This window comes from Martelella sp. HB161492 (assembly GCF_013184775.1).
GTDB lineage: Bacteria > Pseudomonadota > Alphaproteobacteria > Rhizobiales > Rhizobiaceae > Martelella.
In genome coordinates this window covers 1-56,698 of sequence record NZ_JAATVV010000011.1, presented here as the reverse complement: position 1 = coordinate 56,698, position 56,698 = coordinate 1, and the positions used below count along the sequence as shown (strand labels likewise).

At 58.9% G+C, this 56,698-nt stretch carries 55 protein-coding genes, 3 tRNA genes, 1 other RNA gene and 1 riboswitch (1 of these 60 cut by a window edge); of the genes, 36 read left to right on the top strand and 23 right to left on the bottom strand.

Annotated elements, in window-relative coordinates; genetic code table 11:
* Positions 1–99, bottom strand: the beginning of a protein-coding gene (locus HCK86_RS17745) for a DUF1127 domain-containing protein (RefSeq protein ID WP_176085825.1). Its footprint begins 120 nt before the window's first position; only the first 99 of its 219 coding nucleotides appear in the window; it begins with the start codon at positions 97–99; the stop codon falls past the left edge of the window.
* A gap of 116 nt (positions 100–215) precedes the next feature.
* On the opposite strand from HCK86_RS17745, the gene HCK86_RS17740 reads away from it, so the two are divergent.
* Together HCK86_RS17740 and HCK86_RS17735 are read left to right on the top strand one after the other, a co-directional pair.
* Positions 216–935, top strand: a complete 720-nt coding sequence (locus tag HCK86_RS17740) for a helix-turn-helix transcriptional regulator (protein ID WP_176085824.1) — start codon at positions 216–218, stop codon at positions 933–935.
* Between the two features lie 109 nt (positions 936–1,044).
* Positions 1,045–2,574 (top strand): ATP-binding protein, encoded by a 1,530-nt coding sequence (locus HCK86_RS17735; RefSeq protein ID WP_176085823.1) that lies wholly within the window; start codon positions 1,045–1,047, stop codon positions 2,572–2,574.
* Between the two features lie 195 nt (positions 2,575–2,769).
* Here HCK86_RS17735 and HCK86_RS17730 read toward each other — a convergent pair whose 3' ends face one another.
* The 4 genes from HCK86_RS17730 to ssrA all read right to left on the bottom strand — a co-directional run bounded on the left by HCK86_RS17730 (position 2,770) and on the right by ssrA (position 4,198).
* On the bottom strand, positions 2,770–2,991 hold the full coding sequence (locus tag HCK86_RS17730; protein ID WP_176085822.1) for a ribbon-helix-helix domain-containing protein: 222 nt from the start codon (positions 2,989–2,991) through the stop codon (positions 2,770–2,772).
* Positions 2,988–3,188: a DUF4169 family protein gene (locus HCK86_RS17725; protein ID WP_176085821.1), complete on the bottom strand. Its 201-nt coding sequence runs from the start codon at positions 3,186–3,188 to the stop codon at positions 2,988–2,990. Before HCK86_RS17725 ends, HCK86_RS17730 begins: the two co-directional genes overlap by 4 nt.
* 41 nt (positions 3,189–3,229) lie before the next feature.
* The gene (locus HCK86_RS17720; RefSeq protein ID WP_176085820.1) at positions 3,230–3,715 is read right to left on the bottom strand and encodes an SspB family protein; all 486 of its coding nucleotides are present in this window, start codon (positions 3,713–3,715) and stop codon (positions 3,230–3,232) included.
* Between the two features lie 123 nt (positions 3,716–3,838).
* Positions 3,839–4,198, bottom strand: a transfer-messenger RNA (tmRNA) gene (gene ssrA, locus HCK86_RS17715).
* A gap of 135 nt (positions 4,199–4,333) precedes the next feature.
* Between ssrA and HCK86_RS17710 the strand changes: the two genes are divergently transcribed.
* From HCK86_RS17710 to HCK86_RS17685, 6 genes are all read left to right on the top strand, one after another.
* Positions 4,334–5,128, top strand: a complete 795-nt coding sequence (locus tag HCK86_RS17710; protein ID WP_176085819.1) for a thymidylate synthase — start codon at positions 4,334–4,336, stop codon at positions 5,126–5,128.
* A gap of 23 nt (positions 5,129–5,151) precedes the next feature.
* Positions 5,152–5,667 carry a dihydrofolate reductase gene (locus HCK86_RS17705; RefSeq protein ID WP_176085818.1) on the top strand — a complete coding sequence of 172 codons (516 nt, stop codon included), beginning with the start codon at positions 5,152–5,154 and terminating at the stop codon, positions 5,665–5,667.
* 150 nt (positions 5,668–5,817) lie between these two features.
* On the top strand, positions 5,818–6,960 hold the full coding sequence (hflK, locus tag HCK86_RS17700; RefSeq protein ID WP_176085817.1) for an FtsH protease activity modulator HflK: 1,143 nt from the start codon (positions 5,818–5,820) through the stop codon (positions 6,958–6,960).
* Positions 6,960–7,898, top strand: a complete 939-nt coding sequence (locus HCK86_RS17695; RefSeq protein ID WP_176085816.1) for a protease modulator HflC — start codon at positions 6,960–6,962, stop codon at positions 7,896–7,898. Before hflK ends, HCK86_RS17695 begins: the two co-directional genes overlap by 1 nt.
* A complete protein-coding gene (locus HCK86_RS17690) occupies positions 7,898–8,104 on the top strand; it encodes a DUF2065 domain-containing protein (RefSeq protein WP_176085815.1) in 207 nt (68 codons plus the stop codon). Before HCK86_RS17695 ends, HCK86_RS17690 begins: the two co-directional genes overlap by 1 nt.
* Positions 8,105–8,254: 150 nt before the next feature.
* Positions 8,255–9,799: a Do family serine endopeptidase gene (locus HCK86_RS17685; protein ID WP_176085814.1), complete on the top strand. Its 1,545-nt coding sequence runs from the start codon at positions 8,255–8,257 to the stop codon at positions 9,797–9,799.
* Here the strand turns inward: HCK86_RS17685 and HCK86_RS17680 are convergent.
* Positions 9,780–10,355: a GNAT family N-acetyltransferase gene (locus HCK86_RS17680; RefSeq protein WP_176085813.1), complete on the bottom strand. Its 576-nt coding sequence runs from the start codon at positions 10,353–10,355 to the stop codon at positions 9,780–9,782. The genes HCK86_RS17685 and HCK86_RS17680 overlap by 20 nt on opposite strands.
* A 9-nt stretch (positions 10,356–10,364) precedes the next feature.
* Positions 10,365–11,243: a phosphoserine phosphatase SerB gene (serB, locus tag HCK86_RS17675; protein ID WP_176085812.1), complete on the bottom strand. Its 879-nt coding sequence runs from the start codon at positions 11,241–11,243 to the stop codon at positions 10,365–10,367.
* On the opposite strand from serB, the gene miaA reads away from it, so the two are divergent.
* The 8 genes from miaA (at position 11,242) to HCK86_RS17635 (ending at position 19,558) form a co-directional block, all read left to right on the top strand.
* On the top strand, positions 11,242–12,150 hold the full coding sequence (gene miaA / locus HCK86_RS17670) for a tRNA (adenosine(37)-N6)-dimethylallyltransferase MiaA (RefSeq protein WP_176085811.1): 909 nt from the start codon (positions 11,242–11,244) through the stop codon (positions 12,148–12,150). The two genes, serB and miaA, sit on opposite strands and share 2 nt — an antisense overlap.
* 266 nt (positions 12,151–12,416) lie before the next feature.
* Positions 12,417–14,195, top strand: a complete 1,779-nt coding sequence (locus HCK86_RS17665; protein ID WP_176085810.1) for an acetolactate synthase 3 large subunit — start codon at positions 12,417–12,419, stop codon at positions 14,193–14,195.
* Positions 14,196–14,211: 16 nt separating this feature from the next.
* Entirely contained in the window at positions 14,212–14,784 is a 573-nt protein-coding gene (ilvN, locus tag HCK86_RS17660; protein ID WP_176085809.1) for an acetolactate synthase small subunit, read from the top strand.
* A gap of 152 nt (positions 14,785–14,936) precedes the next feature.
* Positions 14,937–15,419 carry a hypothetical protein gene (locus HCK86_RS17655; RefSeq protein ID WP_176085808.1) on the top strand — a complete coding sequence of 161 codons (483 nt, stop codon included), beginning with the start codon at positions 14,937–14,939 and terminating at the stop codon, positions 15,417–15,419.
* 155 nt (positions 15,420–15,574) lie between these two features.
* Positions 15,575–16,168 (top strand): LysE family translocator, encoded by a 594-nt coding sequence (locus HCK86_RS17650; RefSeq protein ID WP_176085807.1) that lies wholly within the window; start codon positions 15,575–15,577, stop codon positions 16,166–16,168.
* Positions 16,169–16,245: 77 nt separating this feature from the next.
* A complete protein-coding gene (locus HCK86_RS17645) occupies positions 16,246–16,845 on the top strand; it encodes a LysE family translocator (protein ID WP_176085806.1) in 600 nt (199 codons plus the stop codon).
* A 106-nt stretch (positions 16,846–16,951) separates the two neighbouring features.
* Positions 16,952–18,079, top strand: coding sequence for an ATP-dependent RecD-like DNA helicase (locus HCK86_RS17640; protein WP_176085805.1), 1,128 nt, complete (start codon positions 16,952–16,954; stop codon positions 18,077–18,079).
* A gap of 726 nt (positions 18,080–18,805) precedes the next feature.
* Complete coding sequence (locus tag HCK86_RS17635) at positions 18,806–19,558, top strand: pyridoxine 5'-phosphate synthase (RefSeq protein WP_176085804.1); 753 nt, start codon at positions 18,806–18,808, stop codon at positions 19,556–19,558.
* A 37-nt stretch (positions 19,559–19,595) separates the two neighbouring features.
* Here HCK86_RS17635 and HCK86_RS17630 read toward each other — a convergent pair whose 3' ends face one another.
* Complete coding sequence (locus HCK86_RS17630) at positions 19,596–20,477, bottom strand: SDR family oxidoreductase (RefSeq protein WP_176085803.1); 882 nt, start codon at positions 20,475–20,477, stop codon at positions 19,596–19,598.
* Positions 20,478–20,621: 144 nt separating this feature from the next.
* Here HCK86_RS17630 and HCK86_RS17625 point away from each other — a divergent pair, with 144 nt between their 5' ends.
* Positions 20,622–21,035, top strand: coding sequence for a helix-turn-helix domain-containing protein (locus HCK86_RS17625; RefSeq protein WP_176085802.1), 414 nt, complete (start codon positions 20,622–20,624; stop codon positions 21,033–21,035).
* Positions 21,036–21,084: 49 nt separating this feature from the next.
* On the opposite strand, the gene purD is transcribed toward HCK86_RS17625, so the two are convergent.
* On the bottom strand, positions 21,085–22,365 hold the full coding sequence (purD, locus tag HCK86_RS17620; protein WP_176085801.1) for a phosphoribosylamine--glycine ligase: 1,281 nt from the start codon (positions 22,363–22,365) through the stop codon (positions 21,085–21,087).
* A 217-nt stretch (positions 22,366–22,582) separates the two neighbouring features.
* On the opposite strand from purD, the gene HCK86_RS17615 reads away from it, so the two are divergent.
* Positions 22,583–24,889, top strand: coding sequence for a Tex family protein (locus HCK86_RS17615; RefSeq protein WP_176085800.1), 2,307 nt, complete (start codon positions 22,583–22,585; stop codon positions 24,887–24,889).
* Between the two features lie 55 nt (positions 24,890–24,944).
* Here HCK86_RS17615 and HCK86_RS17610 read toward each other — a convergent pair whose 3' ends face one another.
* The 3 genes from HCK86_RS17610 to HCK86_RS17600 form a co-directional block, all read right to left on the bottom strand.
* Positions 24,945–25,847: a hypothetical protein gene (locus tag HCK86_RS17610; RefSeq protein WP_176085799.1), complete on the bottom strand. Its 903-nt coding sequence runs from the start codon at positions 25,845–25,847 to the stop codon at positions 24,945–24,947.
* A 180-nt stretch (positions 25,848–26,027) separates the two neighbouring features.
* A complete protein-coding gene (locus tag HCK86_RS17605; RefSeq protein WP_176085798.1) occupies positions 26,028–26,903 on the bottom strand; it encodes a hypothetical protein in 876 nt (291 codons plus the stop codon).
* A 205-nt stretch (positions 26,904–27,108) separates the two neighbouring features.
* Complete coding sequence (locus tag HCK86_RS17600) at positions 27,109–27,366, bottom strand: hypothetical protein (protein ID WP_176085797.1); 258 nt, start codon at positions 27,364–27,366, stop codon at positions 27,109–27,111.
* Between the two features lie 252 nt (positions 27,367–27,618).
* Between HCK86_RS17600 and HCK86_RS17595 the strand changes: the two genes are divergently transcribed.
* Entirely contained in the window at positions 27,619–28,242 is a 624-nt protein-coding gene (locus HCK86_RS17595; protein WP_176085796.1) for a TetR/AcrR family transcriptional regulator, read from the top strand.
* A gap of 49 nt (positions 28,243–28,291) precedes the next feature.
* Complete coding sequence (gene ilvC / locus HCK86_RS17590; RefSeq protein WP_176085795.1) at positions 28,292–29,311, top strand: ketol-acid reductoisomerase; 1,020 nt, start codon at positions 28,292–28,294, stop codon at positions 29,309–29,311.
* Positions 29,312–29,465: 154 nt separating this feature from the next.
* Here the strand turns inward: ilvC and HCK86_RS17585 are convergent, their stop codons facing one another.
* Entirely contained in the window at positions 29,466–30,224 is a 759-nt protein-coding gene (locus HCK86_RS17585; RefSeq protein ID WP_176085794.1) for a hypothetical protein, read from the bottom strand.
* A 308-nt stretch (positions 30,225–30,532) separates the two neighbouring features.
* On the opposite strand from HCK86_RS17585, the gene HCK86_RS17580 reads away from it, so the two are divergent.
* From HCK86_RS17580 to cowN, 10 genes are all read left to right on the top strand, one after another.
* Positions 30,533–31,759, top strand: coding sequence for a PLP-dependent aminotransferase family protein (locus HCK86_RS17580; RefSeq protein WP_176085793.1), 1,227 nt, complete (start codon positions 30,533–30,535; stop codon positions 31,757–31,759).
* Between the two features lie 167 nt (positions 31,760–31,926).
* Complete coding sequence (locus tag HCK86_RS17575) at positions 31,927–32,682, top strand: NUDIX hydrolase (protein ID WP_176085792.1); 756 nt, start codon at positions 31,927–31,929, stop codon at positions 32,680–32,682.
* Positions 32,683–32,693: 11 nt separating this feature from the next.
* A complete protein-coding gene (locus tag HCK86_RS17570) occupies positions 32,694–33,611 on the top strand; it encodes a PhzF family phenazine biosynthesis protein (RefSeq protein ID WP_176085791.1) in 918 nt (305 codons plus the stop codon).
* Between the two features lie 138 nt (positions 33,612–33,749).
* Positions 33,750–33,825, top strand: a tRNA-Lys gene (locus HCK86_RS17565).
* Between the two features lie 169 nt (positions 33,826–33,994).
* Positions 33,995–34,070: transfer RNA gene (locus tag HCK86_RS17560), tRNA-Lys, on the top strand.
* A 117-nt stretch (positions 34,071–34,187) separates the two neighbouring features.
* Positions 34,188–34,634 (top strand): MarR family transcriptional regulator, encoded by a 447-nt coding sequence (locus HCK86_RS17555; protein ID WP_176085790.1) that lies wholly within the window; start codon positions 34,188–34,190, stop codon positions 34,632–34,634.
* A 138-nt stretch (positions 34,635–34,772) separates the two neighbouring features.
* Positions 34,773–35,840 (top strand): AbrB family transcriptional regulator, encoded by a 1,068-nt coding sequence (locus tag HCK86_RS17550; protein ID WP_176085789.1) that lies wholly within the window; start codon positions 34,773–34,775, stop codon positions 35,838–35,840.
* Positions 35,841–35,995: 155 nt separating this feature from the next.
* Positions 35,996–37,294 carry a caspase family protein gene (locus HCK86_RS17545; RefSeq protein ID WP_176085788.1) on the top strand — a complete coding sequence of 433 codons (1,299 nt, stop codon included), beginning with the start codon at positions 35,996–35,998 and terminating at the stop codon, positions 37,292–37,294.
* A 207-nt stretch (positions 37,295–37,501) separates the two neighbouring features.
* Positions 37,502–38,161: a Crp/Fnr family transcriptional regulator gene (locus tag HCK86_RS17540; protein ID WP_176085787.1), complete on the top strand. Its 660-nt coding sequence runs from the start codon at positions 37,502–37,504 to the stop codon at positions 38,159–38,161.
* Positions 38,162–38,262: 101 nt separating this feature from the next.
* Positions 38,263–38,541, top strand: a complete 279-nt coding sequence (gene cowN, locus HCK86_RS17535; protein WP_176085786.1) for a N(2)-fixation sustaining protein CowN — start codon at positions 38,263–38,265, stop codon at positions 38,539–38,541.
* Between the two features lie 51 nt (positions 38,542–38,592).
* Here the strand turns inward: cowN and HCK86_RS17530 are convergent, their stop codons facing one another.
* The 5 genes from HCK86_RS17530 to gcvT form a co-directional block, all read right to left on the bottom strand.
* Positions 38,593–39,480, bottom strand: a complete 888-nt coding sequence (locus tag HCK86_RS17530; protein ID WP_176085785.1) for an alpha/beta fold hydrolase — start codon at positions 39,478–39,480, stop codon at positions 38,593–38,595.
* 261 nt (positions 39,481–39,741) lie between these two features.
* Positions 39,742–42,825: a hypothetical protein gene (locus tag HCK86_RS17525; protein ID WP_176085784.1), complete on the bottom strand. Its 3,084-nt coding sequence runs from the start codon at positions 42,823–42,825 to the stop codon at positions 39,742–39,744.
* 352 nt (positions 42,826–43,177) lie between these two features.
* Positions 43,178–46,042: an aminomethyl-transferring glycine dehydrogenase gene (gcvP, locus tag HCK86_RS17520; RefSeq protein WP_176085783.1), complete on the bottom strand. Its 2,865-nt coding sequence runs from the start codon at positions 46,040–46,042 to the stop codon at positions 43,178–43,180.
* Positions 46,042–46,407, bottom strand: coding sequence for a glycine cleavage system protein GcvH (gcvH, locus tag HCK86_RS17515; RefSeq protein WP_176085782.1), 366 nt, complete (start codon positions 46,405–46,407; stop codon positions 46,042–46,044). Before gcvH ends, gcvP begins: the two co-directional genes overlap by 1 nt.
* A 29-nt stretch (positions 46,408–46,436) precedes the next feature.
* Positions 46,437–47,579, bottom strand: a complete 1,143-nt coding sequence (gcvT, locus tag HCK86_RS17510; protein WP_176085781.1) for a glycine cleavage system aminomethyltransferase GcvT — start codon at positions 47,577–47,579, stop codon at positions 46,437–46,439.
* A 149-nt stretch (positions 47,580–47,728) separates the two neighbouring features.
* Positions 47,729–47,820: riboswitch (glycine riboswitch) on the bottom strand.
* 206 nt (positions 47,821–48,026) lie between these two features.
* Between gcvT and crcB the strand changes: the two genes are divergently transcribed.
* The 5 genes from crcB to HCK86_RS17485 all read left to right on the top strand — a co-directional run bounded on the left by crcB (position 48,027) and on the right by HCK86_RS17485 (position 51,713).
* The gene (gene crcB / locus HCK86_RS17505) at positions 48,027–48,416 is read left to right on the top strand and encodes a fluoride efflux transporter CrcB (protein WP_246739661.1); all 390 of its coding nucleotides are present in this window, start codon (positions 48,027–48,029) and stop codon (positions 48,414–48,416) included.
* A gap of 110 nt (positions 48,417–48,526) precedes the next feature.
* Positions 48,527–49,516 (top strand): RluA family pseudouridine synthase, encoded by a 990-nt coding sequence (locus HCK86_RS17500; RefSeq protein ID WP_176085779.1) that lies wholly within the window; start codon positions 48,527–48,529, stop codon positions 49,514–49,516.
* Position 49,517: 1 nt separating this feature from the next.
* On the top strand, positions 49,518–50,168 hold the full coding sequence (locus tag HCK86_RS17495; RefSeq protein WP_176085778.1) for an HAD-IA family hydrolase: 651 nt from the start codon (positions 49,518–49,520) through the stop codon (positions 50,166–50,168).
* 89 nt (positions 50,169–50,257) lie between these two features.
* Complete coding sequence (locus tag HCK86_RS17490) at positions 50,258–50,941, top strand: HAD-IA family hydrolase (RefSeq protein ID WP_176085777.1); 684 nt, start codon at positions 50,258–50,260, stop codon at positions 50,939–50,941.
* Positions 50,919–51,713 (top strand): ATP12 family protein, encoded by a 795-nt coding sequence (locus tag HCK86_RS17485; protein WP_176085776.1) that lies wholly within the window; start codon positions 50,919–50,921, stop codon positions 51,711–51,713. The genes HCK86_RS17490 and HCK86_RS17485 overlap by 23 nt, the downstream gene beginning before the upstream one ends.
* Before the next feature lie 79 nt (positions 51,714–51,792).
* Here HCK86_RS17485 and fghA read toward each other — a convergent pair whose 3' ends face one another.
* The 5 genes from fghA to lipB all read right to left on the bottom strand — a co-directional run bounded on the left by fghA (position 51,793) and on the right by lipB (position 55,977).
* Complete coding sequence (fghA, locus tag HCK86_RS17480) at positions 51,793–52,626, bottom strand: S-formylglutathione hydrolase (RefSeq protein ID WP_176085775.1); 834 nt, start codon at positions 52,624–52,626, stop codon at positions 51,793–51,795.
* Positions 52,627–52,641: 15 nt separating this feature from the next.
* On the bottom strand, positions 52,642–53,106 hold the full coding sequence (locus tag HCK86_RS17475; protein ID WP_176085774.1) for a YaiI/YqxD family protein: 465 nt from the start codon (positions 53,104–53,106) through the stop codon (positions 52,642–52,644).
* Between the two features lie 7 nt (positions 53,107–53,113).
* Positions 53,114–54,241, bottom strand: a complete 1,128-nt coding sequence (locus tag HCK86_RS17470; protein WP_176085773.1) for an S-(hydroxymethyl)glutathione dehydrogenase/class III alcohol dehydrogenase — start codon at positions 54,239–54,241, stop codon at positions 53,114–53,116.
* A 135-nt stretch (positions 54,242–54,376) separates the two neighbouring features.
* Complete coding sequence (locus tag HCK86_RS17465; protein ID WP_176085772.1) at positions 54,377–55,153, bottom strand: VOC family protein; 777 nt, start codon at positions 55,151–55,153, stop codon at positions 54,377–54,379.
* A gap of 86 nt (positions 55,154–55,239) precedes the next feature.
* Entirely contained in the window at positions 55,240–55,977 is a 738-nt protein-coding gene (gene lipB / locus HCK86_RS17460) for a lipoyl(octanoyl) transferase LipB (RefSeq protein ID WP_176085771.1), read from the bottom strand.
* A gap of 197 nt (positions 55,978–56,174) precedes the next feature.
* Between lipB and HCK86_RS17455 the strand changes: the two genes are divergently transcribed.
* Positions 56,175–56,259, top strand: a tRNA-Leu gene (locus HCK86_RS17455).
* The last annotated feature ends 439 nt before the right edge of the window (positions 56,260–56,698 follow it).

The window sequence follows — 56,698 nt, the reverse complement described above, 5'->3', positions numbered from 1 at the left end:
CTTGCGATACAGGTTCCATGCATGCCGGATCCATCGACCCGGCCCGCTGACATCTTTGTCCTGCGTGGAAATCACATCTTCACGGATGGTCGTCATCATCTGCCTCCATGGCTGGTTTCGCCAATCGCAATAGCCGCCTGATGGACGATGATGTTTCGACCGGCATCGAAGCTTTGTCTGCTGACGACGCTCGCTGCCGGTGATAATCTCCGGTGATGATCAATCAGATTTCCGGTAACGCGCTCGCTTCTGTCGCCGCATTGATCGGCGATGTCGCCAGAGCCAATATTCTGTCTGCGCTGATGGGCGGCAAGGCGCTGACGGCTGGTGAGCTCGCCTCACTGGCTGACGTGACGCCGCAGACGGCCAGCAGCCATCTGGCCAAGCTGGTTGACGGCCATCTGGTCAGCGTTGAGAAGCAGGGGCGTCACCGCTATTTCCGGCTGGCCTCCGCCGATATTGCCGAGCTGATCGAGACATTGTCCGCGGTTGCAGCAACCGGCCCCCGGCGACACCGCCCGACAGGCCCGAAAGATCTGGCGATGCGCAAGGCGCGGACTTGTTACGATCACATGGCAGGCAGCATTGCCGTCGCCCTTGCCGACCGGCTGATCGACAGCGGTGATCTGGTGATTGCCGACGGGGCAGGCATGCTGACGGATCAGGGGCGGGCGACCTTCCACTGCTTCGGCATTGATGTCGATGACGCCCGGCAGTCTCGCCGCGCGCTGTGCCGCACCTGTCTCGACTGGAGCGAGCGGCGGCATCACCTTGGCGGCTGGCTTGGCGCGTCGATCCTGTCGAGAAGTCTCGAACTGGGCTTTGTCCGACGTCTCGAAAGCGGGCGCACACTGGTGCTGACCCGCAAGGGGCAGGCGGGCTTCGGCAAGGCCTTCGGTCTCTCCGGCAAAGTGCTTGACCTCGATGCCGGATGAGCGATAACCCAATCGGAAAATGCGCTGGGGAAAACCTGCCGGGCCTCGTCTGGCCGGGCTTTTAAACTGGTAGAAAGAACCGACCAGCACGGATGAAGGTATAGGTAAATTGCAGATCAATATCGATATGGGAACGACGTCCACCGGCGATGTGGCCGAACTCGATATCGAGGAACTGCTGGCGACGCGTCTTCTGGTTCAGGGCAATTCCGGTTCCGGAAAATCGCACCTCCTGCGCCGCCTGCTCGAGCAGTCAGCCAAATGGGTGCAGCAGGTCGTGATCGATCCGGAAGGCGATTTCGTGACGCTCGCCGACAAATTCGGTCATGTCGTTGTTGACGCCGATCGCAGCGAAGGCGAGCTGATCGGCATTGCCAACCGCATCCGTCAGCACCGCGTCTCCTGCGTGCTGACATTGGAGGGGCTGGAAATCGACGACCAGATGCGGGCGGCTTCCACCTTTCTCAATGCGCTGTTCGATGCCGATCGTGAACACTGGTATCCGATCCTCGTCGTCGTCGACGAAGCGCAGATGTTTGCTCCTGCCGCCGGTGGCGAGGTTGCCGAAGACGCCCGGCGTGCATCGCTTGGCGCCATGACCAATCTCATGTGTCGCGGCCGCAAGCGCGGCCTGGCAGGCGTTATCGCCACCCAGCGTCTTGCCAAGCTGGCCAAGAATGTCGCGGCCGAGGCCTCCAACTTCCTCATGGGGCGCACCTTTCTCGACATCGACATGGCGCGTGCGGCCGATCTTCTGGGCATGGATCGCCGCCAGGCCGAACAGTTCCGGGATTTGAAACGCGGCAACTTCGTCGCGCTTGGTCCGGCGATGTCACGCCGGCCGCTGAAGGTGGTGATCGGAAATGTCGAGACGTCGGCGCGCTCATCAAGCCCGAAGCTGATGCCGCTGCCCGACAAGCCTGAAGATATCGAAGACCTGATCATGACACCGGATCCCGAAGATCTGGCGCGACCGGCCATGCCGCGCAGCCGGCCGGTCCATACGGTGCGGCCGATGCCCGACCTCATGGAAGAGCTCAGCCGGGCAGCTGACGCCGGCGAGCATGGTGACGACAGCGAGCATCGCCGCACCCGCGCTCCGGCCATGAATGACGAGGAGAAAGAGGCCTGGATCGCCGCAACCATGGCCGAGATCGCTTCTGATCCTCAATCCTCTTTCCGTTCTGATTCAGTGCTTTATCAGGACTTTCTGATGCGTGGTCGCATGAAGCGGATCGCCGGCGCACCGCTTTCCATGTCTGAATTCCGGCTCAAGCTGGCGATCGGCCGCTCGGGTGTCGATGAGGCAATGGCTGAAAGCGAAGCCTGGCAGATGGCCCTTGGCCTTGCGACCCGGGTGACCGATGATCTGGCCGGTGTCTTTCTCATGCTGGCCAAGGCTGCACTTGGCGGCGAGCCCTGTCCGTCCGACGCACGGATTGCCCAGGCCTATGGCACGCATTCCACGCGGCGCGCGCGCCGGTTTCTCGACTATTTCGAAGAGCAGGGACTGATCGTGCTGCATAGCGATTTTTCGGGCAAGCGGATCGTCGCCTTCCCGGATTTCGATGCGCAGACATCGCCGGGCGATGCCGATGCGCCGCTTTCCGCAAACAGCGGGCGTGATGCTGCGGAATAGGCCGTGCCTGCGGCCTGTTTCCGTGTTCAGCGCGCATCAGACGATCATCCGGCGACAGCCGTAACGAGGCCGGTCGCCGGTCAGTTCATCGCGCTTCAGCGCCGTGCGTCCTTTTGGCCGCAGCAGGTCGCTCTATCTTATTGAAACTACATACCGATCTGTTCGAAAATCGATTCCGATTTTCGAACAGATGCGCTAGTGGTGCGTTGACTGCTGTTTCAGGGTGGCCAGCACATAGAGCCTGAGCGCTGAGGAAAGGTTCACTTCAGCGGGACGGTCATCGTCAACCTCGCGCAACAAGGCTGCAAGAGCGATGTCGCGCGCGGACGCGATGGCTTTCAGTTCGTCAAAAAAGGCGTCTTCGAGGGAAAAGCTGGTCTTGTGGCCGTGTAGGCTCACAGAGTGCTTGCGAATCAATCCGCGTCATCTCCAGGCTTGCGCTCGATCCGCCCCTGATCGAGTTTCTTTTCAAACATCGAACGTTCGGCCTCTTCCAGCGAACGTTCGGACTTGCTCCGTCCGTGAATCCGCCGGTTCTCCTCAGCCTTGCGGCTGTCGTCGTCACGCTGGCGGCGTTTCTTGAACTGACGAAGGTTGACGATATCTGCACTCATTCAACACTCCTGTTCCGGTCTTGCGGACCGGTCATCAAGGATCAGTGTTTCTTGCGAAATGCATCCAGCGACACAACGGACGAACCGTCATCATCGCTCGTCGGCGGCGGCTGATCATCATTGTCATCATCGCTGACGGGCTGACCTTCCGGATCATCGACCTCAAGGGCCGCAACGTCGAATTCAAGTTCGAAATTGACCGAGGGATCGTAGAAGCCGACAATCGCGTTGAAGGGAATGACGAGCCTTTCCGGCTTGTCGGAAAAGGACAGGCCAATCTCGAACTGGCTCTCGGTCACCTTGAGATCCCAGAACTGGTGCTGGATGACGATCGTCATCTGCTGGCTGTATTTTTCCTTCAGGAACTGCGAGATCCGCACACCGGGGGCGCCGGTCAGAAAGGTGATGAAGAAGTGGTGTTCACCGGGAAGTCTTCCCGCTGCTGCAACTTCGGACAGGACCTTGCGGATGACACCGCGCAAGGCATCCTGCGCCAGAATATCGTAGCGAATGTGGTCCTGAGCCATACTGTCCTTCCCGCTTTCAAAACTCGGTTCTAGCTAAAGCCTATATCGACAATAAGCCAGTGCGTCAAAACCCTTTGGCGGATGATTATCGGCAATTATGTGTATGGAATATGTTCAAATTTCGGTGGAGGCTTCTGTTGCCAGGTGCCTCCGGACCCCGCCTTACAGTGCTACCCGCAAGGACTTAAATTGGGTTTCTGGAACCGCCATTAGGCAGCTACAGCGTAACCCTGAGCATTGTTGTCATTTGCAACTACTCTAGTGACCCGATAACGGTGGTATCATGCCGGGCAAAAGGTCAATCTTTACACTCTTGTCGATCCTATTTCGCCCCCATCATAACAAGGCCTTGTCCGCCTGGTTATGGTGGAGGCGCCGGGTACCGCCCCCGGGTCCAATAAGCTTATTACATTGCCGTTTATCACCATAGCCGGTCGAGCCGGCAGGTGTCATATAAGGCTTTCAGACGCGTTCGCAAAGGGGGGCAGGATGAAAAACCCGCCGATCCGGTGAAACGACGAGCAGGTCATTTCCTGTGAGTGTCTCGAGGAAACCATCGCAGGCCGCGATGCTTTGCCTTATGTCAGGGAGAGATTGGAACGAAAGCAGGGCAGGACCATGCAGCAATATCTGGACCTTCTTCAGCATGTGCTGGACACAGGAAGCGACCGTAGCGACCGGACCGGCACGGGGACCCGTTCGGTTTTCGGCTACCAGATGCGGTTCGATCTCGCCGAAGGCTTTCCGGTTCTCACCACCAAGAAACTGCATCTGCGCTCGATTATTCACGAATTGCTGTGGTTCCTCAGAGGCGACACCAATATTGCCTATCTGAAGCAGAACGGCGTCTCGATCTGGGATGAATGGGCCGATGAAAATGGCGATCTCGGTCCCGTATACGGTGCGCAATGGCGCTCCTGGCCAGCGCCTGACGGCCGCAGGATCGACCAGATGGCCAACCTCGTCGCCCAGATCCGTGCCAATCCGGCCAGCCGGCGGCATATCGTCTCAGCCTGGAACCCGGCCGAGGTCGACGACATGGCTCTGCCGCCCTGCCACTGCCTGTTCCAGTTCTATGTGGCTGACGGCAGATTGTCCTGCCAGCTCTATCAGCGTTCCGCTGATATTTTTCTCGGCGTGCCGTTCAACATCGCCTCCTATGCCCTGCTGACGATGATGATTGCCCAGGTCACGGGGCTGAAGCCCGGCGAATTCATCCATACGCTCGGCGACGCACATCTCTACAGCAATCACTTCGAACAGGCGAAATTGCAGCTGACCCGTAAACCCGGCCCGCTGCCGACAATGCGGATCAATCCGGATGTGGCCGATCTCTTCGCCTTCACTTTCGACGATTTCACGCTCGAAAACTATGTTGCCGCACCGTCGATCAAGGCACCGATCGCGGTCTGAAGCCGTCTTGCGAGGAAATGCCCATGGCAAAAATCGATATCGTCTGTTTCGCAGCGATCGCCCGTAACGGGGTGATTGGAAAAGATAATCAGATGCCCTGGCATCTGGGATCCGATTTTGCGCGGTTCAAGCGGCTCACCATGGGCAAGCCGCAGATCATGGGTCGCAAGACCTTTGAATCGATTGGGCGCCCGCTGCCAGGGCGCACCAATATCATCGTCACCCGCAACGGCGATTTCGCCTGTCCCGGTTGCCTGACCGCGTCGACGCTGGAGGAAGCGATCACGCTGGCCAGGCAGGACGCCGAAGCGAAAGATCTCGGCGAGATCTGCATTCAGGGCGGCGGCGAAATCTATCGCCAGGCGATGCCGCTCGCTGACAGGCTCTATATCACCCATGTCGAAACCCTGATCGAAGGCGATACATGCTTCCCGCCGATCGATCCGGCGATCTGGCTTCAACTTGAGGAAGAAAGGCTGCCGTCCGGCCCGAAGGACGACTTTGCCACCCGCTTCGTCGTCTATGGACGTCGCGTCTGAGGCGAATTCACGGAAAATTCTGACGCTTTTGTAACGCTCGCGTTGAAAGCCCACACGCGCATACCTATAACGGTGCAGACGCGACTATGCGTCAAACGGGTCGCCGTCATGTCGGCGCGATCCGAGAGGGTTCTTTTTTTAGAGGTGTTAATGCCCTGGAGCAATCAGAATGGCGGCGGTCCCTGGGGAGGTGGCGGCGGCGACAATCCCGGGCCCTGGGGACAGGGACCGAATCGTCCCCGTGGCAATGGCGGCGGCAACGGCAATGGTGGACCTCCGGACATCGAGGATTTCTTCAAGCGCGGTCAGGACCAGTTCAAGGGCATGTTCCCTGGCGGGTTCGGTATCGGCCTTGTTGCGATTGTGGTCGTGGTGATTGCTGCCTTCTGGGTCCTGCAAAGCATGTACACGGTCCGGCCGGAACAGCGCGGTGTTGAACTGCGCTTCGGCAAGCCGAAGCAGGAAGTGCAGATGCCTGGTCTGCATTTCATGATCTGGCCGATTGAATCGGTCGAATTTGTCAATGTCACCCAGCAGCAGATCAATGTCGGTACCGGCACATCGTCGCGCGCGGGTACCATGCTGACGGGCGACCAGAACATCGTCGATATCTCTTTCTCGGTTTTCTACACGATCACCGATCCGCAGGACTATCTCTTTGACGTCGAGGGTCCGGTTCAGACGCTGCAGCAGGTTGCCGAAAGCGCCATGCGCGAGGTCGTCAGCCGTCGTCCGGCCGATGATGTCTTCCGCGATGATCGCGAGGGCATTCTGTCCGACGTCAAGGCGATCGTCCAGGACACCATGGATCGCTACGGTGCTGGCCTCACGATCACCGCCGTGACGCTTCAGGATGTTTCGCCGCCGAAGGAAGTCGCAGACGCCTTTGATGAGGTTCAGCGCGCCGAGCAGGACGAAGATCGCTACATGGAAGAGGCAAACCAGTACGCCAACAAGGAACTGGGTGCCGCACGCGGTGAGGCTGCCAAGATCCGTGAAGATGCCGCGGCCTACAAGGATCGCGTCACCAAGGAAGCGGAAGGTGAGGCACAGCGGTTCACGTCCATCTATGACAGTTACAAGACTGCTCCGGACGTCACGCGCAAGCGCCTCTATCTCGAAACCATGCAGGGAGCCCTGTCGCAGAGCCACAATGTCATCGTTGATGACAACGGAACTGGTGTTGTGCCCTATCTGCCGCTTGACCAGATCAACAAGGCGGCAACGCAGAGCACGGCGCGGCCGGCGACGTCCACGTCAACGCAGTCAATGACCCAGGGAGCGGCGAACTGATGAACTCGAATCGTATATTCGCCATCGCTGCAGCGTTGATTGCTGTCGCTCTTCTCATCTATGGGTCGATCTTTGTGGTCAATCCGCGTGAACAGGCACTGGTGATCCGCTTCGGCCAGATCACCAGCGTCAAGCAGGAGCCGGGCATCTATTTCAAGCTGCCCTTCTCCTTTGCCGGTGCGGATGAAGTCCAGTATCTGTCCCGGCAGGATCTGCGCTTCGATCTCGATGATATCCGCGTGCAGGTTTCCGGCGGCAAGTTCTATGACGTTGATGCCTTCGTGATCTACCAGATCACTGATCCGACCCGCTTCCGCGAGGCGGTATCCGGTGACCGGACGATTGCGGAATCGCAGCTGAGAACCCGCCTCGATTCGTCGCTGCGCCGTGTTTACGGTCTCAGGGATTTCCAGGCGGCGCTTTCGACCGAACGCGGTTCGATGATGAAGGAAGTCGGCGATCAGCTACGTCCCGATGCAGAATCGCTCGGCGTCGATATCGTCGATGTCCGGATTCTGAGGACCGATCTGACGCCGCAGGTTTCCGAACAGACCTATGCCCGTATGAAGGCGGAACGTCTGGCCCAGGCGGAAGCCACGCGTGCCCGCGGCCGTGAAAAGGCGGAAAGCCGCAAGGCTGTCGCCGATCGCCAGGTCGTTGAGATCCGCTCTGAAGCCAACAAGGAATCGGAGATCCTGCGCGGTGAGGGCGATGCCGAGCGCAACCGTGTCCTCGGTGAAGCCTATGGCAAGGATCCGTCCTTCTTCGACTTCTACCGGTCGATGCAGGCCTATCAGGGCGCCTTCAGTGCGAACTCGACCATGGTTCTGTCGCCGAATTCCGAATTCTTTGATTATTTCGGTTCGAGCGATGGTGCAGCTGCCGCACCGGCAACGGCTGGCAAGCCTGCCGCAGCGAAAGCCGGAGCCGGCAACTGATGCCGCTTCGTGATATTGTGATCGGATTGGCATTCTTTCTGGTCATCGAGGGGCTGGTCTATGCACTGGCCCCTTCTCTCGTTAAGGCGGTGGCGCGCCGTATTCCTTCGGTAGATGAGGGATATCTGCGTGTTGTGGGTGTTGTCGCTGTCGCTTTCGGCGTCGGTCTTGTGTGGCTGGTTCACATAAGATTGACGGGGATATGAATGCCCTGATCGTCTGCAGCAGGAAAGCTTAAGGCCTGCCATGCTAGTGTTTCGCCGTGCGGTTCCTTCGCGGTATGTCCGCACGGCGCTTCCATCACATCCGATGCGCCACTCCAATGCTCGGTTCGGGAGGTTTGAACGGTGAAGTCCATGTTGCTCCGTCATCGCCAGCGCCTGATATGCGCAAGTCTTGCAACCGTGCTGGCAGCCGCCGCGCCCGGGCCCGGTTTTGCAGCCGCCAAGCCGCAGCCGGAGAGCCTCGCCGATGTCTCGGTTGCAGATCTGTCGGAACGACTGCTGGACGCAGTGGTGAATATTTCCATTTCGCAGAAGGACGACGCCGCTTCCGACGAAAGCGATCCGGACTCGGCGCCGCGTCCAAAGGTGCCGGAAGGTCAGCCATTTTCGGATCTGTTCAAGGATTATTTCGACAATCATGATGGCGAACGCCAGAAGAACCCGATCTCATCGCTCGGTTCCGGCTTCATCATCGATCCGTCCGGCATCATCGTCACCAATAATCACGTCATCGACGGCGCCGATTCGATCGAGGTAACGCTTGCCGATGGCACCTCCATGCCAGCGACGCTGCTAGGCGTCGACAAGGAAACCGATCTGGCGGTGCTGAAGGTTGCCCCGGAAGAGCCGCTGAAAGCGGTTTCTTTCGGTGATTCCCGCAAGGTCAGGATCGGACAATGGGTGCTGGCGATCGGCAACCCCTTCGGTCTCGGCGGATCCGTCACGCTCGGCATTGTCTCGGCCCGTGGCCGCACGCTGGATGGCCCCTATGACAATTTCATCCAGACCGATGCTGCGATCAACAAGGGCAATTCCGGCGGGCCGCTGTTTGACATGGACGGCAATGTTATCGGGATCAACACCGCTATCCTGTCGCCGTCCGGAGGTTCGATCGGCATCGGCTTTGCCGTTCCGAGCGAACTCGCCGAGAAGGTGGTGCATCAGCTCATCGATTATGGGCACACCCGGCGCGGCTGGCTGGGCCTCAGGGTGATGGCCGTCAGCGAGGATCTTGCCAAGTCACTGGGCGACGATGATCCCGATGGGGTGATGGTCTCCAGCCTGATCGAAGGCGGTCCTGCCGAGAACGGTCCGCTGAAACCGGGTGACATCATTCTCAGCTACGATGGTCAGAATGTTGACAGTGTCAAAGATCTGCCGCGCTTCGTCGCTGAAAGCATTCCCGGCGAAAATGTGCCGATCGTGATCATGCGCGACGGAAAGCGCATGACGGTGCGCATGGCGCCGGCACTTGTGGCCGGCGATGAGGCAGATGTACCGCCGCCGGAAGACAAGGCCGGAGACGAGGCGCAGTCCGTTCCGGATGACGGTGCGACCGAGGAGGGCGCTCCGCCGGAAGCCAGTGAAACCGTGCCGACATCTGCGGCCTATGGCATGACACTCGGTCTTCTTGATGACAACGGGCGTGCGGTTCACGCCATCGACCCTTCGGTGGAAGGCGTGCTCATCACGGCTGTCGAGCCGGGCTCGGAAGCGTCGAAAGAGGGGATTCTGCCCGGCATGGTGATATCGGAAATCGGCCAGCAGGCGGTCAACACGCCGACAGACGTCACCGAGCGGCTGACCCAGCTGGTCTCCGAAGGCCGCCGCAGCGTGTCTGTGATGGTCACATCGCCCGACGGGACGCTGAAAGTCGTCAGCCTCGTTCTGGAATAGCGGCTTTCCGCCAGTCTTCCCGAAAGATCCGGTAGAGCACGTGGCGCTTCAGCTGCGGGTGGCTGTCCGGCACCGCCGGATGGTCGAAATCGGCAGCGACATCGCGCTTCATGCCAAGCCGTTCCATCACCGCCGTCGAGCGGTGATTGCCGGCCACGGCAAAAGCAACGATCTGCTGCTGAGAATGCGTTTCAAAGCCCAGCGTCATGAGCGCACGCGCTGCTTCACTGGCATAGCCCTTGCCCCAGTAGCGGGCCGCCAGCCGCCAGCCGATCTCATAGGTGCCGGCGGGCTCCACCGGTGCGGAATAGCGGTCATTGAGCCCGCAAAAGCCGATCGGCGCGCCGTCCCGCTTCAGTTCGAGGGCATAGAAGCCGAGACCGGTATTGCTGATCTTGTCACGCACCATGTCGAAAATCGCATCGGATTCCTCCCGGCTGCGCCGCATGGGAAAGAATTCCATGACGCGCTCATCGGAATTGATCTCGAAATGGAGATCGCGGTCGCTATCGCGCCAGTTCCTGATGATCAGGCGGTCGGTCTCGGCGATCAGCATCTTATCCCCTCAATCGGTCGCAAAGTCTTCGCGCCGATAACCCTGAATGTAAAGAAGTGCGGTCAGGTCACCGTAATCAATACGAATTTCCGCCTGCGCCGCGACTGTTGGCTTGGCATGCAGCGCGACCCCGGCGCCGGCTAGCTGGATCATGCCGAGATCATTGGCGCCGTCGCCGACAACCATGACATCCTCAAGACCGATACCGCGCTTCTTCGCCACGTCATGGAGTGCCTCGACCTTGGCCTGCTTGCCGAGGATAGGTTCGGCAACGGTTCCCGTCAGGAGACCGTCTTCCTCGTTCAGGATATTGGCGCGGTTCTCGTCAAAGCCGATCATGGCGCCGATCCGGCTGGTGAAGACAGTGAAGCCGCCGGACACAAGCGCAGTGTAGCCGCCATTGGCCTTCATGGTGGCGATCAGTTCGCGTCCGCCCGGCGTCAGCGTGATGCGTTTGGCGATGATCTCGTCGACGATTGCAATCGGCAGCCCCTTCAAGAGGCCGACCCGTTCGCGCACCGCCGGCTCAAACTCGATCTCGCCATTCATGGCGCGCGCGGTAATCGCTGCGACCTTTTCCTTGAGCCCGACTTCGGCCGCCAGCTCGTCGATGCATTCCTGACCGATCATGGTGGAATCCATATCGGCAAGCAATGCCTTCTTGCGGCGGGTTTCGGCCTGTTGAATGACGATATCAACCGGTGCACCATCAAGCGCCCGTTCGATGGCGGCGCGATCGGCATCAGCGGAGAAGAAGAGATCGGCCGCAACACCTTCGGCAAGCCAGGCGGTGCTTTCGGCACCGGAGGCAGCCGCTGCTGCTTTCACCAGCGCTTCGCTCAAAATCGGGTTTGACGGATTGGTGATGAGCGTGGCAACGAGAGCCATGGATATTTCCTTAAACGACAGTTTTGATGCCTATCTGATAACGGGACCGACGGCGGGCGGCAAGTCTGCGCTTGCGCTCGACATTGCTGCGCGCATTGATGGCATCATTATCAATGCCGACAGCATGCAGGTCTACGACACGCTCGCGGTGCTGACAGCCCGGCCGGCGCAAGCCGATCTCGCGATCCGGCCGCACAGGCTCTACGGCCATGTACCGGCTGCCGGCGATTATTCCACCGGCCGCTGGCTGGATGACGTCAGCGAGGTGATGAAGCAGCTGGATGGCAAGAAACCGGTCTTCGTCGGTGGAACCGGGCTCTATTTCAAGGCGCTGACGGAAGGCATCGCGGTCATGCCGGCGATTGATCCGGCCGTGCGCGGCCATTATCGCGGCCTGCAGCAGGCAGGCGGCGCAAAGGCCCTTCATGCCGAGCTTGAGGCAAGGGATCCGACCGTGGCAGCGAAACTCGGGCCGGGCGATGCGCAGCGGATCGTGCGGGCGCTGGAGGTTCTTGAAAGCACGGGCCGGTCGATTGCGACGTTTCAGGCGGAAAATTCAGTTCCGCTTGTCGATGCGGCCCGGGCGCAGAAGATTGTCGTTCTGCCTGAGCGCGCCGCATTGCATCAGCGCATCAACAGCCGTTTCGCGGCCATGCTTGATCAGGGCGCGGTCGAGGAGGTGAGGGCGCTGATGGCGCTCGACCTGTCCCCGGCACAACCGCTGATGAAAGCGATCGGTGTGCGCGAAATCGCCGCCATGCTGGACGGGAAGATGACGCGTGAAGAGGTCATTGAGAAGGCCAGTGCGGCAACCCGGCAATATGCCAAACGTCAGATGACGTGGTTTCGCAATCAGATGGGCGCGGATTGGGCACGTTTCGATCCGCTGTCCGGGGCGGCAAACTGACATTTGCTTAATAATATTTCACAGAAGGTCGCATTTGGCTATTTTTCTTGCAGTCCTTGTTGACGGGGTGGCGTTTAGAGGGTATCAGGCTTCCATGATTATCAAGGCACTCCTTATTGTGGTGGGATCGCGCATGGGCAGAACGGTGTAACCGTTCGGCAGTAGCCTCCCATGCGCGACAAACGGCTCCCTCAAGGGGGCTTTTTTTATGCCTGAAAACAACCGGAAACATCCATTCAACGGACCATCGAGACGGAAATGAAGCGATGACTGCTAAGGAAAACATGATGACGGGCGCGGAGATCGTCCTCCAGGCGCTGAAAGAGAACGGGGTAGAGCACATCTTCGGATATCCGGGTGGCGCTGTGCTTCCGATCTATGACGAAATCTTCCAGCAGGACGATATCCAGCACGTGCTCGTGCGTCATGAACAGGGTGCCGGCCATGCGGCCGAAGGCTATGCCCGTTCCACCGGCAAGGTTGGCGTCATGCTGGTCACCTCCGGCCCGGGCGCGACCAATGCCGTGACGCCGCTGCAGGATGCGCTGATGGATTCGATCCCGATCGTCTGCCTGTCCGGCCAGGTTCCGACCTCGCTGATCGGCTCGGACGCCTTTCAGGAATGCGATACGGTCGGCATCACGCGCCCTTGCACCAAATACAACTGGCTGGTCAAGGATGTGAACGAGCTGGCGAGCGTCATTCATGAGGCTTTCCGCATCGCCAGGACCGGCCGGCCGGGCCCGGTTGTTGTCGATATCCCGAAGGATGTCCAGTTCGCCATGGGGCGCTATACGTCACTGGCCGATCACCCGGTCCGCGAGAGCTATCAGCCGCGTGTTTCAGGCGATGCCGCTGCCATTCAGGCCGCCGTCGAACTGATGGCCAATGCCAGGCATCCGGTTCTCTATACCGGTGGCGGTGTCATCAATTCCGGGCCGGACGCAGTTCGCCTGCTGCGCGAGCTGGTCGAGATCACCGATTTTCCGATCACCTCGACGCTGATGGGACTGGGGTCCTATCCAGCATCGGGCAAGAACTGGCTCGGCATGCTGGGCATGCATGGTTCCTATCAGGCCAATCTCGCCATGCATGAATGCGATGTGATGGTCTGTATCGGCGCCCGTTTCGACGACCGCATCACCGGCCGGGTTGATGCATTCGCGCCCAATTCGAAGAAGATCCATATCGATATCGATCCGTCGTCGATCAACAAGAATATCCGCGTCGATATTCCGATTCTCGGCGATGTCGCCCACGTTCTGGAGGAGATGGTCCGTCTGTGGCGGGCGCTGCCAAAGGAACCGGCCAGGCCGTCTTTGAAGAACTGGTGGAGTGATATCGAACGCTGGCGCGCGCGCAACTGCTTTGCCTATACGCCGAGCAAGGACGTCATCATGCCGCAATATGCGCTGGAGCGGCTGAATGCGCATATGCAGGGCCGGGACTTCTACATCACCACGGAAGTCGGCCAGCACCAGATGTGGGCGGCGCAGTTCATCGACTTCGACGAGCCGAACCGCTGGATGACATCGGGCGGTCTCGGGACGATGGGCTATGGTCTGCCGGCAGCGCTTGGCGTTCAGATCGCCCATCCCGGGAGCCTCGTCATCGATGTTGCCGGCGACGCCTCGATCCAGATGTGCATTCAGGAAATGTCGGCGGCGGTCCAGCACAATGCACCGATCAAGATCTTCATCCTGAACAATCAGTATATGGGGATGGTGCGCCAGTGGCAGCAGCTTCTGCATGGCAACCGGCTGTCCCATTCCTATACCGAGGCAATGCCCGATTTCGTCAAGCTGGCCGAGGCCTATGGCGGCGAGGGCATCTATTGCGACGATCCGGCCGATCTCGATGAGGCGATCATCCGCATGATCGAGAGCCCGAAGCCGGTGATCTTCGATTGCCGCGTCGCCAATCTTGCCAATTGCTTCCCGATGATCCCGTCGGGCAAGGCGCATAACGAAATGCTGTTGCCGGACGAAGCCAGCGACGAGGCCGTTGCCACGGCCATCGACGCCAAGGGTCGCCAGCTGGTTTGATGAAGGGGTAAAGACAATGAATGCCAAGCTACAGCCGACCGGTTCGGCCTATTTCATCAGCCGGCAGCATACGATTGCCGAGCGCCACACGCTGTCCATCCTCGTTGCCAACGAGCCGGGCGTCCTTGCCCGGGTCATCGGCCTGTTTTCAGGCCGCGGCTACAACATCGAGAGCCTCACCGTTTCGGAAACCGAGCACGAGGCGCATGTTTCGCGAATCACCGTCGTCACCAAGGGAACGCCGGAAGTGCTGGAGCAGATCAAGGCACAGCTGGACCGCCTTGTTCCTGTGCACAAGGTCGTTGATCTTTCGGTGCGCGCCCGCGAACTCGGCCAGGATGGCCCGGTAGAACGGGAGGTTGCGCTGATCAAGATCGCTGGACGTGGCGAGTTGCGCGCTGAAGCGCTTCGACTAGCAGATGCTTTCAATGCCAAGGTCGTTGATGCTACAGTGGAGCACTTCATGTTCGAACTGACGGGCAAGGTGTCGAAAGTGGATCAGTTCATCGCGGTCTTGCGGCCGCTTGGGCTGGTTGAGATCTGCAGAACCGGACCAGCTTCGATGAACCGTGGCGCGCAGGGAATGTGAAGACTTGCATGGCGTCCAGCTCCAGGGAGGAGAGATGACGCAGGAAGCTCTTCTGGCCCTTACCGGGCTGGCTCTGGCGGCCTTTCTGCCGCCGGGGCCTGATAATTTTTACATGATGTCGTTGGCCGTCAAAGGCCGGCGACACGCTATCGGTGCCGTCAATATCAGGTTCGCTGATCGGTCAGGTCAGCCTGCAGGCCTGGGCCGCCTGTCTGACCGGAGCGCTGATGTTTGCATTGCCGCACATCGGTCTCTTTCTGCGCGTCATTGGCCTGGTGATCTTCATCTTCATGGCCCTCTCGCTCTGGCGCTCCCTGCCGGCCGATCGCGTGCTTTTCGTCCACGATTGCCGGTCCTTCTCCGAGACGCTGATGCTGCAATGGATCAGTCCGCGGCAATGGTTCACCGCGCTGGCACTGTTTCTGCTCTATGCCAATGACCTTAGATTCCTGAGGTGGTTTCCGGTCGCCATTGCGATCTGCGCCTCGGTCCGTCTGATCGCCAGCCTAGTCTGGCTGCTGGCCGGGCGACAGATGCAGGCCATCTGCAACCGGACGCAATGTTCGAAGCTGGGGCGCACCGCGCCGGTGCTGCTGCTTGTCGCGACACAGGTTCCGCTCTGGCTGTTCTGGTAACGCCGCACCATCACGATACGCTCATGCTGCAACGCACGCAAAATGCGTGAGGCAGCTATGCACACTTGTCAGTTGTCAGCTTTCAAACCGCTTGCTTACTACGAAAGACCAATAGATCAGCACGGCCGCACGGCCGAAATCATCGAGGTCTTTCCATGGCGCTGGGTATTATTCTGACGTTGATCGGCTTTGCCTTTGCCGCCGTGATCACGCCCGGGCCCAACAATATGATGCTGCTGGCTTCCGGCGCCAATTTCGGCTTCAAACGCACTTTGCCGCATATGAGCGGTGTGATTTTCGGCTCGATGGTGCTGCAGACGGCCGTTGGCGCCGGGCTCGGCATCCTGATCACGTCGTTTCCGCCGCTGCTGAACGCGCTGAAAGTCGCCGGTGGTCTCTATCTCCTCTACCTGGCCTGGCGTCTGGCAACGCGGAACACGATTGCCAAGAGCGATGCTGCCCGAACCCCGATGACCTTCGCCCAGGCCGCCGCCTTTCAGTGGGTCAACCCGAAGGGCTGGGTTTCCGCGCTCGCGGCCATGGCGGCGTTCACAAGCGAAGGCCCTTATGCGGTGATGGCTGTGCTGGTCGTCTTGTCGTTCGCAGCCATGTCGACGATCAGCGTGTCTGTCTGGACCGGTTTCGGTACGGCACTGCGCCAATATCTGCAGCGCCCGCGTTATCTGCGCGGTTTCAACCTGTCGATGGCAACGCTGCTGGTGCTCAGTCTCTGGCCAATGCTGAAGTAGACGGCGGGCTTTATTCCTGGGGTGCTTGAGATCACTGCGGGCCGGGACTAGCATTTCCCTGGCCCTTGGAGATCACCATGCCTCTGGAAACATTTTTCGCATTGTCGGGATTTGCCATCGCAGCCTCGCTTTCACCGGGGCCGAACAACATGATGGCCTTCACATCCGGCGTGAATTTCGGCTATGTCCGCACCCTGCCGCATATCGCCGGCATCGCCTTCGGTTTTGCCTTTCTGCTGGCCTGCGTCGGTGCAGGGCTCGGTGCGCTGCTGACGGCGTTTCCGCCGCTCTTCCTGGCGACGAAGATCGCAGGCGGCGCCTATCTTGTCTGGATTGCCTGGAAGATCGCCACCACGCGCAGCATGGGCGAGGGGACGGCCAATTCCAGGGGCAGGCCCTTGAGCTTTCTGCAGGCCGTCGCCTTCCAGTGGGTCAACCCCAAGGCATGGATCATGGGCATGACGGCGATGGCCCTCTATACCAGCCAGTCTGCCTATATATCCAGCGTTGCTCTGGTTGCTGGCTTCTTCGGCATTGTCTCGTTGTTTTCGGTGTCGATCTGGGCCGGATTCGGCTCTGCGCTCAGCCAGTGGCTTGCGCATCCCGGACGCCTCAGAGTGTTCAACATCACCATGGCTGTTCTGCTGCTGGCCAGTCTCTGGCCGATGCTGCGCTAGCGCATCGTCCTTGCGATGCCGGCTATAGATGCGCATCTGAAGCTCCGCGCGACAGATCGCATAAAGGAGGCTTGCCTTTTGGGCCCGAATCCGGCCAATTCGCGCCATGGAGTTTTCACCGCAACAGGATGAGGCGCTCAAGGCCGTTTCGAAATGGCTGAAGGAAGGGCGCAGACCGATTTTCCGACTGTTCGGCTATGCCGGAACGGGCAAGACCACGCTTGCCCGCCATTTCGCCGAACATGTTGATGGCGATGTGCTGTTCGCTGCCTTCACCGGCAAGGCGGCGCAGGTTCTGCGCGCGCGCGGCGCCAGCAATGCCCGTACGATTCATTCGCTGATCTATCGCCCCAAGGGCGAGGAAATGATCGAGAATGAGGAAACCGGAAAGACCTCGGTTTCGCCGATGTTCTCGATCAACCGCCAGAGCCCGCTGGCCAAAGCCGCCCTCATTGTGATCGATGAATGCTCGATGGTGGATGAGAAGCTTGGCCAGGATCTGATGAGCTTCGGTACGCCGGTTCTGGTGCTTGGCGATCCCGGCCAGCTACCGCCTGTCTCCGGTGGCGGCTATTTCACCGAGCAAGAGCCGGATTTTCTGCTGACGGAAATTCATCGTCAGGCGCGGGATAATCCGATTATCGATCTCGCCATGCGCGTGCGCAACGGCGAGGAGCTGAACTATGGTGATTTCGGTACGGCGCGGGTGATTTCGCGCCGCGAGGTGACGCAGGATCTGGTGCTCGATGCCGACCAGGTTCTGGTCGGTACCAACCGCACCCGACGGCGCTACAATCAGCGTCTGCGCGAGCTGAAAGGCTTCACCCAGATCCATCCGCAGGCGGGTGACAAGCTGGTTTGTCTCAGGAATGATCCGGCCAAGGGGCTGCTGAATGGCTCGCTCTGGCAGGTCATGTCCTCGTCGCGCGAGACGGTGAAGCCGGGCATGAACCTGCTCGTCAAACCGGATGATGATGATATTGACCGCGGTGCGGCGCGTATCAAGCTGCTGAAAGCCGCGTTTGAAGACAGTGAGACGGAAATTCCCTGGTCGACGAAGAAGCGCTACGACGACTTTGATTATGGCTATGCCCTGACGGTTCACAAAGCCCAGGGCTCGCAGTGGAACAATGTCGTGCTGTTCGATGAAAGCTGGGCCTTCCGCGACATGAGCGAGCGCTGGCTCTACACCGCCGTCACCCGTGCCGCAGAAACGCTGACGATCGTCCGCTAGCGCGCAGTGCGCCCTTCAGGACGCAGCAGGACGCTCTATCTTATTGAATCTACGCATCGTTCTTTTCGAAAATCGATTCCGGTTTTCGAGCCGATGCACTAGATCAGCGCCATCACCATGGCCAGATGGCGCCGTGATCCTGACAACAGCATAAACAACGCCCGCCAGAACCATCGCCCGACCTGACATCATTTCTGAAGGGACGCCGCTTTTTCCTGACATGCGGCGCAACGGGAATCAGCAACATCCTGCTGATCCGGCCTGACCTGTCGTGGAACAGGCCACTATCGATGTTGAAGAACGGGCAATTGCTGACGGGCGCGGCATGTCGGGAAAATTATTTCAGGCATTTCCGTGATCCGGGTCGCTAGGAAATTGCGGCAACCCGCCCGCCCGCCACAAGCGTCTGCGTCACGAAATCTTGGTAAGATGTTACCATATCTTGCGCAGATATTTCGGATGATTTTAGTCTATCCATGAATATTGGCAGATATTGATTGCCCGGATACCTGGCAATCTTCCAAATGGCAAATTGTCGCCTATGTTTGCGGTGGATGACAGATTAGCTTTGGCATACCGTCTTTTGCGACGACATATTTCGGCGCTGATAGCGGAAAAAACCAGACGCCGGAATACTATCATCAAAAAAAACGATTGGTGCTGGCCTACCTTTCCCCTAATGGTGTGCGCGCCAAATCACGGATTTCATGAACGTCGGAGGCCCGCGTGCCTGCTAAATTATCGGTCAATCTCAATGCTATCGCTCAGCTTCGCAATCGCCGGAATCTGCCCTGGCCAAGCGTCGCCGGTCTCGGCCTTGTCGCCCTGCAAGCCGGTGCGCACGGCCTTACCGTTCACCCGCGCCCGGATCAGCGTCACATCCGCTTTACCGATCTGCCCGTTCTGCGCAAACTGACGCAGGAATTTGAAGGTGGTGCCGAGTTCAACATTGAGGGTTATCCGACGGATCACTTTATCGGCCTGTGCTGCGCCAACAAGCCGGATCAGATCACCCTCGTGCCTGATGACCCGGCGCAGGCGACCTCAGATCATGGCTGGCGTTTCGTCGAGCAGCGCGAAACGCTGTGCCGGGTGGTCGAGAAACTGAAGAAGAAAGGCGCCCGCGTTTCGCTTTTCGCCGATGGCAATGCCTCTATGGCAGAGCTTCGCGCCGCGGCCTCGACCGGCGCGGACCGGATCGAGCTCTATACCGGGCCTTATGGCGCCTGCTACGACGATCCCGAAAAGGAAAAGGAAATCGCCATCGAGCTTAGTCAGACCGCGATCATGGCGCATGAACTCGGTCTCGGCGTCAATGCCGGTCACGATCTGACCGTTGCCAACCTGCCGCTGCTGGCACGTCAGATTCCGCATCTGGCCGAGGTGTCGATCGGTCATGGGCTGACGGCGGATGCACTGGAATATGGCATGCGTGAAAGCGTGCTGCGGTTCCGCCGGGCCTGTGGCGAGCCAGCCTGAGCCGGCCCGCATTCGCAGTTGTCCTTCAGGGCCGCGTTCAGAACGCGGCCTTGTTGCGTTCGAAGAACGCCTTCAGGCTGCGCGGCTTGCGGCCGGTCAGCGTCTCGAAATCATTGGTGACAATGTCAAAACCACCGGCAGCGATATTGGCATCCGTCGAGACCAGGAGGTCAACGACAAAGGATGGCAATCCGGCCTTGCCCAGACCCTCGGCAAGAGCATCGGTGGAAACAGCCTGCACCGAAAGCGGCTTGCCGACGATTTCCGATGCGAGGGCGGCGATTTCCGGGATCGACAGAGCTTCAGGTCCGGTCAGCGTGTAGGTGGCGCTTTGCGTGGTCTCGGCGGCAAGTGCGCTGGCAAGGGCTGCTGCGCAATCCTGATGCGCGACAAGGTTCTGTCTGCCATCACCGGCAGCACTGACCCAGCTTCCGGCCGCGAAAGCATTCGGCAACCCCATCAGCAGATTTTCCTGATACCAGGCATTGCGCAGGATCGTGTAGCTGAGGCCGCTTTCCTTCACGGCCTTTTCCGATCCGAGATGTTCATGCGCAAAGCTGATCTTGGAGGTTTCGGGACCCGGCATTGATGTATAGATGATGTGAGACACACCCGCGGCCTTTGCCGCAGCAACGGCATTGGCGTGCTGGGTGATGCGATGGGCATCGGGGCCGAGCGCATCCGTGGAAATGATCGCAAGGCGGTCAGCGCCTGCAAATGCAGCCTCAAGCGTTTCCGGCTTGTCAAAGTCGGCCGGGCGAACCGTGATGCCCTTGGCTGCATAGTCGCCAAGCTTCGACGGATCGCGGGTGGTTGCGATGATGTTGGCCGGCGCCACACCGGAAGCCAGCAACTGGTCCAGCACTTCGCGGCCAAGCTTGCCGGATGCGCCGGTGACCAGGAGTTTCTTGTTGCTCATCTTACGTCTTCCCTTGTTTCCACGACAACCGGCTCTCGCCCGATTGCTGGTCTCATTTTGAGATCACTATTCAAATAGAGACCATGGTCTTTTTGTAAAGAAGGCACTATTTTGTAAGGGAGTTACACCGAGGGAACCGGAACCATGACCGATGCATCGCCGACCATCCGCCAGCGACTGACCGTCTCCATCAACAGCGGTGCGCTGGAAAACTGTCCGATGCGCGATGTGCTTGCACCGGTGTCGAGCAAATGGAGCTCGTTGCTGATCGTCGCGCTCAGCGAAGGGCCGATGCGGTTTTCGCAGCTGCGCCGTTTTGTACCGGATATTTCCCAGCGCATGCTCACCAAAACACTGAAGGATCTGGAGCGTGACGGCTATCTCAGCCGCAGCGTCTATCCAACCAAGCCGCCACGTGTCGACTATGCACTGACCGCGCTCGGCTGGTCCTATCTCGAGCCGCTGTCAGCGCTGATGGATTGGGCAGGACATCACCATGAAGCGGTGAGGGCGGCCCGGGAGCGCTTTGACTGCACCCCTGAAAGCGAAATCGCCTGACGCTTGGCGCCAGGCGATTTCATTCAGGTCCTGGTGAATCGGACCGGGCTCAGCCGGGTTCGCCCTGTTCACGGGCAACGGCGCGCCAGCCGATATCGCGACGGCAGAAGCCATCCTTCCAATCGATGTCCTCGATCATTTCATAGGCCGCTGTCTGCGCCTCGGTCACATTGTGGCCCAGTGCGGTGATGTTGAGAACGCGGCCGCCATTGGCAACAAGATTGCCGTCCCTGAATGCCGTGCCGGCATGGAAGGTGCGGCCCGTTGCGGTGTCATCGGGTAGGGCCGAAATGACGCTGCCCTTCTTGTAGGATCCCGGATAGCCGTTCGTTGCCATGACGACGGTCAGGGCTGTATCACTTGCCCATTCGGCTGAAACCGTGTCGAGGGTGCCGTTGCTCGATGCTTCCAGCAGATCCAGCAGATCGCTTTTCAGCCGCATCATCAGCACCTGGCACTCCGGATCACCGAAGCGGGCATTGTATTCGATAAGCTGCGGGCCGGTGTCGGTGATCATCAGTCCGGCATAAAGAACGCCCTGGAAGGGATGGCCGAGCTCAGCCATGCCGGCAATCGTCGGCTCGATGATTTCCGTCATCGTCCGCTCGATCATCGCCGCGCTCATCACCGGCGCGGGCGAATAGGCGCCCATGCCGCCGGTATTGGGGCCAAGATCGCCATCGCCGACGGCCTTGTGATCTTGTGCCGTGGCAAGGGCAAGCGCATGCTTGCCATCGGACAGGCAGAAGAAGCTCGCTTCCTCGCCGATCAGAAACTCCTCGATCACCACTTCCGCGCCGGCGGCGCCGAAGGTGCCGGAAAAGCAATCATTGATGGCGTCCAGCGCCTCCTTCTTGGTCTTGGCAACCGTGACGCCTTTGCCGGCGGCGAGACCATCGGCCTTGACCACGATCGGCGCTCCGATCTCCTCAAGATAGATCCGCGCGGCCTCGGCATCGGTGAACCGCCGATAGGCACCCGTCGGAATATTGAACCGGGCGCAGAGATCCTTGGTGAAGCCCTTGGATCCCTCCAGCTGTGCAGCCGCACGGCTCGGACCGAAGACCGCGATATTCTCTGCCTGCAGGTCATCGGCAAGACCGGCGACCAGAGGTGCCTCGGGGCCGACGACAACCAGATCAACCGCTTTCTCGCGGCAGAAGGCTATGATGGCGGCGTGATCATCAATATCGAGCGCGACGCAGGTCGCATGGCGGGCAATACCGGGATTTCCAGGGGCGGCGTAAAGCGTCTCAAGCCGCGGGGACTGAGCCAGTTTCCAGGCCAGCGCGTGCTCGCGCCCGCCCGAGCCGATCAGAAGGACATTCATCGTGATGCGTCTCCAGTGGTCCGTCTTGGCCGATGGGGTAAGCAGAGCCAGCGCAAAGGTCAAGCGCCAAAGCGGGGCGGGATGGTGGCAATATTGTGGATCGGCACTTTTTTCCGGTCACATGGCCATTGTTTCGTCAGGCCCTGCGACTAAATCTCGTCATTCATGGCGCATGATTCCGGCGCTGCCGGAGAATTCAGGAAGAGGGATGGCCGCAATGCCTGCTCAAAGCAAAGATCTCGCACATATCATCGCAGCGGAAGTGAATGCCCGGCCCGAGCAGGCTGCTGCAGCGATCGCGCTGCTGGATGAAGGTGCGACGGTTCCCTTCATTGCGCGCTACCGCAAGGAAGTGACTGGCGGTCTCGATGATGGTCAGCTGCGCCTTCTGGCCGAGCGGCTGACCTATCTGCGTGAATTGCAGGCGCGGCGCCACACCATTGTCGAGTCCATTACCGGTCAGGGCAAGATGACCGACGATCTGATGGGGCGGATCGAGGCCGCCGCCACCAAGGCGGAGCTGGAGGATCTTTACCTTCCCTATCGGCCGAAGCGCCGCACCCGCGCCCAGATTGCCCGCGAGAACGGATTGCAGCCGCTGGCCGATGCCCTGTTCGATAACCGGACCGCCGATCCCGAAGCGCTGGCCAAGGCCTATGTCAGCGAGACGGTAGCGGATATCCGCGCAGCGCTCGATGGAGCGCGCGACATTCTGTCAGAGCAGTTTTCCGAAGATGCAGCCCTTGTTGGCGCCTTGCGGCAATATATGCGCGACAATGCCGTCGTTTACGCCACGGTCGTTTCCGGCAAGGAAGAGGCAGGCGCCAAATTCTCCGATTACTTTGCCCACTCGGAGCGTTTTGCCACGGCGGCTGGCCACCGTATCCTCGCCATGCTGCGCGGCTGGAACGAGGAAGTGCTGACGATAGCCATCGAAGCCGATCGCGATGATCCCTCACCGGTGAAGCCGGCGCAGAAGATGATTGCCCGGCATTATGATATCGGCAGTCGCGGCCTTGCCGATGAATGGCTGATGGGCGTTGCTGGCTGGTCCTGGCGGGTGAAGCTGTCGACCTCGCTGTCACTTGATCTGATGCGGGAAATGCGCGAACGCGCCGAAGACGAGGCAATCCAGGTATTTGCCCGTAACCTGAAAGATCTGCTTCTGGCGGCTCCTGCCGGTTCGCGGGTGACGCTCGGTCTCGATCCGGGCATCCGCACCGGGGTGAAGGTCGCCTGCGTTGACGGGACCGGCAAGCTGCTGGACACCGCCACGATCTACCCGTTTCAGCCGAAGAACGACGTCATCGGCGCCCGGGCGGTGCTGAAGGCACTGATTGCGCGCCATAAGGTCGATCTCATCGCCATCGGCAATGGCACGGCAAGCCGCGAGACAGAGAAGCTGGTGATGGAGCTGATGCGGGAACTTCCCGAACCCAGACCGATGAAGGTGATCGTTTCGGAAGCCGGAGCATCGGTCTATTCGGCCTCGGAAACGGCAGCGAAGGAATTTCCGGAGTTGGACGTGTCCCTGCGTGGCGCGGTTTCGATCGCAAGGCGGCTGCAGGATCCGCTGGCCGAACTGGTGAAGATCGAACCGAAATCCATCGGCGTCGGTCAGTACCAGCATGATGTCGATCAGATGAAGCTGTCACGCTCGCTTGACGGCGTCGTCGAGGATGCGGTGAACGGTGTCGGTGTCGATCTCAACACCGCGTCGGCCCCGCTCTTGGCCCGCGTCTCCGGCCTTGGTGCATCGCTGGCCGAAGCGATTGTCGTGCACCGCGATGTCAACGGCGCGTTCAAGAGCCGCAAGGAGCTTTTGAAAGTGTCGCGGCTTGGTCCGCGCGCTTTTGAGCAATGCGCCGGCTTCCTGCGTATCCGTGATGGCGCCGAGCCGCTCGATGCGTCCTCGGTTCACCCCGAAGCCTATGGCGTCGCCAAGAAGATCATTGCGGCCTGCGGGCGCGATCTGCGGGCGCTGATGGGCGACAGCGGCACGCTGAAGGGCCTCGATCCGCGCCAGTTTGTCGATGAGCGTTTCGGCCTGCCGACGGTGCGCGACATTCTCGTCGAGCTCGAAAAGCCCGGCCGGGATCCGCGTCCGGAATTCAAGACTGCCAGCTTTGCCGAAGGCATTGACGAGATCTCGGATCTCAAGCCCGGCATGATGCTGGAAGGCACGGTGACCAATGTCGCCGCCTTTGGCGCTTTCGTCGATATCGGTGTGCATCAGGACGGGTTGGTTCACGTCTCCGCGCTGGCGGATCGTTTCGTCAAGGATCCGCATGAGGTGGTCAAGGCCGGCGATGTGGTCAAGGTGCGAGTGCTTGATGTTGATGTGAAACGCAAGCGTATCGCCCTGTCGATGAAGAAGAATGATGATGCCGCCGCGTCTGGACCGCGCGGCCCGCGGCCGGACGGCGGCAACCGCAATCGCAACAACAATGGCGGCCGCCGGCAGGAGACGGGCGGGCAGGGTGCTTTCGGTGCGGCCCTGGCTGCGGCGATGCGCAAGAAGTGAGTTTGTCCCAGATGCCGACGGCCGGTAACGCGCCGTCGGAGGACCCGTGCGCCGGTCAGTCTGCCGTCTGGCTCTGGCAGAGATTGTCGCGATTGCCGATCTGCCTGAGGGCGATCCGGTAGGTGGCGCTGATGATGGTGACGACAAAGAGAAACAGCAAGGCGTCGAATGCATATTGAAGCGCGGGCATCAGCGCTTTCAGCTGTGCGGCCAGTATTGAGGGAACGCCGTGCCGCTCCAGACTGTCAGTCAGTCTGAAAGCCAGAACCGCCCCATGGTGGAAAAGTGGCTCTGACGCCTGAAAGAGGACGATCAGAACCAGCCCGCTCATGGCCATGGGCAGGCCGAAACCGCGTCCGAAATGGCAATACCAGGCATGAAGATCCTTCATGCGCAGATTGAGCAGATAGGATATCTGCCGATCCGTCGCGATGGCTGGCAGAATGAGTGCGAGCCTGAGGCCGAGCGGTGCAATCACCAGACAGAGCACCACGCCCAGCGCCTCAAACAGCGCCGGATACCAACCGCTCAGTTGATCCGCGACGGTCAGCCCATCGACAAATTTCATGGCGCTGGTTCGTCCAAGATCAAATGCGAGGCCTAACGAATAGATCGCGAGCAGGACAAGCCAGTAGATGAATTCGCGCATCCCGAAATGCAGGCCGGTCCAGCCGGGTCTTTCGTTGCGCAGCAGGCAACGGTGCAAGGCAACGGCTGCAGAGGCTGCCAGCAGCAGATGGACAAAGGGAAAGAGCCTGAAGAGGATCGCGAAGAATTCGGGGTGGCTTCTGAATATGCCCGCCAGCGTGCCGTTTTCCATCACCATGACCAGCAATGCATATTCCAGCAGGCCGAGAGCGGCAAAGGGCCATAGCAGCACGATCATCGACATCATGTTGGCCGTAACCATGCGGCCGGTATCCCTGAAAACCAGCTTCAGCCGCGTTGCAGACGTCATGAGCCCGATGTCCCCTTTTTCAAACAGACGGGCCAGATACAATCAGAGATGGAAGAGTTCAAATATAATCAGATCAGAAAACAGGGGTCGGCATCGCAACGGATGCAAAAGACGGCCGGAACTGCCCGGCCGTCTCGTCACGCGGTTGTGTCGTGCTTTCAGGCAAGGCTCAGCGACGCCTCATGCCGGGACGGGAGCACCAGTCTCATCGGACGCCGGCTGCGCCTCGTTCGTCTCGCTCTGCTTGAGCGCGATGCGATAGCCGACCGTGATCAGGGTCGCTTCGGCCAGCGGGAAATAGACGTTGGTGACAACCATGGGGAGCGCGGCGATGAGTTTGATGACAGGGACCACAAACGTGATAGGGCCCATGAGCGTGGCAATAAGTGAGAGCACGAAGGCTACAAGGCCGAGAAACATGCTTATCAGCAAGCCCACCAGAAACAGCCCCAAGAAAGCAACGGCCATTGGCAATCCAAGTCCTGCCCCCATGCGGCGCGCTGCCTTGAAGGCAATCGGCCTGTCCAGCGCTACCGCAGGAAGAGCAAGAGCAAAACGCGCCAGGTTCGGTGCAGTCGCGAAATAGGCTATCGCGAGGCCGATCAATGCGAAAATCGGAGCCAAGATCAAACCACCCTGCGCGCCGAGACTTGTTATGAAAACAAGAAACAGACCAGCGGGAATGATGAGAAGCAGACTGATGAGCCAGAAAAGGAAGCAGGCGAGAATATATCGCCACTGCCGCGCGCCCAGTCGATAGCTGAACCATCCGGGCTGCTCATCCAGCAGGATCAAGCGGTGCCAGCCAATCAGAAATGACGGGATTACGACAAAACCAACGATCGTACCGAACGGAAACAGGAATAGTATTATCGTTCTAGCCGATGATGACATTGAGTTGAGTTCAGTCAAAGAAATGTCAGTTGGAAAAAACATCTGAGTAACGATGACAAGTGCCAGTATCGGCCAGAGAAGCCGAAACCCAGATTTGATATTCGCAAATAGAAGCGAAAAACTCTCTTCCCAGACAAGTCTGAGACCTAAACGAAATTCCATGATTGATATGCCCCACCTCGGTTTCAAGTTCGATTGACTTTGAAAGGTTACGGATTTGTAATCATTGCTTCAATGAAGGGCATTTTCGTCAGATTTACGGCTGACGATCTGTCTGCAGATGGATCCGAAACAGAAAATGGCCGGGCTAGGCCCGGCCATTTTCAAGTTTCATTGCCGGCCGTTTTGCGCCAGCAAGGCGATGTTCCTATTTGCTTCCGGCAAATCGGCCCATATGGTGGAGATTGCCATCGGGGGCGACCATATAGATATCGGTATAGGACTTGCCGTTGCGGTCCTGGCCGTCCTGATGCACGACCGAACCGATGACAGCGTCTTCCGGCGCATTCACGCCCGGAATCTGGTCATCCAGATTGAGTTGAACCGGCTGCAGCGCAAAAGCGGGAGAAGCCAGAAGCGGCAAAACGGTCGCCAGCATGGCGACCTTCTTCATTGTGTTCTTCATGATGACACCTAAACGAATCATCCGTTTCTTAATCGGTTGATCAATATCTGGGCTTTCGCCGTTCGTTTTTCAAGTGATTTGACGTTTACGCAGTGTTCGCCATCCGCGGTCGGGTCTCACAGGACGCTGATATCGGCTTCATTTTCGTCATCCCAATGCCATTCTGCGCATGAATTCCGTCTTGACCTCGGCAGAATTTTCCGGCAAAAGACCGGTACCGTACCGTACAGTACCAATTACGGAGAATATGCCTTGATTGATGATCGTCATGCAGATCAGCGTTTCACCCCGCGACAGCAGGCCGTGCTGGAGCAGGCGTTGCATCTGCTTGTCGAAGGTGGCGAAAAGGCAGTGACGACGGCGGGCATAGCCCGGGCTGCCAGCTGCTCCAAGGAAAGTCTCTATAAATGGTTTGGTGATCGCGAAGGCCTGCTTTCGGCGATGATCGCCTATCAGGCGAGCAAGGTCCGCACATTTGAAAGTGCCGGCCACCGGCTGTCGGCCACCGAGCTGAAGGATCATCTGCGTGCATTCGCCGTCGATCTGCTGGCGGTTCTGGCCGGCGACGTATCGCTCGCGCTGAACCGGCTGGCAATCGGCCGGGCAGGGCGCGATGGCGTGAAGCTTGGCCCCATGCTTTTGACACGCGGACGTGCTCAGATCGACCAGCGTGCACGCGCGCTTCTTGAAGATGGCCGCCGCTCGGGACTTCTGGTCTTTGATGACGGTGATGACGCCTATCGCGTCTTTTACGGCCTGATTGTCGGCGACTGGCATGTGCGCATGCTGCTTGGCGACCGGTTGGAGCCGAGGGATTTTGCAGACCGTGCCAGCAAGGCGGTGGATCGCTTCTGGGCACTTTTCGCAACGGAATGACCGTATTTCGCGGTTTTTGAGATAACGACAGGCAAGGGAAGGAAATAACATGCGTGTCTATTATGATCAGGACGCTGATATCAATCTCGTCAACGGCCGCAAGGTCGCCATCATCGGTTACGGTTCGCAGGGCCGCGCCCATGCACTGAACCTCAAGGACAGTGGCGCCAACAATGTCGCCATCGCGCTGCGTCCGGGTTCGGCCACGGCCAAGAAGGCCGAAGCCGATGGTTTTGAAGTCAAGACCGTGGCTGAAGCTGCCGCATGGGCCGATCTGATGATGATGGCAACGCCGGACGAGCTCCAGGGCGCCATCTACAAGGACGAAATCGCTCCCTATATCCGTGACGGTGCTGCGATTGCCTTCGCCCACGGCCTCAATGTTCACTTCGGCCTGATCGAGCCGAAGGCAACGGTCGATGTCATCATGATCGCACCGAAGGGCCCCGGCCATACGGTTCGCGGCGAATATCAGCGCGGCGGCGGCGTCCCCTGCCTGGTTGCCGTTCATCAGGATGCTTCCGGCAATGCGCTTGACGTTGCACTGTCCTACGCGTCCGGCGTTGGCGGCGGCCGCGCCGGCATCATCGAGACGACCTTCAAGGAAGAATGCGAAACCGACCTGTTCGGTGAGCAGGCTGTCCTCTGTGGCGGTCTGGTCGAACTGATCCGCGCTGGCTTCGAAACCCTGGTTGAAGGCGGTTATGCGCCGGAGATGGCCTATTTCGAATGCCTGCACGAAGTCAAGCTGATCGTGGACCTGATCTATGAAGGCGGTATCGCCAACATGAACTACTCGATCTCCAACACGGCCGAGTGGGGCGAATATGTCACCGGTCCGCGCATCATCACGGAAGAAACCAAGGCCGAGATGAAGCGCGTTCTGAAAGACATTCAGACCGGCAAGTTCACCTCCGAGTGGATGCAGGAATGGCATTCGGGTGCTGCCCGTTTCAAGGGTATCCGCCGCAACAATGATGCGCATCAGATCGAAGAAGTCGGTGAAAAGCTGCGCGGCATGATGCCATGGATCAAGAAGGGTGCGCTGGTCGACAAGACCCGCAACTGATCCTGAGCGACCTTTGGGTCGGTCATCTGGGGCCGGGCGGTCAACGCCCGGTCCTTCTTCATTGCCCATTGCGCGCTGGGGCGATAATGGCGGGAAGGTCAATCCTGCCGAAGCTTGCAGTGGCAATGTCCGGCAAACGAATGATCCCCCGGCGCTAAAGCTTGCGAAATGCAGAGGACAGCGCCGATGGATCAAAATCCGTCGCCGGACTGAAGCCCAGTAGTTTGTCAGGCTTCACCCACGCATCCAAAACAAAGGCATTGATGAAACATGCGGCGCGTTCGGAACCCGCCGCCTTGCATGACGACGTGCCCGTATTCGGAAACGTCAGGGTGATTTTTCCGATCGCCGCCGTCTTAAGGGTGAAGCGACCATTTGCGACGGCAGATTTGTCGTAGGTCAGGGTTTCCCTTGATGCCAGAACCGGATCAACAAGAAGAACGAGCTTGTATCGCGGCCCGCTCCGCAGATCATCAACATGCCAGAGCCGGTAGCCATCTTCGCCCAATGCCGTATAGGCGTCTTTCATGGCTGTATAGATCTTGTTGTTGTTGACCCGGATCGCGTCTTCAACAGTGTAGGAAATATTCCTGCTGACCGCCCCGGAAATATCCGCCTCGACAGCCGGATTGATGCCCGGAGACTGGCCGCCGAGCGCCACACTGTAGCCCCGGACACTGCTCGCCCGATAAGATGCCGGTGCAGCAAGGGGCTCGGAGCCCAGACTGGCAATGGTGTGAAGATCCACCAATTTATTGTCTTCACTGTCCCACAGGAAAATCTTTCCGGGCGCAAGCCCGCCGGAATTTCTGTAACCCAGATTGGTTTGAGCATAATTGAGATCAACAATGGCAGATTTCGAGCATCCTGCCAGAAAAAACAGTAGAAGTGATGCAAATGCTAATTTATTCATTTTCATCTCCTGAATAAATCTCACAAAGAATTGATACCATACATAATTTTCAGACTGAATAAGCCTGATCCCACAATTTGATCTGTCTTTTATGCTGGTGCGGCAGCCGTCGAAAGCGCGCCGCCCTTACCCCATGCAGCTGGCCGTGCTTTCCTGAAAATTTCGGGGGAGGCGCATATGGCGACGCAAAATTACCGACAGGGAAGAGAAAGTTCATTTTTATTGCCAAAAATTAGGTCAGCATTATTGACTTAATGAAGGCCATGTGGTTTTTAGGCGCTACTTAAAAAAGACTTGAGGAAACGCCCATGCTTGACTGGGAAAAAATCTACGCGTCGCGCGCCAAACGGATGGGTGCGTCGGAAATCCGTGAACTGCTGAAACTCCTCGAGCAGCCTGATATCATTTCGTTTGCCGGCGGGATTCCTGATCCTGCGCTGTTCCCGGCCGATGCCTTTCAGGCTGCCTATTCCGACATTCTGTCGGGGCCGGAAGCCGGTGCGGCACTTCAGTATTCGATCAGTGAAGGTTATCCGCGCCTTCGTGAGTGGATCGTCAAGCGCATGCAGGCGCGCGGCATCGAATGCACGATCGACAACATCTTCATCACATCAGGCTCGCAGCAGGGGCTCGATTACCTCGGCAAGATGTTCCTGTCGCCGGGCGATACCGCGCTGGTGACCTGGCCGACCTATCTCGGCGCACTGCAGGCGTTCAACGCCTATGAACCGCGCTACGAGAAGCTCGACATCAAGGGCAACACGACGCCGCAGGCCTATGCAGCCGATGCACAGATGAACGGCTCGAAGATCAAATTTGCCTATCTTTCGGCAGATTTCGCCAATCCGACCGGCGAATCCCTGACGCTTGAGGAGCGTGAACGGCTTCTCGATCTGGCCGAAGAGCTGGATGTTGCCGTTATCGAGGACGCCGCCTATCGTGCTCTGCGCTATGACGGAGAACGGCAGAAGACGCTTCTGACGCTTGATTGCGAACGCAGCGGTGGTATTGAAAACACCCGGACGCTCTATTGTGGCAGCTTCTCCAAAACGCTGTCTCCGGGACTTCGCGTTGGCTGGGTCTGTGCCGCAAAGCCGATCATCCGCCGGCTGGTTCTGGCCAAGCAGGCCGCTGATCTGCATTCGCCGACCATCAACCAGATGGCGATTGCCCGCGTTGCCGAAAGCTATTTCAATGCCCAGGCGGAAAAGATCGGCAAGGTCTACAAGGAGCGGCGCGATGCCATGCTCGCCTCGCTTGCCAGGCATATGCCCGCCGGCGTCACATGGACCCGTCCGGAGGGCGGCATGTTCGTCTGGATCACCCTGCCGGAGACCATGGATGCGGCCGCATTGCTGCAGCTGTCATTGAAGACAGCCAAGGTGGCCTTCGTCCCGGGACAGGCCTTCTATGCCGACGGAACGGGCGCCAACCACATGCGTCTGAGCTTCTCCTGCGCCGAACCGGCGATGATTGACGAGGGGATCGGCCGGCTTGGCTCGCTGCTGAGCAACCAGCTTTCAGCGGCAGCCTGATCCTTTTCAGCATTGTCACAATCAAGAAACCCGCCGCATTGCCGGCGGGTTTTTGTCTATCTGTCAGATGGCGGACGGCCAATGGTGCCGTCGGCCTTGTTTGCGGCGGCGCAACGTGGTTCTCTCGCGCCGGACCGTGATTTGGCCGGCAGGCAGGGGAGAACAAGATGAGCGCTTCAGCAAAATTCCGTTTTGACGACTGGCCCGAAGAGGGCGTGGCTTTTGCGCTTTCGGGGCTGGAAATTGTGGTTGATCCGGGCGAAAGCCCGGTGCTTGCGGCCAACCGTGCCGCGGTGGACGCCAACTGGCAGCAGGAGACAGCAGCCAATCCGCATCTCTTCAACGGTTCATTGTTGACACTGCATGCGGCCAGCCTTGAGGCCGGACAGATTGTCGCGCGGGCTTATGTCATTCCCTATGCCTATCATCTCTGGTGGCGCCGGCAGCAACCGCGTCCTGCAAGCTTTCATTCCTTCGCCATGGCAATGATGATTTCGGCAGATGGTGACATCATCGCCATTCGCATGAGCCAGACCACGGCCAATCCGGGCAAGGTCTACTGCGCCTCTGGCTCGCTCGAACCAGACGATATTATCGCTGGCAGGGTTGATATCGAGGCCAATATGCGGCGTGAAGTCAGCGAGGAAACCGGGCTTGATCTCGCCGATTTCGAAACCGGCAATACGCTCTTTTGCGCCCGCGAAGATTCATGCCTGATGTTTTACCGTTTCTTCCGCACATCGCTTTCGACTGCAGCGGTGATGGCGAAGATCCGGGCGCACATGCAGGTGGACAAGGAAAAGGAAATTGACGACGTTATTGCGATCAACCGCGACAACCGGTTCTCCTTTAATTATTCTCATTCGATGCCACCCGCGCTTGCGCTGTATTTCGATCAAAAGACGACCGGACTACCGGATTAGGAGGAAGCCTCATGGCGCTGGATTTTGCGATATACGACGTTTTTACGGATCATTCCCTTGCCGGCAACCCGCTCGCGGTGGTCTTTGATGCCGATGCCCTGTCCGATGACGCCATGGCGGCCATAGCCCGGCAGTTCAATCTTTCCGAGACAATCTTTTTCAAGGCCAGCGAAAACCGTTCGCAGACCGCGACAGCGCGGATCTTTACCCCAGGCGGTGAACTGCCCTTTGCCGGCCACCCGACTGTTGGCGGAGCAATTGCTCTTGCCGAGCGTAACCGGGAAGGCGATGCCGCTGTCGACATGGTCTCGGTACTGGCCGAAAAGGTCGGACCGGTCCGATGTGCGGTGAAGCTGCGGCCCGGCAAGACAAGTTTTGCTGAGTTCGATCTGCCACAGCTCTCCCGCCAGGCCCGTGAGACGCTCGATCGGGCCAAACTCGCCGAAATGCTCGGACTCGAGCCAGCCATGATCGGCTTTGAGAATCATGTGCCGACACTCTGGTCCGCAGGTGTGCCCTTCATCTGTATCCCCGTCACGAATCTGCGGACGATGGAAGCCATTGACTTCGATACGCGTGTCTGGCGCTCGATCGCGCCGCTTGTGGATGGCCGCCTTGCATCGCCCTATATCTATACGCGCGGCGGCGTCCGGCATGATTCGAGCTTTCACGCCCGCATGTTCAGCGGCGATATGGGGATTGCCGAAGATCCCGCCACAGGCTCGGCTGCGGCGGCTTTTTCCGGTGCCATTCATCATTTCGACCAGTTGGGCGATGGACACCATGCGGTGCTGATCGAGCAGGGCGTGGAAATGGGGCGCCCGTCCTATATCCATCTTCATATCGATGTCGAATCGGGCGCCATTTCGGGCGCGAGGATTGGCGGTTTCGCCGCTTGCACGATGCGCGGGACCTTTCTGGCCGCATGATCTTTCGGTTCCGGCGGATGAATCGCGCCGGTGTGAAAGGGCCCGAACAGAAAACGTGTAAAAAAACGCTCGCAGGTGCTTGCCAAGACCGATAATCCTCTTTATACGGCCTCTCAACGACACGACAGTGTTGTTTCCGGGTGATTAGCTCAGTTGGTAGAGCAGCTGACTCTTAATCAGCGGGTCCACGGTTCGAGCCCGTGATCACCCACCAATTTCTCTTGTATATCAAGAATTTGAAGAACGACGCCTGGCGTCGTTTTTTCGTTTCTGCACCGGACTAAAATAGTCCCGACTTTTTTCATTTTCCGTGTGCATGGGTGCTTGCCGAATCGGCGAATCATCTTTATAGCCGCGGTCAACGACACGACAGTGTCGCTTCCGGGTGATTAGCTCAGTTGGTAGAGCAGCTGACTCTTAATCAGCGGGTCCACGGTTCGAGCCCGTGATCACCCACCATCTCTTTCTCGTTCGTTCTCCATGCCCCGTAGCTGGCGCACAGCGCACAAGCGCGGTTTGCTATTGCCAAAACAAAATGTTCAGCTAAACTGATCATCTTAGCTGAAGAGTTCTTCCATGCTTTCCGACAATGAAACCGAGCGCGACGACGATCCTGCGCATCTTGCAATGGCGCTTCAGGCTGCCATGCGCCAGATCCGCAGGCGGCTGCGTGACGAGGTTGACCGGGGCGGGCTGACGCCATCTCAAATCAGTGTGATCGTTCGGCTGGACCGTGATGGTGCGGCAACGATGAGTGCGCTTGCGCGTGCGGAAGGGGTCACGGCGCAGTCCATGAGTGCCGTTGTCGCAAAGCTTGGCGAGCAGGGCTATCTGGAGCGTCGCCCCGATCCGACCGACGGCCGCAGCCAGCTTCTGACACTCTCGCAAAAGGCCGTGTCCTGGCTGGGGCAAGACCGTGCCCGCCGTGAGAGCTGGCTTGCCACGGTGCTGGCGGAGCGTTTCTCCGAGGCGGAGCGGGATCACCTTGCCGATGCCATCCGGCTGCTTGATCGGATCACTTGAATGCCAGCGACACTATCTGGAGACAGCTCATGATCATCGCATTGTCCGGCCGGCGACGAAGCATTGCGGCCGCATTGGAATGGGGAGGAGAGGGCGCCGCGCCCGGTATGCGGCTTGTTGCGATGAAGGTGAGCACGCATGTCTGAGGATCAGAATTCGACCACACGAAACGTTGCGATCTGGGCCGGGCTGATTGCCACGTCACTTGTATTGATTGTCGGTCTCGAATGGGTCGGTCTGCCGGCTGCGCTTCTTCTTGGACCGATGATCGCAGCGATCTGCTTTTCGTTTTTCGGCAACAGAATTTCGGTTTCGCGCCTTCCCTTCAACCTGGCGCAAGGGGTCGTCGGCTGCCTGATCGCGCGGACGATGACCTTGCCGATCGTCACGGAGATCAGCAAGGAATGGCCGATCTTCATCGGCGGTGTCCTCTCTGTCGTGTTTGCCGCCATTCTGCTTGGCTGGGTGCTGGCAAAGCTGCAGGTCTTGCCGGGAACGACGGCGATCTGGGGATCCTTTCCGGGCGCCGCAACGGTGATGACGCTGATGTCTGCCTCCTTCGGCGCTGACATGCGTCTCGTCGCCTTCATGCAGTATACCCGTGTCGTGATCGTCACCATCGTTGCAGCGACGGTGGCCACCATCTGGGCGGCGAGCAGCGGGGCACCGGCGGTCGCAACCGTTTCATGGCTGGTGCAGCCGGACTGGCAGGCGCTTGGTGCAACGCTGGCCATGGTCGTTGTCGGCGTGGCGATCGGCCGTGTCTCGAACATCCCCGCCGGCCCGATGATCGTTCCGGTGATCCTGGGTTCGGCACTGAACATTGCCGGCCTCATCACCATAGAATTGCCGCAGCTGCTTCTGGCACTGTCCTATGCACTTGTCGGCTGGGGGATCGGTTCGCGCTTTGATCGCGACGTGATCCGTCACGCTGGCAAGGCATTGCCACGGGTTCTGCTGTCGATCGTCTGCCTCGTTCTCATCTGTGCCGGTTTTGCCAGCCTTCTCGTCGTCTTTGCCGGCGTTGATCCACTGACGGCCTATCTGGCCACCAGCCCCGGCGGCGCCGATGCCGTTGCCATCATTTCCGCCACCACCCATGTCGATGTCGCCTTCGTCATGTCGATGCAGATCGCCCGTTTCTTCTTCGTCATGGCACTGGGGCCGATGCTGGCACGGTTCGTGGCGAACCGGACGTCACTCTAGCGCGCCCTATCTTATTGAATCGACGCATCGTTCTCTTCGAAAATCGATTCAGACTTTCGAAAAGAACGATGCGCTGGACGCGCATTTTCACAATTGATCGCTTTCCGGGGCTGTGCCATGCTGCCGCTTAAGGTGGTCATGGGGAATGCGACGGAATGACGGCCAGAGCTCTGCGTGCCGGTTTCGCCGGATTTGTCTTGTTTCTCCTGTCATGGACCTGCGTGCAGGCCAGCCAGCGCATTGCTCTGGTGATCGGCAATTCCGGCTATTCAAACGTACCCTTTCTTCCCAATGCGGCGCAGGATGCCCGTGACGTGGCCGAGGCGCTGCGGCAACTGGGCTTCGACGTCTTTGATGGCTATGATCTGAACCGGGTCGACATGCTGCAGCTGACGTCGCGCATGTCGGATGCCCTGCAGCCGGATGCCGTTGCGCTGTTCTACTTTTCCGGTCATGGCATTCAGATCGGTGCTGAAAATTTCGTTCTGCCCGTTGATGCCCGTGGCGATGACGAGGTGCGTCTGAAAGCCTCCTCGGTCAGTCTCCAGACCATTCTGCGTGAGATGGAGATGCGGGCCGACCGCAACATCGTTATCCTCGATGCTTGCCGCAACAACCCGTTTCTCGTCGGTCTGAAAGCACGTTCTGTTGGCGGTGCGAGCCGGGGGCTGGCACGCATCGATGCCGGAGTCGGCTCCTATATCGCATTCTCGACGCAACCCGGAAACGTTGCGCTCGACGGCAATGGCCGCAACAGCCCTTTCACCGAAGCGCTGCTGACGCATCTTTCCGAGCCCGACGACGATCTCCATGCGATGATGCGCAAGGTTCGCTCCGATGTGGTGTCTGCGACCGACGGAAGTCAGGTTCCCTGGGAAAACTCGTCGCTGATCGAAGAGATTTTTCTCGGCAGTGACGATGGGCGCGCTGCCGGCGAGAAAGCCGCTCAGTCGCTTGTCGCCGCAATGCCGCAGCTCAAGCCCGCCACGGTTCCGCCGGCGCCGGCCACACGGGATTTTTCCTGGCGCGTCACGGGGCTTGATCCCGGTGGCGACGGGTTTCTCGCACTTCGTTCCGGTGCTGCGTCGAACGCGTCCATGATTGGCAAGCTCTCGGAAGGCACCGCGCTTGCCGTGCTTGGTGTGGACGGCGCCTGGATCCATGTCGCAACGGAAGCGGGGCAGGAGGGGTGGGCCCATTCCAACTGGATCCGGCAGGCCAACCGCTCGACCGCGCCGGCGGCGGCAGAGGATCAGTGCCAGTCACTGTGGCTTGCGCGAAACACGCTGTTTGACAAATACGGCTATTGCTTTACCAGCGCACGCGGCAAGGCCGCCTTTTCAAACGCCGACTGCATTGCCGGGGTGACTGCAGCCAATGCACCGCTGACCGTCGCAGAGCGAGCCGAGGTTGCCCGGATCGCAGCCTTGGAAAAGTCGTTTGGCTGCCACTAGCGCACCGGCTCGAAAATCGGAATCGCTTTTCGAAAGAAACGATGCGTAGACTCAATAAGATAGAGCGCGGGGGGGCATGCAAGGCACCGGTTGCGCGATGATGCGTCTGCCGGTGCATGTCTGTCTGTTGCCCGTATGCTCCGGTTGTGAAACTATTGCACTCTGTTCCCGTCTTCGCGCTCTTTGGCGCCAGCTCAGGCATTTTTGATGCGGACCACGACCCAACATCCCTCGCTTGCCGCGTTTATCGACGGCGAAGAAGGGGCCGAATTGCGCAGGCTGTTCACCGAACAGCATTTCACTGCGGGAATGCTGCTACCGGATGACAGGGAGGATCGGATCCTGATCGTGCGTCAGGGTCGGTTGCGGCTCTATCTGGCGAATGAGGATCGTGAGCTCAGTCTCGGCTATCTCTTGCCCGGCGATGTCTTCAGTACCCATACACGGGCGCAGTTGAGCGCCCAGGAAGACAGTGCGGTGCTGATCGCGCCGCGCCAAGTGGTCGAACGGCAGTTCGCCCACTACCCGCTGCTGCAGGAGGCCATTCTTCGGGTGCTCGCGGCAACGCTGGCCAAGACGATGACAATCATCGAGGATCTGGCCTTTCATCCGGTTCGCGGGCGCTTTGCCCGCTACCTCATCCGTCTCGGTTCAACTCAGACCAGCCAGCTTGCTGCCGGCACGACCGTCAAGCTTGATCTTAGCATGGAGCAGATCGCCACGCTGATCGGCACGACCCGGCAGACGGCGTCAACGGAATTGAATGCCATGCTGCGCGACGGCGCGATCGCGCGTCAGGGACGAAATGCACTGGTCATTCTTCAGCCCGAGAGGTTGCGCCGCTGGGCGGGCGAAGCCGAGATCTGACAGTCATTAATTGGTGCGATGCAACATTTACTGTCGGCCAGCTGACAGACGACGGCACTGACTTGACCTATCATCCCGTCAACGGACAGGAGCAAGACGAGATGAGCGAATCCAACTACGACCGCTATGTCAGCTTCAAAGGGGCTGACTGGGAGAACCGCAGTGCCGCGATCATGGCGAAGCTTGAAGCCCACAGGGCGCGTGAGACGAGCCCGTTCTGGCCCTATTTCTTCCAGCAGCGCGACAAGGCCCTGTCACAGGGGTTCGACGACCTCAGGGTGCTGCATAACTACGTGTCAACGCTGCGCGAGTTGCTCGAGACGCTGCAGGACGATGATACGCTTGCCATGCTGGAAGCACTTGAAGAGAGCTGCATGTGAGATGCCCGGCTGACGCCCTTCGGACGCCAGCCGGCACGGTATCATGATGTCTTACTTCGACGCTTCGGCGATGAAATCACCGGTCGTGGTGATCAGGCTGTCGACCATGCCGACACCTTCATAGGAATTGAAGCTGTGATCCATCGGCTGCACCCAGAGCTGTTCGGGGCCGTCATGCGCATCGAGAATCATCTCACCAGTCTCAGGCTGCGGGAAAACGATCGGGTCGTTGGTGCCAACGGCGACGAATAGCGGACCGTTGTAATTTGTCAGATCGACCAGCGGATCGACTTCGAACAGGCTTCTGAAGAATGGCCCTTTCAGCGTCACCTCCGCCCCCCAGGGGAGCTTGTAGGCAATGGCCTCATCACCGGATGCCAGCCCCTTATTGACGGCCTCTGCGCCGAACAGGGAATAGATCGTCGCAGCCATGTTGACGGCAGGGGCCCAGAGCGAAACGCTCGTCAGCGGCACCTCGGACAGACCGGCAATCGATGCCGCGACAGCGCCGCCACGGCTCCAGCCGACGACAGAGATCTTGGCCGGATCGATATCGGTGCGGTCCGACAGGAAATCCAGTGCCGCCAGCGCATCGGCGATTTCCACCTGCATGGTTGTATCGGCATAGGAACCATCGCTGTCGCCGCTGCCCATGAAATCGATCCGAAGGCTGGCAAGGCCCTTCTCCGCCCACAGGCGTGCCGCCCGCTGGTAAATCCCTTCGCTGACCGCGGGGATTTCAAGTTCGTCGCGGCTGCCGGTGAAACCATGTAGCAGCAGCACGACCGGCGGCGCCTCAGCGCCATCGGGGACATTCAGGGTTCCGACGACAGTCTGGCCGTCGACATCGAAGGAAACAGTCTGCTCGGCTGCAGCCGCTGACGTGGCCAGGCCGATCAGGGCCAGCGCTGAGCAAAGGAGTGGTGTGAAAATCCGCATTGTTTTCCCCTCACAGAAAACGGCGCTCGAAGCGCCTCAATGTTAGATAATATGGGAATTTCCTGACAGGCTGATCTGAGATGTCCGCGACCGAAATGTCAATGGTGAGTTAGCTATCATTTACATACTTGAAATGCGGTTCGCGCAGGCGTTGAGACCGGTCAATGCGGCGATCTGCCAGGGCGACAAAGACGGCGCCCTGGCGGATGCGATCCCGTTCCAGTCTTCCAGAAACCGGACGGTGAGGGGAATAAGGCCGGATCAGCGCTCCGAGCGGGGCCCACAATGCAGATAGGCCAGCGCTGTGGGAAAATCGGCCTCGGTTTCAAGTCGCGCGTTAAGGTCATCAGCGGACGACGATGGTACCGTGTCGAGGTCCTCTCGGATTTTCGTCAGAACAGCATCCTTTATCCGCTCCCAGACGCCTTGGGTCAGATAGTTGTCATTCTCTCTGATCGCCTGATCCACGTCAGGATCCGTGGCACTCAGTTCCGCAACATGTTGCCGGATGACAAAATGCAGTCTGTCCCTGACGACCTGCGGGGTCAGCGCAGTCGTATCGATGCCGGCGATCACAGAAATCATTTTCTCGGAGATTTTGTTGAAGGCACCGCCAGAACAACTACTTCTCGCTGCTTCGCCATCATCCTCGGGTGGCTCATTTTCGCTGAGATTGTAAGCTCTGGCAATTTCGTAAAGTGCATTGGCGATCGCATCGAGACCATCGTCTTGCGTTACGTCTTTTTCACGACTGGCCTCATCAGTGACGGCTAGCCAGAACAAGCCGAGGAAGTCTTGCACGCTTGTGCCGGATGCCTGATCGACATGCGCAAAATGGGAAATCTGCACCGCGTATGAAGCAGATTCTGCTTTTGCGTCGGCTTCAGATTTGAGGCGCGCGGCCTTCTCTGCCGCCTTTTCTGCCTTTTCCACCAGGGCCTGGTTTTCGGGGTCTGCAGCGCGTTCCGCTTCAGCGTTTCTTGCTTCCAGTGCTGCGCTTTTCGCGGCAGTCCGCGCACGCTTCGCTATCTGTTCTGCTGCGCTGGACGCCTGTACCGCGTCGGCCAGTGATATCGATTTAGCCTCGACCAAGGCGTGTTCTACCGGGACGAGCCACTTCTGAGCGACCTGTCGCCGATATCCTTGATTGGCGTGGCGAAATGGATCGATGGCTGCTCCGGTAATATCGAGACGTTTGATGTCCTTGCATAGCCCATTGAACGCCTGCTCCAGATCACGTCCACTGAACCTGGACTTGAGCAAGCTGGCATTGGTTGATGCACGATCGTGGACCTCTCCTCTGTGTGTATTCTGCGGATCAAATCTCTCGGAAACAAGTCCCAGTTCGGTCGCAACAGCCATGATCTTGTCGCGAACAAGATCCTCTTCATGGTTCATGTTACGTTCCAGGGCGCCCTTCAGGCCCGGCGCTCTCCTCAAATTTGCATGCGTTTCAGGAAAGCTTGCAATGTTCGCCAGTGCCATGGATGCTTTGCCGTGCACACCCTGATAAGCTGCATTCGGATCTGTCATCGGCGTGTCGGGAAGATCAAGAGTGGCCACCAGAGCATTCAGCACCTTCGGATTTGCTGATAACCTTTGGGCACTTTGAGGATCGCTCGCCAGACTTCCCAGTGCGCCAAGTCCGGCTATCCGGATGCTTGCTTTCTCCTCAGGGGCGGTCAGACTCAAAATGTCAGTTAATATATCCGGATTTGCTTCGATTCTCGCGCGAAAAGCAGCATTCGTCGTTAGCGAACGTGCCATGTATGCGCCATTCTCCCGGAGATCTTTCCCGCCATCACTAAGTACCTCGTGCAAGACCCTCTCTATGGCTCCATTTTCTATGGCTTTGTCTATATTAACTGACCTTCGAATTGGATTTAGCAGAGCGAAAAACACATCTGTCCGAACGGAATAATCCTTGTTGTTCAGTTGCTCCTGCAACACATCCAAAAAATCTGGTTGGCTTGAAAGGAGAAGGTCACTGACATCTTTGTTCAGCATGAGAAATCGGATTGTCCTCGCGGCACTTATCTGCGTCGGGGTGCCTTCGCTGCCATGCAATTCAAGACAAACCTGCAGAGCCTTCATTAACTCCGTATTCTCCGCCAGTGGTTTCACGTTCTCACGAGCGAACGCCAGCCGCTTCAGCAAGTCAGCCGCATCCACCCGATCGAAACGCGACGCATTACCGAGCCCATCTGTTATTGCGCTCACCAGCCGGTCGTTCTCCCGCATCAGGATACAATTACGGGGACCGGAAGCCAATTTTGCGAGCAGTCTGAAAGCGGATCCAGCCAAATAATCCGATTCACCGTCTTTCGTCTGCGAGGCGTCGAGCACAGCATTGACGAGTGCTTGAGTGCGTTCCGGGGAAAGTTTCTCTCCCACATGCGATGACAAAGAGTACATTACGTTCTGGATGTTATTTCGCACCTTTGCATCGGGCTCGCCCTTTGCAGAAATATGCGCAATCAGACCGTCAAGAAGGTCAGGATTTTCTGTGAAGAAACGGCGATTACCTTCCAGGGCTGCCAATGCTTCCAGCATCCTCGACGAACGGGCGCGCACATCAGCCGACTCCGCCCCGTCCTGGCGGTTGAGCTGGGCTACCAAGGCAGGCAAGAATGCGCTATTTTTCAGCAAGGGTGTCTTGTTAAGACTGTCATATACCAAATTCTCCAAACAACCGGTCAATGCCGATCGAACCGACATCTCGCTCTCGTTCTGGAGGCGCTCGACGAGCGCATTCACGACGACTGGATCCCGAACCAAGACGACTGAATCTTTGGTCTCGCGCGTCAGCTTGGCCAAAGCAACAAGAATCGCTTCTCGAGATTCGGCGTCATCACATAAATCATTCGCGTTGAGCACATTTGTCAGGTTGTGGACCAGTTCCGGGCTGTCTTCGACGGAAAAACGCTCGATCTTGGGTTTCACCAGCCCGTGTCGTTGCGCCAATAGCCCTTTCAGTGCATCGAGCGCCGGCTTGCGGACGCCGGGATCCCCTGCGCCGAGATCCCGTGCCACGGCCGATAAAACAATGGGACGTGGTTGCCCCAGGCCGCTCACTTCAGAAAAAACCGAGTTCGGGCTTATTTTTGCCGGAGGAGAATCAGGAGCCACCAGCTCAATGCGGACTTGTTGTCTTCGGCGCCGAACGGGGCGCGGCACTGAACGTGTCGCTTCAGCGGCAGACGAACTGCCATCTGCAGCGTGGGAAGTCGAACTCAAAGTTGAGGGTGCGGGCGGCAAAGGCATGGCGCTTACTTTCGAATTGTGAATACGTTGATTTCCACGACGCGCGGCGACTTTGACCGCAAAAGGATCACGGTCGCGCATCTAAACGTCTGCCTCGACGGCGATGAGATCCCGGCAACGCCAATTCTTACAGGCGTGCGGGCCGGGCGATTTCACGAATTAATCGGCACTGCTGCCCTGAATCGTGATCGCTCCCCCCGAAGCCCTCACAAGCCAGCATGGCTCCGAATATCAGTTGTCCTGCCGCTGTGTTCGCATTGATGTGCCGTAATTTGAAATCAGAATTCCAAAAGTAATTTCTGGAGAACATAAGACTCTTTGCACTGATCGCGCTAACAGGGACATCCGGCCCTATGGCGCCGATGTCACACGAACGGATCATGAAAAAGCCGGCGTTTCCGCCGGCTTTTCGAGCTAATCAGTCTGGCATTGCCTATTCAGCCGCTTCCACATAGTCGCTCATGGGCGGGCATGCACAGACAAGGTTGCGGTCACCATAGACATTGTCGACGCGGTTGACCGGCGGCCAGTATTTGTCGACCCGGAAGGCGCCCGGCGGGAAGCAGGCTTCCTCGCGCGAATAAGGATGCGTCCACTCGCCGACCAGATCCTCAACCGTATGCGGTGCATTCTTCAGCGGATTATCGGCGCGGTCAGCCTTGCCGTCCTCAACCGCGGCAATCTCGGCGCGGATCGACAGCATGGCATCGCAGAACCGGTCAAGCTCTGCCTTGGTCTCCGACTCCGTCGGTTCAACCATGAGCGTGCCGGGAACCGGGAAGCTCATGGTCGGTGCGTGAAAGCCGCAATCGATCAGGCGTTTGGCGATGTCATCGACGCTGACATCAGCGCTGTCCTTCAGCGGGCGGGTGTCGATGATGCATTCATGCGCAACCCGGCCTTTCTCGGACTTGTAGAGCACCTCATAGGCTCCCTTGAGCCGGGCAGCGATATAATTGGCGTTCAGGATCGCCACCTTGGTTGCCTGCGTCAGGCCTTCGCCACCCATCATCAGGCAGTAGGACCATGAAATCGGCAAGATCGAGGGCGAGCCGAAGGCTGCGGCAGAGACAGCGCCCCCCAGAGCATCAAGTGCCGGATTGCCGGGCAGGTGCGGTGCGAGATGCGCCTTGACGCCGATCGGCCCCATGCCGGGACCGCCGCCGCCATGCGGGATGCAGAATGTCTTGTGCAGGTTCAGATGGCTGACATCGGAGCCGATATCGCCAGGCCGCGCCAGGCCGACCATCGCGTTCATATTGGCGCCGTCGAGATAGACCTGGCCGCCAAACTGATGCGTGATTTCACAGACCGACTTCACCGTTTCCTCAAACACGCCATGGGTCGAGGGGTAGGTGATCATGCAGGCAGCAAGATTGTCTGCATATTGGGCGGCCTTGGCGGCGAAGTCATCGAGATCAATATCGCCATTGTCGCGTGAATTGACGGGTACGACCTTCATGCCGGCCATCTGGGCCGAGGCCGGATTGGTGCCATGTGCCGATGTCGGAATCAGGCAGACATCGCGATGATCCTCACCGTTTGCCTTGTGGTAACGGCGAATGGTCATAAGCCCGGCATATTCGCCCTGCGCACCGGAATTCGGCTGCATCGAAAAAGCATCATAGCCCGTGATCGCACAGAGCTTGTCTGAAAGATCGGCGATCATCTCACGATAGCCCATCGTCTGATTTTCCGGCGCGAAAGGATGCATGTCGGAAAATTCCGGCCAGGTGATCGGCAGCATCTCCACCGTTGCATTCAGCTTCATCGTGCAGGAGCCAAGCGGGATCATGGCCCGGTCCAGCGCCAGATCGCGGTCGGCGAGGCGACGCATATAGCGCGTCATTTCGCTCTCGGCGCGGTTCATGTGAAAGATCGGATGCGTCATGTAAGCACTTGTTCGCAGGAGATCTTTCGGAAGACGATAGTCGGCTTCGAACTCGGCAATGGCGAAATTGCCGCCAAAGGCGGCCCAGACGGCCTCAACATGCGCCGGACGGGTGCGTTCGTTGACCGAGATGCCGATTTTCGTTTCGCCGACCTTGCGCAGGTTGACGCCATTGTCGACGGCATTCTTCATGATCAGCGCCTGGAACGCACCGACCTCGATCGTCATCGTGTCGAAGAAATTCCCCGGCTCGACGACAAAGCCGAGCGCTTCCAGCCCCTTGGCCAGCAGCACACCCTTGCGATGGATCTGCTGGGCGATGGCCTTCAGGCCATCCGGTCCGTGGAATACGCCATACATCGAAGCCATGACGGCGAGCAGCACCTGGGCGGTGCAGATATTCGACGTCGCCTTTTCACGGCGGATATGCTGTTCACGGGTCTGCAGCGCCAGACGGTAGGCGCGGTTGCCGCGCGCATCGACGGAAACGCCGACGAGGCGGCCCGGCATGGAGCGCTTATAGGCATCCTTGACCGCCATATAGGCGGCATGCGGTCCACCAAATCCAAGCGGCACGCCGAAGCGCTGGGTCGAGCCGATGGCAATATCGGCATCCATTTCGCCCGGTGATTTCAACAGCGTCAGTGCCAGCGGATCAGCGGCCATGATGGCGATCGCCTTGGCCTCGTGCAGGCCGGCAATCAGGCTCGTGAAATCATGCACGTGGCCATAGGTGCCGGGATACTGGAAGATCGCACCGAACACGGCCTCGGGCTTCAGATCGGTGAGGGGATCACCAATGATCACCTCCCAGCCGAGCGGTTCGGCACGGGTTTCGATCACGGCAATGGTCTGCGGGTGGCAGCCTGCGTCAACGAAGAAGGCATTGGCCTTCGATTTGGCAACGCGTTTTGCCATGGCCATGGCCTCAGCCGCCGCCGTTGCCTCGTCCAGAAGCGAGGCATTGGCAATATCGAGGCCGGTCAGTTCCGACATCATGGTCTGGAAATTGAGCAATGCTTCAAGCCGACCCTGACTGATCTCCGGCTGATAGGGCGTATAGGCTGTGTACCAGGCGGGGTTTTCCAGAATATTGCGCTGGATCACCGGCGGCGTGATCGTGCCGTAATAGCCCTGACCGATCATGGTGGCCAGCACCTTGTTCTTGTCAGCGGTCTCGCGCAGCTTGTCGAGCGCCTCGCGCTCGCTCATGGCGGGGCCGAAAGCCAACGGTTCACGCTGTCGGATTGCGGCGGGAACCGTGTCGTCAATCATGGCATCAAGGCTGTCATAACCGATCACCTTCAGCATCTCGGCCATTTCAGCGGGCGAGGGGCCGATATGACGCCGATTGGCAAAGTCATAGGGCTGATAATCGGTGAATTTGAAATCGGAAGGCGTCGTCATCAGGCGATGAACTCCATATAGGCGGCTTCGTCCATCAGGCCATCGGCATCGGCGACGTCGGCAAGCTTCAGCTTGAAGAACCAGCCTTCGCCCATCGGCGCCTCGTTGACGAGTGCCGGGTTCTCGACGATCGCTTCGTTGATTGCGATGATCTCGCCGGAAAGCGGGCAGAAGACATCCGAAGCAGCCTTGACGGATTCCACCGTTGCCGCGTCGTCATTCTTGTCGAAGCTGGCACCGACATCCGGCAGTTCGACGAAAACAAGGTCACCCAGCGCTTCGGCGGCATGGGCGGTAATGCCAACCGTTGCGACGTCGCCGTCAATCTTCAGCCATTCATGTTCTTCGGTAAATTTGATGGTCATTGCTCAGATCTCGCTAAAAGAGGCGCGGTTCAGCGCTTGTAGGTGGCGGTGACGAAGGGTGTATCGGTGACGGTGACAGGCAGGTATTTGCCGCGCACCTCGGCATAGAGAAGGGTTCCGGAGACGGCGAGGGCCGTTTCCACATAGCCCATGGCAACCGGTGCGCCGACCGAGGGGCCGAAGCCGCCGGAGGTCACATGGCCAATCTCACGGGCACCCTGATCATCGGCAAAGAGCTTCGCCGGCGGTCGGATCGGCGCACGGCCTTCGGCCTTCAGCCCGACCCGGCGGCGCGATGCGCCCGATGCAAGCTGTGGCAGGATGACGGAAGCGCCGGGATAACCACCCTCGCGATCACCGCCATTCCGGCGCACCTTCTGCATCGCCCATTCCAGAGCCGCCTCAACCGGCGTCGTGGTGGTGTCAATATCATTGCCATAGAGGCAGAGACCGGCTTCCAGGCGCAGGGAATCGCGGGCGCCAAGGCCTACGGGCGCGCAGTCCTCATGCGCCAGAAGCGCACGGGCGATTTCGTCCGCCTTTTCCGCTGGCATCGAGATTTCAAATCCATCCTCGCCGGAATAGCCTGAACGCGAGATGATGCAGTCCGCGCCGAAAATGGAGGCATCGCGGACATCCATGAATTTCATCGCCGCAGCGCCATCGAACACGCCCATCAGCACAGCCTCGGCGCGCGGCCCCTGAAGGGCGATCAGCGCACGGTCGTCGAAATGGTCCTCAACGGTGCAGAGGTCGGACAGAGCCGCCTTCATATAAGCGAGATCGGCGTGCTTGCAGGCCGCATTGACGACGACATAGAAATAGTCACCGCGATTGGCGATCATCAGATCGTCAAGAATGCCGCCCGCTTCATTGGTGAAGAAGGCATAGCGCTGCCGGCCGGATTTGAGTCCCGCAACATCAACGGGCACCAGGCGCTCAAGCGCGATGGCAGCATCGCCGAGATTGCCCGAGATCGGCCGCACGTGAACCTGCCCCATATGCGAGACATCGAAAAGCCCAGCTTTTTCACGGGTATGAAGGTGTTCCTTCAGCACGCCGGCTGGATATTGCACTGGCATGTCATAGCCGGCAAAGGGAACCATGCGCGCGCCCAGCTGAAGATGCAGCGCATGAAGCGGCGTTTGTTTGAGAATATCTGGCGTGGTCAAAAATGCCTCCGGATAGCGCGGGTCAGGCGCTGGCTCATGGGGTTGGGCAACGATTGAAGACGTGCCGCGCGAATGAGCCCCCTCTGTCCTGTTCGCCTGAGAATATTATCCCTTCGGCCAGCGGTTTCCCGCCTTGTCTCCAGAGTCTAGCCACCGCGATGGTCCTTTGGCCTGAGAGTTTCCGGGGCAGTTGCTCCTTCGGCACCGCGAAAATTCCCGCGGATTCTCCCAACACGATGTTGCAGCCGATTATCAGCCAGATGGAAAGATTTGCAAGAGCCTCATGCCCCATAGATGCGAAATTCGCGTCGCTGCGTGCCTGTTTCCCACAGCCGGGCAAACCGGGAAGGGCAGGCCGGCGCGCTGCGAACCGCACGCGCCTCTTGCCGTGTGCGCGGCGGCATGCGAATGTTGCAGGAAAATTGGAACGACATTCAGGAAACAGAATTGTCTCAGACATTTGCGCATGCCGTTCTTGCGGCGCTTGGCGGGGGGATTGGTGCGGCTGGACGGTACTTCGTTGGTATCGCCGCCATTCGGCTGGCCGGACCCAACTTTCCCTGGGGAACCTTTATCGTCAATATTGTTGGCTCGCTGATGATCGGCCTTCTGGTCGAGGTTGTCGCGCGGCTGCTCAACCAGTCAGCGGATATGCGTGTCTTCCTCGTCACCGGCGTGCTTGGCGGCTTCACCACCTTTTCGTCCTTTTCGCTCGATACGATGACCATGGTTGAACGCGGCGACTATGCTACGGCCGCGCTCTACGTTGCTGCCAGCGTGGCTCTCGGCCTTGTCGCTGCCTTTGCCGGGCTGATGATCGGACGCGCCGCCTTCTGAGGCCCCGTTTCAATGAATGCGAATATGCGATAGAGCATGTCATTCATGACTCGGGTCACCATTGTGAATGGAGCCCGCAGTGGCCGTGTTTCTGAAGGACGACAATTCCAATGGCGGGTATCGAACATATCAAGGTTGACCACGACGAGGCAGGCATGCGCCTCGACCGCTGGTTCAAGATCCACTATCCCGGCCTTGGTTTTGGTGCGCTGCAAAAACTCCTCAGGTCCGGACAGGTTCGCGTCGATGGCGGCCGGGTCAAGACGGATACCCGCATACAGCCGGGGCAGATGGTGCGCGTGCCGCCGATGGGCATCGATCACAAGGCCAGCGGACCGATTGCCTCCAAGGCACTGAAACATTCGCCCGATGCGGAGCTTCTGGCCCGCATGCTGCTGCATGAAGATGACCGGCTTTTCGTGCTCAACAAACCGGCCGGCCTTGCGGTGCAGGGCGGGTCGGGCGTGGTGCGCCACATCGACAAGATGCTGGAAGCCTGGACCAGCAAGAAGGGCGAGAAGCCGCGCCTGGTCCACCGCCTTGACCGGGACACCTCGGGTGTCCTGGTGATTGCGCGCACCAGAGGTGCTGCCCAGAAGCTCACCGAAGCCTTCCGCGCACGGACCACCAAGAAGACCTACTGGTCGCTGGTGAAGGGCGTGCCACGGAAAAGCGAAGACAAGATCTCCACCTGGCTTGCCAAGGAGCAGACGCCGGATGGCGACCGCATGCGCATCGCCAGACATGGCGATGATGGCGCCGACCACGCCGTATCCTATTACCGGGTGGTCGAGACGGCGGCAAACCGCCTGGCCTGGCTGGAAATGGAGCCCTACACCGGACGCACACACCAGTTGCGCGTTCATGCGCTCCACATCGGTCACCCGATCATTGGCGACCCGAAATATTTCGACGATGATCCCAACTGGGATTTCCCCGGCGGCATGCAGAAGCGTCTCCACCTGCATGCCCGCCATATCGACATACCCCATCCCGATGGCGGCCGGCTGCGCATCACCGCACCCTTGCCGCCGCATATGGTGCAGAGCTGGAACCTGCTCGGCTTCGATGCCAACCGGGATGATCTCGACAAGGACTAGAATGAAGCTCGTATTATTTGATTGTGACGGAACGCTTGTCGATAGTGTCAAGCGGATCCATGAAACCTTTCGCCGTACATTCCTTGCCTTCAACCATCCCGCGCCGAGCCTTGATGATGTCAAGTCGGTCGTCGGTCTGTCGCTGGATGTCAGCTTTGCGCGGCTGCTCGGACGCACGAGCGTGGACGACGAGGCGATGGCGATGCGGCTGCATTTCAAGTCGCTCTTTGCCGAAGTTCATGCCGACCCGGCCATGACCGAACAGCTTTTCCCAGGCATTTCAGAGCTTGTCGGCGCATTGGCGCAACGCGATGACGTGATCATCGGCGCCGTGACCGGCAATTCCCGGCGCGGGCTCAATCACATACTGAGCCTCTACGGTTTCTCCGAACATTTCCGCGTCTCCCGCACGGCCGATGACTGCCCCTCCAAGCCCAATCCGGCCATGGTTCTGGAATGCTGCGCAGAACTCGATTTCAGCCCGGCACAGACGCTTGTCATCGGTGATGCTGTCTTCGATATGCAGATGGCCAAGGCTGCGGGCGCCGATGCCATCGGCGTTGCCTGGGGGTACGGAACGATCGATGCCCTGAAGACAGCCGGAGCAGATATGACGGTCGGTCACCCGGCGGACATCCTCAACTATATCTAGTAATTTTACTTCGCCATTCTTTTATGTTGTGGTATATTGCAAGCAGTTGATATGCAGGACAATTCAGCCCCTGCAACGACAGGACGGGAATGAAACTGGTTCTTTTTGACTGTGACGGCACGTTGGTTGACAGCCTTATCATTATTCATGAAACGATGAGGCGCACCTTCGTGGACTTCGGTTATCAGGCCCCGGATATCGCGGCGACGCGCTCGACAGTTGGCCTGACGCTGGATGTGGCAATTGCGGGCCTGCTTGAAAAGCCGGCGATTGACGAAGAGGCACGCGCCATGATGGCGCATTACCGCTCGTTGTTTTCTGACGTCAGAGCGGATCCCTCGATGCAGGAAAGCCTGTTCGATGGCATAGCCGATGTCATGGAACGATTATTCGGCGAAAACGACATTGTCCTTGGCGCGGTCACCGGAAAATCACGCCGTGGCCTCAATCACATGCTTGAAGTTCACAATTGGTCCGCCAGATTTCTAGTAACGCGCACGGCTGATGACTGCCCGTCCAAGCCCCATCCGGCGATGGTTCTGGAATGCTGTTCGGACGCCGGGATCGATCCGGCCGAAACGGTCGTCATCGGCGATGCCGTCTTCGACATGCAGATGGCGAGGGCAGCTGGCGCGCGGGCACTCGGCGTGAGCTGGGGTTACGGTGAAACCGATGCACTGATGTCCGCAGGCGCCGAGCGGATACTGGCATCGCCGAATGACATCTTGAAGCAGCTGATCGGAGAAGATCATGCGAGACGACTTGAACACTGAGCAATTCGAAAAGGAACTGGCCGCAATCGATCCGATTCGGCGCTCTCAGGAGCTGATGCGCTCCGAATTGCCGCGGCGTTTCTACAGCGACGTCAGCTTTGTTCCGGCCGATGACGGTCACTTTTCCATTCAACTGGATGGGCGCGGCGTCAAGACGCCGGCCGGCCAGGCGCTCAAGCTGCCCAATACTGTTCTGGCGGAACTCATCTGCCAGGAATGGAAAGACCAGGTTGATGTGATCGATCCGGCATCCATGCCGTTGACCAGACTGGCCAATACCACGCTTGATGGTATCAGTGACAATGCCGCTGCGGTTCTCGGCGAGATCGTCTCTTATTGCGGAAACGATCTGCTGTTTTATCGTGCTTCAAGCCCGGCCGAACTGGTTCAGCGCCAGCAGGATCGCTGGGATCCGCTGCTGGGATGGATGGCGCGTGATTTTTCCGCCACGTTCAAAGTCACAAAGAGCGTGATGTTTGTGCAGCAACCCGCTGAAAGCATTGATATATTCAAGCGTGAACTTCAGCGGCATGAAGATCCGTTTGCGCTTGCCGCACTGCATGTGATGACCACGTTGACCGGATCGGCAATTCTGGCGCTGGCGGTGGCGCGCGAACAGATCAGTCTGGAGCAGGCCTGGGAGCTTGCCCATCTGGAAGAGGACTGGACGATCGAACACTGGGGCCACGACGCGGAAGCCGACCAGCGGCGGGAACTGCGCTATACCGACATGGTGGCAGCCCATACGGTGCTGAAAGCCATGCAGCCCTGACAGAGTTTCGCGAAAACTGAGATTTCAAGGACGGCGACGCGATTTCCGCGTCGCCTTTTGTCTGGCGCCAAGCAGATCGTCAGAGCAGGCGGTCGGCATGCCAGCGGATATGATCATCCATGAAGGTCGAGATGAAATAATATGAGTGATCGTAGCGCTCGTGCATGCGCAGCGTCAGCGCAATTTCCGTGCCCTTGATTGCATCCTCGAACATCCACGGCTTGAGGCCGTTTTCGAGGAAGCCATCGGCCTTGCCCTGATCGATCAGGAAATCGGGAAAACGCGCACCATCTTCCACCAGCGCACAGGCGTCATAGCTGCGCCACTGAGCCTGATCGGGGCCGAGATATTTCGTCAGTGCCGGTATCGACCAGTCAGAGGTCGACGGCGAGACGATCGGGGCGAAGGCGGAGCAGCTTTTGAAACGCTCCGGGTTCTTCAGCGCAATCGTCATCGCGCCATGTCCGCCCATGGAATGACCGAAAATGCCCTGCTTATCCATATCCGCGCGGAAGCTTGATGCAACAAGCGCCGGCAGTTCTTCGGTGATGTAGCTGTACATCCGATAGTTTTCGGACCAGGGCTTCTCGGTGGCATCGAGATAGAAGCCGGCACCCTTGCCCATCTGCCAGTTGGTCAGTTCATCGGGGACATCCGTGCCGCGCGGGCTGGTATCCGGGCAGATGACGATCAGTCCGTGCTCGGCAGCAAGGCGGCGATATTCGCCCTTTTCCATCACATTGGCATGGGTGCAGGTCAGGCCGGACAGATACCACAGAACCGGACGCGGCCCCTTGATCGCCTGCGGTGGAATAAAGGCGGCAAAGGTCATCTCGCAGCCGCAGACCTCCGAATCATGGGCGAAGACACCCTGCATGCCGCCAAAGGCGGTGCTCTCGGACAGGATTTTCATGAAAACTCCTTTACGTCACGCCATGCCCTTGGGCAGGCTTTTCGCCTGACCGCACAAGCGGTGAAGCGTCTGAAGAAACTGCGACCGGTCGCGCGCCGAGAAGGCGGCATTATAGCCTTTGCTCTCGCCCGTCTCGCGCAAGTGCTGCCCGAGATCACGCATCGCGCGGGCCATGCCGATATTGGCGGCATCGAAGATACGGCCGGTCGGCCCGGTCACCAGCGCACCGGCGTGAACGCAGCGCTCCGCCAGCGGCACATCGGCAGTCACGACGATATCGCCGGTACCGGCACGTTCGGCGATCCAGTCATCGGCGGCGTCAAAAGAGGCGCCGACGATGACGTTGCGGACCATGGGATCACGCGATGGCCGAAGTCCGGAATTGGCGACGAGAATGACCGGCAGCCCGTTGCGCTCGGCCACCCGCATCACTTCGTCCTTCACCGGACAGGCATCGGCATCGACATAGATCGTGGTCATGAAGGCCTCAGTACACCACGACCGAACGGATGCTCTCGCCGCTATGCATCATGTCGAAGCCCTTGTTGATATCCTCAAGCTTCAGAAGATGGGTAATCATCGGGTCGATCTCGATCTTGCCGTCCATGTACCAATCGACGATTTTCGGGACATCGGTGCGCCCGCGTGCGCCACCGAAAGCGGTTCCCATCCAGCTACGGCCGGTCACCAGCTGGAAGGGGCGGGTGGAAATTTCCTGACCGGCACCAGCAACACCGATAACGACCGATTTGCCCCAGCCGCGATGGGACGATTCGAGCGCCTGACGCATGACCGTGGTATTGCCGGTGCAATCGAAGGTGTAATCCGCACCGCCGATCGTATCGGCACCACGCTTCGTCAGATCGATCAGATAGGGCACAAGATCCTTGCCGATTTCCTTCGGATTGACGAAATGCGTCATGCCGAAACGCTCGCCCCAGGCCTTCTTGTCATTGTTGAGGTCCACGCCGATGATCATGTCAGCGCCGGCGAGCCGAAGGCCCTGAAGGACATTGAGGCCGATGCCGCCAAGACCGAAGACAATCGCCGTGGAGCCGACCTCCACCTTGGCGGTGTTGATGACGGCGCCAACGCCGGTGGTCACGCCGCAGCCGATATAACAGACCTTGTCAAACGGTGCGTCGGGATTGATCTTGGCAACTGCGATTTCAGGCAGGACCGTGTAGTTCGCAAAGGTCGAGCATCCCATATAGTGAAACAGCGGCTTGCCATCGAGCGAGAAGCGCGACGTGCCGTCCGGCATCAGGCCCTGGCCCTGGGTCGAGCGGATGGCCGTGCAGAGATTGGTCTTGCGTGACAGGCAGGAGGGGCATTCGCGGCATTCCGGCGTATAGAGCGGAATGACATGGTCGCCCTTCTTCACCGAAGTCACGCCGGGACCGACATCAACGACAACGCCCGCGCCTTCATGGCCAAGAATTGCCGGGAAGATGCCTTCCGGATCCGCACCTGAAAGCGTGAAATCGTCCGTGTGGCAGATGCCGGTCGCCTTGACCTCGATCAGCACTTCACCGGCCCGAGGGCCTTCCAGCTGAACGGTCATGACTTCGAGGGGCTTGCCGGCTTCTACGGCTACAGCGGCGCGAACGTCCATGGTGGACCTCTCCTTCACAATAGGTAAGTGTTTCCTCTCGGGACATTTGCCACGGAGGTGAAGCATGCAGCAAGCCCCGCAGCGACAATCAAGGCCGGGAAATCGACACGATCACGTTATTCTGGGGCGCGAGGCCTATCGCTTTGATGCGGTGAGCGAAAACAATCCGCCCTGCGGATCGTTGCATTGCACGATGAAACTGCCGCCCGGCACCTCATGCGGACCGTTGACGATCGTGCCGCCATTGTCTGTGACACGTAAAACCGCGGCATCAATTGCATCGACGACGACATAGTAGTTCCAGAAGGACATGGGCATGGCCGGCCATTTTCGCATGATCCCGCCGATCTGCCTGCCACCGGCTGAAAACAGCAGATATTTGCCCATCTCCCCCATATCGAAAGGCGCATCGGCCTGCCAGCCGAACATTTCGGCGTAAAAGGCCATCGCTGCATCGGGATCGTCCGTATAGAGCTCGTGCCAGGCGAAGGTACCGGGTGAGGGCGGTTTCGGCCCTTCCGGCATCGGCCCCTCCATGGGCACCGGGCAGAAAAGATTGATCACAGCGCCGAACGGATCAGCCAGAACCGCGAATCGACCGGTTTTCGGGATATCGGTCGGTGGAATGAGAATCTTGCCGCCTGCCGTTTCGAACGCGGACGCCTTCGCGTCGACATCGGAAGCATAGACATAGCCGCTCCAGTTCGGCGGCACGCCGGGCGAAACCATGTCCGGGGACAAGGCCATCAATCCGCCAATCGGCATCTCGAATCCGTCAACGGCAAACTGCATGTAGTCCATGCCGGGAATGCCGCTGTCGCGCAGCTGCCAGCCGATGACCTTGCAGTAGAAATCGCCCGCCGCCGCCGTGTCGGAGGTCATGAGTTCATACCAGATGAATTGCCCGTCCATATGGGTCTCCTCCCGCAATCTAGGCTTTTCCATAAGACTACAGAAAGATTGCAACAGCAAGAAGAGAACGCGTTATGCGGGTCCGGTCAGGCCTCGGCCGGACCGGTGTCGGGACATCGTATTGTCGGGCCGAAAACCTCTTCAAATGCGGCCCTGAGGGCAATATCGACATCACCCATGGTCACCGGCAGGCCCAGATCGACAAGGCTGGTGACACCATAGCCGGAAATTCCGCAGGGGACGATGCCGCTGAAGTGCTCCAGTTCCGGCTCGACATTGATGGAAAGCCCATGAAAGCTGACCCAGTGACGCAGCCTTATGCCGATTGCGGCAATCTTGTCTTCGCAGACCTGGCCATCCGGCAGCAGCGGCTTTTCGGGCCGACGCACCCAGACACCAACCCTGTCCTCGCGTCGCTCGCCACGCACATTCATGCTGCCAAGTGTGCGGATGATCACCTCTTCGATCGCCGAAACGAAAGCGCGGACATCGCGGCGCCTGCGTTTCAGATCAAGCATGAGATAGGCAACGCGCTGTCCGGGGCCGTGATAGGTATATTCACCGCCGCGGCCGGTCTCATAGACGGGAAATCGGCCCGGGGCCAGAAGATCACCGGCATTGGCACTGGTGCCAGCCGTGTAGAGCGGTGGATGCTCGACCAGCCAGACCAGTTCGTCAGCTTCGCCACGGGCGATTCTGTCGACTTCCCGCTCCATCACGGCCAGAGCTTGCGGATAAGAGACCGGATTATCGGTTATCCACCAGCGCACAGCGGCGGAGCCTTCTTCCGCCCGCATGGCAATCTCGAGATCCTGTCTTTGCATGAAATGGTCCTTTTTGGCCGTTTCTTCGCAGATTTAGGCCTTTGCGGCAAGCTTCGCCAGCCCGCGCCAGAGCCATTGCGAGACCGGCGGATCAGGCATTGCGGAATAAATGAAAAAAATCTGTCACAGGCGCTTGTGCGGCGTCATCGCTTTTGCTACATGCTGCGGCGCCGGCACAAACCGGCACCTACCACGATGCGGTCGTGGCGGAATTGGTAGACGCGCAGCGTTGAGGTCGCTGTGGGGCAACCCGTGGAAGTTCGAGTCTTCTCGACCGCACCAAAAACTAGCCACTCATAGTGCGCTAAGTTTCTAATTTTATTTCATTAAAATTCTACACCCTCATTCAAGATGCGTAGTTGGCACTATGTGTGTAACAAAACCTGTTACCGGCGCGCAAATTGACCTCCAAGAGAAGCGATAATCCTGACCGGTCTCTCGCCTTAGGCGGCATGTCATTCGGCGTGGTGCCGTCGGTGCGGCATTTGTCGAGACTACCTTGAATGGGTCTAGATCAGATAAAGGGATTTTAGGAGATCCCCAAAATCAACTATAGAACTAGCTATAGCTTGATCCTTTTCTGATTATAAATTGTCGCTACCTAGGGTCAGGACCCATTGATTTGAATTGACGACTATGATTCAGACGGGTGTGCAGGAGCCTGACTGATGAGTAATTTGTTTTGGCTGACGGACGAGCAAATGGCTCGTCTTCAGCCCTA

Bases quoted from the DNA above. Each gene is read 5' to 3' on its own strand.
- HCK86_RS17740 (WP_176085824.1), top strand. From the start codon at position 216: ATGATCAATCAGATTTCCGGTAACGCGCTCGCTTCTGTCGCCGCATTG.
- HCK86_RS17725 (WP_176085821.1), bottom strand. From the start codon at position 3,188: ATGAGTGCAGATATCGTCAACCTTCGTCAGTTCAAGAAACGCCGCCAG.
- HCK86_RS17720 (WP_176085820.1), bottom strand. From the start codon at position 3,715: ATGGCTCAGGACCACATTCGCTACGATATTCTGGCGCAGGATGCCTTG.
- HCK86_RS17710 (WP_176085819.1), top strand. From the start codon at position 4,334: ATGCAGCAATATCTGGACCTTCTTCAGCATGTGCTGGACACAGGAAGC.
- HCK86_RS17705 (WP_176085818.1), top strand. From the start codon at position 5,152: ATGGCAAAAATCGATATCGTCTGTTTCGCAGCGATCGCCCGTAACGGG.
- hflK (WP_176085817.1), top strand. From the start codon at position 5,818: ATGCCCTGGAGCAATCAGAATGGCGGCGGTCCCTGGGGAGGTGGCGGC.
- HCK86_RS17695 (WP_176085816.1), top strand. From the start codon at position 6,960: ATGAACTCGAATCGTATATTCGCCATCGCTGCAGCGTTGATTGCTGTC.
- HCK86_RS17690 (WP_176085815.1), top strand. From the start codon at position 7,898: ATGCCGCTTCGTGATATTGTGATCGGATTGGCATTCTTTCTGGTCATC.
- HCK86_RS17685 (WP_176085814.1), top strand. From the start codon at position 8,255: ATGTTGCTCCGTCATCGCCAGCGCCTGATATGCGCAAGTCTTGCAACC.
- HCK86_RS17680 (WP_176085813.1), bottom strand. From the start codon at position 10,355: ATGCTGATCGCCGAGACCGACCGCCTGATCATCAGGAACTGGCGCGAT.
- miaA (WP_176085811.1), top strand. From the start codon at position 11,242: ATGGATATTTCCTTAAACGACAGTTTTGATGCCTATCTGATAACGGGA.
- serB (WP_176085812.1), bottom strand. From the start codon at position 11,243: ATGGCTCTCGTTGCCACGCTCATCACCAATCCGTCAAACCCGATTTTG.
- HCK86_RS17665 (WP_176085810.1), top strand. From the start codon at position 12,417: ATGACTGCTAAGGAAAACATGATGACGGGCGCGGAGATCGTCCTCCAG.
- ilvN (WP_176085809.1), top strand. From the start codon at position 14,212: ATGAATGCCAAGCTACAGCCGACCGGTTCGGCCTATTTCATCAGCCGG.
- HCK86_RS17650 (WP_176085807.1), top strand. From the start codon at position 15,575: ATGGCGCTGGGTATTATTCTGACGTTGATCGGCTTTGCCTTTGCCGCC.
- HCK86_RS17645 (WP_176085806.1), top strand. From the start codon at position 16,246: ATGCCTCTGGAAACATTTTTCGCATTGTCGGGATTTGCCATCGCAGCC.
- HCK86_RS17640 (WP_176085805.1), top strand. From the start codon at position 16,952: ATGGAGTTTTCACCGCAACAGGATGAGGCGCTCAAGGCCGTTTCGAAA.
- HCK86_RS17630 (WP_176085803.1), bottom strand. From the start codon at position 20,477: ATGAGCAACAAGAAACTCCTGGTCACCGGCGCATCCGGCAAGCTTGGC.
- HCK86_RS17625 (WP_176085802.1), top strand. From the start codon at position 20,622: ATGACCGATGCATCGCCGACCATCCGCCAGCGACTGACCGTCTCCATC.
- purD (WP_176085801.1), bottom strand. From the start codon at position 22,365: ATGAATGTCCTTCTGATCGGCTCGGGCGGGCGCGAGCACGCGCTGGCC.
- HCK86_RS17615 (WP_176085800.1), top strand. From the start codon at position 22,583: ATGCCTGCTCAAAGCAAAGATCTCGCACATATCATCGCAGCGGAAGTG.
- HCK86_RS17610 (WP_176085799.1), bottom strand. From the start codon at position 25,847: ATGACGTCTGCAACGCGGCTGAAGCTGGTTTTCAGGGATACCGGCCGC.
- HCK86_RS17605 (WP_176085798.1), bottom strand. From the start codon at position 26,903: ATGGAATTTCGTTTAGGTCTCAGACTTGTCTGGGAAGAGAGTTTTTCG.
- HCK86_RS17600 (WP_176085797.1), bottom strand. From the start codon at position 27,366: ATGAAGAACACAATGAAGAAGGTCGCCATGCTGGCGACCGTTTTGCCG.
- ilvC (WP_176085795.1), top strand. From the start codon at position 28,292: ATGCGTGTCTATTATGATCAGGACGCTGATATCAATCTCGTCAACGGC.
- HCK86_RS17585 (WP_176085794.1), bottom strand. From the start codon at position 30,224: ATGAATAAATTAGCATTTGCATCACTTCTACTGTTTTTTCTGGCAGGA.
- HCK86_RS17580 (WP_176085793.1), top strand. From the start codon at position 30,533: ATGCTTGACTGGGAAAAAATCTACGCGTCGCGCGCCAAACGGATGGGT.
- HCK86_RS17575 (WP_176085792.1), top strand. From the start codon at position 31,927: ATGAGCGCTTCAGCAAAATTCCGTTTTGACGACTGGCCCGAAGAGGGC.
- HCK86_RS17570 (WP_176085791.1), top strand. From the start codon at position 32,694: ATGGCGCTGGATTTTGCGATATACGACGTTTTTACGGATCATTCCCTT.
- HCK86_RS17555 (WP_176085790.1), top strand. From the start codon at position 34,188: ATGCTTTCCGACAATGAAACCGAGCGCGACGACGATCCTGCGCATCTT.
- HCK86_RS17550 (WP_176085789.1), top strand. From the start codon at position 34,773: ATGTCTGAGGATCAGAATTCGACCACACGAAACGTTGCGATCTGGGCC.
- HCK86_RS17545 (WP_176085788.1), top strand. From the start codon at position 35,996: ATGACGGCCAGAGCTCTGCGTGCCGGTTTCGCCGGATTTGTCTTGTTT.
- HCK86_RS17540 (WP_176085787.1), top strand. From the start codon at position 37,502: ATGCGGACCACGACCCAACATCCCTCGCTTGCCGCGTTTATCGACGGC.
- cowN (WP_176085786.1), top strand. From the start codon at position 38,263: ATGAGCGAATCCAACTACGACCGCTATGTCAGCTTCAAAGGGGCTGAC.
- HCK86_RS17530 (WP_176085785.1), bottom strand. From the start codon at position 39,480: ATGCGGATTTTCACACCACTCCTTTGCTCAGCGCTGGCCCTGATCGGC.
- HCK86_RS17525 (WP_176085784.1), bottom strand. From the start codon at position 42,825: ATGCGCGACCGTGATCCTTTTGCGGTCAAAGTCGCCGCGCGTCGTGGA.
- gcvP (WP_176085783.1), bottom strand. From the start codon at position 46,042: ATGACGACGCCTTCCGATTTCAAATTCACCGATTATCAGCCCTATGAC.
- gcvH (WP_176085782.1), bottom strand. From the start codon at position 46,407: ATGACCATCAAATTTACCGAAGAACATGAATGGCTGAAGATTGACGGC.
- HCK86_RS17500 (WP_176085779.1), top strand. From the start codon at position 48,527: ATGGCGGGTATCGAACATATCAAGGTTGACCACGACGAGGCAGGCATG.
- HCK86_RS17495 (WP_176085778.1), top strand. From the start codon at position 49,518: ATGAAGCTCGTATTATTTGATTGTGACGGAACGCTTGTCGATAGTGTC.
- HCK86_RS17490 (WP_176085777.1), top strand. From the start codon at position 50,258: ATGAAACTGGTTCTTTTTGACTGTGACGGCACGTTGGTTGACAGCCTT.
- HCK86_RS17485 (WP_176085776.1), top strand. From the start codon at position 50,919: ATGCGAGACGACTTGAACACTGAGCAATTCGAAAAGGAACTGGCCGCA.
- fghA (WP_176085775.1), bottom strand. From the start codon at position 52,626: ATGAAAATCCTGTCCGAGAGCACCGCCTTTGGCGGCATGCAGGGTGTC.
- HCK86_RS17475 (WP_176085774.1), bottom strand. From the start codon at position 53,106: ATGACCACGATCTATGTCGATGCCGATGCCTGTCCGGTGAAGGACGAA.
- HCK86_RS17470 (WP_176085773.1), bottom strand. From the start codon at position 54,241: ATGGACGTTCGCGCCGCTGTAGCCGTAGAAGCCGGCAAGCCCCTCGAA.
- HCK86_RS17465 (WP_176085772.1), bottom strand. From the start codon at position 55,153: ATGGACGGGCAATTCATCTGGTATGAACTCATGACCTCCGACACGGCG.
- lipB (WP_176085771.1), bottom strand. From the start codon at position 55,977: ATGCAAAGACAGGATCTCGAGATTGCCATGCGGGCGGAAGAAGGCTCC.